Here is a 54896-nt window from a genome sequence, read left to right as displayed (position 1 = left end):
TACAGAACGGCCTCCGGACCGTGTCGAAGAAGATCTGGACGTTCTTCCAGACGCTTGCGGACGCGCGCTACGCCTCCGGTTTCGGCATGCCGGATGGTCACGACGAAGTTGGGACCGGTGAAGACGTGGAGTTCGCCAAACTCCACTGTCTCGGTCTCGTCCAGGTAGCGGGCCGGACGGAGCACCGTGAACAGGCTGTGGTCGTAGCGCTCCAGCTTGGGCCTCTGATGCGCCGAGACAGCGTCTTCCACTGCCAGTTCGTGGAGGCCGAATTCAGCGGCAACGGCAGCCATTTCCTGCTGTGTAGGCCGATACAGGCCGATCCAGGCCATTCCCCCGTGCACCGAAAGGGTTTCGAAGGTCTGCTCAAGGCTGTTGGGGGTGGCAGTGCGTACGCCGTCCACGTATACGGCATTGTCGATGATGGTCACTGGTTGAACGCTACTGCATGGCCCCGATGATGGCCCCGGCGACAGTCATGGCCACGATGTCGTGGCCGGAGTCGATCAAAGTGACCGCCGTGGGGCGCCCGGCGAATCCGTTGTGGATGACGTGGCCGCCGGACCGGAAGACCAGGGCGATGACCAGGGCGAAGAAGCCGCCAGCAAGGAATGTGTTGAGGTCCAGTGCGGTGATGAGTATGGCTAGCAGGATGCTGGTAACGGCCGCTGCGACCATCATGGGAACCCAAATTCCGGCGCCGCCGTCAATGTTTTTGAGGTCGTCTTCGGTCTTGCCGATTGCCTGCATCCACCGTCCTCCCAGAACGGCCGGCATGTACCAGACAAAGCCGATCACCATGCTTGAAACGAAAGCCAAAAGTACGGCGAGCCAATTGATCTGGGAAATGTGTGAAAGCCAATCCATGCAAGAAATCCTAGTCCGCTTGGGCCGCCGCGCCGGCGCTCTGCCCTTCGGACTTGCCCCGTGTTGGGGCCGCTGCCATCCTTCCGATCAGTGGCTCCGTCCGGTAGGGAATATGAGTGTGCAGGGCCAACACCGTTTCGGTCCTGATCACGCCCTTGGTGCGAAGGACTGCACGCAGGGCGGACTGGAGGTTGTGGGTGTCCGTAGCAACGACCCGGCACCAGAGATCACCCCGGCCGGAAATCTCGTGAACTTCCAGCACCTGCGGTATCAGGCGCAGCGCCCCAATGACGCCGTCCAGTTCACGGTGCGTGACCTCGATGGTGACGAAAGCGACGACGTCGTACCCCACCTTTTCGAGGTCCACTTCACGGCCTGCTGCCTGCAGGACTCCGGAGCGCAGAAGACGCTTGATCCGGCTTTGGGCAGTGTTGCGGGCTATCCCCAAGGTCTCGCTCAGTTCGGCGATCTGGATGCGGGGGTCCCGGATCAGTTCCAGCAGGATTTTCAGGTCCATCGGGTCAAGACTGTTCAAATGGTCACTCCAGCTCACTTTGATGGCTACACTTTGAGTCTTTTGATCAATTCATGCATTCGCTTGATTCGTTGAGCGCAGCTCTATTGCATTCTATTGCCATCACTGTTCAGTCGTGCTGGTTCTCCCACAAGGACTCCCCAGCCCGGCCACCGAGCCCGAAGGCATGGAAATGACTGTCTTGAGCGAACTCCGCATGCGTCCGGCCACCGCTGCACGCTGGGGATGGGATGCCTCCACCACCGCCCGGCTGGTCCTCGCGGGGGTGGTGATCTTCACGCTGCTGGTTGGCGCCAACCTTGCGACGCCCTTGTACCCGTTGCTTCAGGCCAGGATCGGAATGTCCTCGCTTGACGTGACAATAGCCTTCTCAAGCTACGTGCTGGCCTTGGTTGCGGTCCTCATGGTGGCCGGCCACTGGTCCGACCACATTGGCCGACGGGCCGCGTTGGTCCTTGCGGTGATGGTGGGCCTGGTGGGCGGCGTGATCTTCGCCAACGCCGACACCCTGGTGTCGTTGTCCATGGGCCGGGCCCTCCAGGGTGTGGCCGTGGGTCTCGCCACGGGTGCGAGCTCCGCAGCCCTCCGCGAATTGCTGCCCCAGCGGCCGGACTGGGCGTCGCGGTTCACGTTGCTCTCCTCAGCCGGTGGTGTCGCTGCCGGCCCCGCAATCGGTGGCCTGCTGTCACTCCTGCCGGACCCCACGCGTACGCCCTATTACGTTCATTCCGCAGTGTTGCTGGCGGCGCTCATTCCACTGTGGTTGCTCAAGGCCCGGCCGGCCATCGCACCGGCGGAAGGCCCCAAGCCATTGAAGGTCCTTGCCCCCAGGAAACCGTCCATTTCCAAAGACGCGCGCGGAGCATTCTGGATGGCAGCAGCCACCGGGTTCCTGAGCTTTGCGGTGTTCGGTTTTTGCTTGTCCTTGGCGCCGGGGTACTTCGCCACGGTGGTGCACGCCGATTCGCGGCCGTTGATAGGACTTCTGGCGGGTGTCACCCTGGGTGCTTCGGCCCTGAGCCAGCTGCTGGGGGCCCGTGGACGATTCGTGGTCCCTGTCGCCCTGGCCGTCCTGGGTGTCTCTGTGGTTCTGGTGGGAGCGGCGGCCGCGTGGTCGAGCCCGTGGCTTCTTGTGGCCGCCAGCATTACGGCAGGCGCGGGCCAGGGCATTGCTTTCCGCCAGGTCTTCAACGAGGTGGCCGGAAGAGTCGAAGCGGCACGCCATGCACAGGTCATCAGCACGGTCTACGTGATCACGTACTTGGGGAGCGCCGTTCCGGTGATTGGGCTGGGACTGGCCGTCTCATCGCTCGGGCTGCAAGCCGCCGTCGTAGGTTTCACCATCCTCTGCGGAGTGGCTGCCTTGGCCCTGGCGGTCCTGTCACTTCGGAGCGCCCTGCGGGCCTGACGATCGAGGCTATTCCGGCAGTGGTCCGCGGTTTCCCGGGATGTGCTGGAACACCATGGTGGTTTCCGTATGGCCGACCACGGGGTCGGTGGCGAGGTTGTCCAGGAGCCAGTTGCGGAGGTCGTCCGTATTCGCGACGGCGATGTGCAGCAGGTAGTCCACGGAGCCTGTGGTGTGGAACGTGGAGATCACCGCGGGAAGCTTGGGAACGCGTGCCGTGAAACGGTCGATTTGGTCGCGGTCGTGGGCGCGGAGCCGAACGGCGATCAGGGCTTGGACCGAGCGGCCAATGGCCGGCAGGCTCAGCACCGCTTCGAAGCCTTCAATGATGCCGCGCTCGGACAAGGCCCTGGTACGCATCAGGGCCGTGGACGGGGCGATCCCCACGAGCTCCGCCAATTGTTTGTTGGAAATGCGGGCATCATCGACCAAGGCAGCGAGGATTCGCTCGTCGATCGCGTCCAACGGCTCTGCGCTGCCCGTGCTTGACCGAACATTCTTCGTGGGGTTGCTCACGGATCCTCCTGAAATTGCCTTCCACCCATCCTAAGCGGTGAATTCTTCAGGTGACTATCATTTTGCGGGCCTGCTGCGGTCCCTCCGGCGGTCCACGCGCTGGAGGGGCTCGCTGAGCAACATCAGGAGCAATGGCAGGTTTCCTGCGGACGGAATCACGAGGGCCAGCAGGAGGGCGGCGAGGAAGAGGCCGGCCACTATTGCACCGGCCCGGATTCCGGAGCGTGCCTCCACGGCATCCATGTCGTGAAGCTCTGGATGCGAACGGAGATAGATGCGTGCCAGCAGGAGCGTCAGGCTGGTGGCAAACAACGTCCCGATGTACACCAAGGGTTGGGCCCAGTCGGCGTCCATCTGGGTGGAGAGCGACGTAGACACGGGCATCACCACGATGAAGAACATCCAGGCTACCGTCAGCCACAACAAACCCGAATCGATCTTCCGGACCTTGCGGAACAGGCGGTGATGATGCGTCCAGAACACGGCAATGAGGATGAAGCTAAGCGCAAAACCCAGCAGGGCGTATTGCTCCTCCACAAACCATTGCGCCGTGGTTCCGTGATGATCCGCCAGTTCCCCCACGCTCTCCATGAGAGGGAGGATCAGCAGGGTCAAAGCAATCGCCACCACGGCATCGGTAAACGCCTGCAAACGTTCCGGCGACGACAGTACCCGTGTACCCGCGAGCTGTGTCATGCCTCCGATTGTAGGACCAACAGGACCCGAATCAGGGGGAAACCCGCGGTGGACGGTGCACTGCCAAGGTGACTGCCGCCGTCGTGCATGACAGGGCGATGACGCCCACCGCCAATGCGGTCCAGCCGAAGCGCTGGAAGACCAGGCCTCCGGCCCAGCCGATCACGCTGGAACCGAGGTAGTAGGACAGGTTGTACAGGGATGCTGCCTGTGCCCTGCCGGTAGTGGCGATGGCGCCGGTCCAGCCGGAGCCTACGCTGTGCGCTGCGAAGAACCCTCCGGTGAAAATGACCAGCCCGGCCAGGATGGCTACGAGGTTGTCCGCCAGGGTCAGTGCCAACCCGACCGACAAAATGACGATGCCCGCTACCAGCACGTTCCGCCGTCCAAACCTGGTGGTGAGCCCGGCCGCCCATCGGGAACTCACCGTGCCCGACAAGTAGGCCAGGAAAATGAGGCTGACCACCGTGGCGGGCAGCCCAAAAGGCTCGGCATGCAACCGGAAGCCCAGATAGTTGTAGACCGCTACGAAGCCACCCATGAGCAGGAACGCCTGTAAGTACAAGGACACGAGTTGTGGATTGCGTGAGTGCCCGCCCAACGTACTGATGGCACCACGGAACCCTGCGGGTGGGGCAGGCGTGAAGCGGCGCTGTTTGGGAACAAGCACCAGGAAGAGGACGGCGGACACGGTGGCCAGCAGGGACACGGCCAGGGTCGCTCCACGCCAGCCCCACAGTTCGCCGGCCGGTCCCGCCACCAGCCGCCCTGCCAGGCCGCCCAGCGTGGTGCCGGCAACGTAGCTCCCGGCAGCCAGGGCGGTATGGATTTTGGTGACTTCCTCATTGAGGTACGCGATGGCAATTGCGGGGATGCCGCCCAGGGCCATGCCTTCCAGCATCCGCAGGCCCAGCAGCATGGGTACATTCGGGGCCAAGGGAACCAGCAGCCCCAGGATGGTTGCGGCAGCGATGCCGATGGCCATGGCACGGACCCTGCCGATCCTGTCGGCAACAAACGACCAGGGGAGGACGGTGACCGCGAGGCCAACCGTGGCGAGTGAGATGCTGAGTGCGGCTTCCGCTGCCGTGATCTGGAGATCTGCTGCCATGAGGGGCAGCATGGCCTGAGTGGAATAGAGCTGTGCGAACGTCGCGACGCCGGCGAGTGCCAATGCAGCCAACACGCGGCTGTAGCCACGGGACCCTTTGGCGTGCCCGTCCCAGCTGTCCGTTTCAAGCTTGAGGCTCGTTCTGTTCACCGGCCCAGAGTAGGACGATGTGGACAACCCATTCCAATGCATGGGTTACATAGAATTGATGCAAATATGCATGGGATGGTTTGGGAGGGAACAACATGGAACCGGATCACCAGCAGCTTGTCCAACTCCTTCCGCTCCTGCCCGTCCTGGCCGAACTGGGCCGCACGGAACACATGACGGAAACCGCGGAAATACTCGGCGTGCCGCAGTCCACGGTGAGCAGGGCCGTAGCACGGGCCAGTGCGATCGTTGGGATCGATCTATTGGTTCGTGATGGGCGCGGCATACGGCTGACCTCCGCTGCAAAGGCCCTCCTTCCCTACATCGATGCCGCGCTGGAGGATTTCCAGGCAGGCCTGGACCGGGTACGCCACGAATCGGACGTCGTGCGGGGGAGGATCGGAGTTTCGTTCCAGCACACCTTCGGTGAAGCCACGCTCCCTCTCCTGATCAGCGCGTTCCGCGGACGCCATCCCCATGCAGCCTTCGAACTCTGGCAAGGGCCCCGCGACGATTGCCTGCAGCAGCTGGCCAGTGGGGAGATGGATTTCGCTTTGACGGCGCCCATAGCACCGGAGGGCCGGGGTATTCGTTCCCACCCGCTCTACCGGGAGCCGCTCAGGGCTGTGCTGCACTACCGGCACCCCTTGGCAGGACGGCCCAGCGTTCACCTCTCTGAGCTGCGGCACGACCCCTACGTGACGCTGCCGGCCGGAGTCGGTTTGCGGGCCCTGGGGGAGGCCCTCTTCCGCGAAGCCGGGTTCCGCCCACGCATTGCCTTTGAAGTCCAGGAGTCCACCTCCGCCCGCGGGCTGGTATCGGCCGGCCTGGGGTTCGGTATCCTCCCACCGGCGGGGCCTGGCTCCGGCACCGGACAGTACCTGCCCAAGGCGGAACTGGGGCTTGTGGAGGTGCCCATCGAATCCGATGCGGCGTTCCGGCAGATCGGCATCGCCTGGCGGGAACGGAACTTCGAGCCCGACGCCGTTCGGCTGTTCCGCGAACTGGTGGTCACCGAAGGCGGCGAACTGTTGGCCGAACTCGTCAGAGCCCGTTCAGGAACTCACTGACAACATCCCGTGCTGACCCCGTGCGCGCCTGCCGCCACCCCGTTCCTGCCCACAAATTGAGGCGGTGCGGGTCGCCCGCCGCGGACGCCGCAGTACGGACGGGGGAAGTGAGATGGTGGATGGCAGGGTAGCCCTTGGGGGCGTCCTGATGATCATGCACGAACGCATTCACCAGGGAACGTGCCGGACGTCCCGTGAAGGCCCGGGTCATAGCGGTTTCAGCGAACTCAGGATTCCCCAACGCGTCCTTGTGGGATTGGCGCGCACCGCTTTCGTCCGTCCGTAGCAGGGCGGTGCCAACCTGCGCGGCTGCTGCACCGGCAGCCAGGACCCCGCGCAGCGCATTGCCGTCCATGATCGCACCGGCGGCTATCAGCGGAAGCCCGACGGCGGCACGCACCTGGGCGACAAGCTCCGCCGTCGTACTGGCCGGCGGTGTTCCCGGAGTCTCGGCCAGGAAGGCCGCCGTATGGGCCCCTGCGGAGGCATGCTGGACGACCAGTGCGTCCGGACCCTCCTCGGCAGCTGCGAGGGCTTCCCGAACACTCGTCACGCTGGTGAGAACCAGCGTTCCGGCTTTTTGCAAGGACTTGACCACTGCGCGGCCGGGGAGGCCGAAAGCGAAACTCACCACTTCCACCGGGTCCGTAATCAGGACATCGATCTTTTCCTGCCAGGCGTCGTCATCATCGAGGCGAAGCGGGGGCAAGGTGACGCCGTAGCGTGCCGCCTCCGGTTCGAGCTCCGCGCGGTAGGCTTCCAGCTGCGCGCGCTCCCCGGGTCCTGGTGAGAGCGCTTCCGCGTCCGGAACGAAGACGTTCATGCCGAACCTGATCCCCAGCGCCCGCGCTGCGGAGATCTCCTCGGCCATGGAACCTGGACTCTTGTACCCGGCAGCAAGGAAACCCAGCCCTCCGGCCTCATGGACAGCCTGGACCAACGTCGTTGTTGATGTTCCTCCTGCCATCGGGGCCGCGATAAATGGTGTGCCAAACAGGAATTGAGGCATGGTCGGTTCCTCCTCAGGACGCTCCAAGCTAGTCTTTCACGGTGAACAATCATGACTCTGCCCTGCATTCCCCTGCCTCCACCGCGGCCGCGAGCGGCACCGTCATCGGGCTCGACATCGGCGGCACCAAGACCCGCGGCGTGAGGTTTCAGGACGACGAACCGGTCAGGGATGAAACGGCCGGCAGTGCCAACGTCCAGAATGTCAGCCGGGAGCAGGCTGCGGCCAACTTGGCCGAACTGTTCGGGAAGATCGGTGGCGGCCGGATTGACCAGGTGTACGCAGGTGCCGGTGGAATCGATACGGACGAAGATGCCCGGGCGCTCGCAGACCTGATTGCCCCCCACGCGCCCGGGGCGCGCATCACCGTGGTTCACGATTCGCGGCTGCTTCTGGCGGCCGGTGGAGCGAGCACCGGGGTGGCGGTCATTGCCGGAACAGGCTCAGCGGCGTGGGGAAAGAACGACGCCGGCGAGGAAGCCCGGGCGGGTGGCTGGGGCTACCTCCTGGGGGATGAAGGAAGCGGATACTGGCTGGGACGGGAAGCCGTCCGGCACAGTCTGCGGCGGATGAACCAAGGGCTGGAGCCTGACCGCCTGAGCCGCGCGCTCCTTGATTCCTGCGGAGTGGATGAGCCGGGGAAGCTCATAGCACTGTTCCATTCGCCGGACACCGGCCGCCGCTACTGGGCACAACAGGCCAAGCTGGTGGTGGAAGCAGCCGACGCAGGTGACGAAGCCAGCCAGGCCATGGTGGTGCAGGCCGGACGTGACCTCGCCGATCTCGCCGGGCAGGCCACCCGCCAGCTGGGCCTGAACGGACCGGTCATCCTGGGCAGCGGACTGGGAATGAACGTGCCCCGTTTGCAGGAAGCGTTCACGTCGGCGCTCGCCGAACAAGGCATCACGGATGTGCGGATCCTCCGGCAGGATCCTGTCTTTGGAGTTCCGCGGCTGGTGGCCGAGCAGCGGGCAAAAAGCCTGGAATAAAGCTCAGCCGCGCGTGCGGGGCCGGAGCTTGACTCCCGGAAGCGGGGGAGCCGGGATTCGTCCGGCTTCGGGGCCGGCATCGGGTCCGTGGCCGTGGACGAAGCCAAAGCGCGAGGTGGCGGCAGCATCGTCGTCGAGCAGCCCTTCGGCTTCCCATTCTTCGCGGGCCTTTTCCACTTCCTCATGTGTCCGTCCTACGAAGTTCCACCACATCAGCAGGTCTTCGCCGAACGGTTCGCCGCCAAGAAGCATGAAGCGGGTTTCGGGCTGGGCATCGACGGCAAGACTGGTCCGTCCGGCGCCGAGGTAGGCCAGCGGTCCGGCTCCGATGTCCTGTCCGTCGATGGCAACGCCGCCATCCAATACCAGCACGGCGTGTTCAAAGTCCGGGCGGAGCGGCAGCTCAAGGCGTCCCGTGCCCACGATGTCGGCGCCGACGATAGGACTGAACATGGTGGCCGGGGAGCGCTGTCCGGCGAACTCGCCTACCATGACCGTCGCGGTGTAGCCCGGTCCGGTAGCTACCGGAAGATCGCGGACCTGCTCGAAGGACGGGGACCGGTGGCGATGCTCTTCAGGTAAGGCCACCCACAGTTGAAGCCCGCGGGAGACGGGGATCTCAGCCACCAGGGGGCTGGAGCCTGACTCGCTGGTTGCGGGAAGGACGGAAAATTCCGAGTGGGAAATGCCGTGGCCCGCTGTCATGATGTTCAGCTCGCCCGGCCGCACCACCACATCGCTGCCGACGCTGTCCCGGTGCCGGACGGCACCTTCCAGTGGCCAAGTGACCGTTTGGAGTCCGCAGTGCGGGTGGGGAAGGACGCTCATGGCTACCCGATCGGGCCCGAAGCTGTCCAGAAAGCACCACGCTCCCACTGTTGGCAGCCCGCGCTGCGGCAGGGTGCGCATGACGTTCATGGCGCGGACCCCACCCAGGGGAACTTCCCGTTCAGGCCACAGCTGGACGCATGGACCTTGCCCCTCCGGTGCGGCAGGGCAAACTTCCTGCGCTGGGGACGTATCAAGATTGGTCATGTGTTCATCACCTGTGCATAAATGTTGGAAATTGAGCTAATCTGTTCCACGTGAACAACGCCCTCTTGAGCTACCATGACGCTGTCCTTTACCGTTCGGGTGAACCGTACCGCATCCTCGCCGGAGCCATCCACTACTTCCGGGTCCACCCGGCGCTGTGGCAGGACCGGCTGCGTCGACTCAAGGCCATGGGCGCCAACACGGTGGACACCTATGTCGCGTGGAACTTCCACCAGCCCCGGCCGGATCAGGCCCCGGACTTCACCGGCTGGCGCGACCTGGGACGGTTCATCGACCTCGTTGCCGAGGAGGGCCTGGACGTGATTGTCCGCCCGGGCCCCTACATTTGCGCTGAATGGGACAACGGTGGCTTTCCTGCCTGGCTGACCGGCACTCCGGGCATCGGCCTCAGGTGCATGGATCCCGGATTTACCGCAGCAGTGGAGGAGTGGTTCGCCCACCTCCTGCCCATCATTACCCCTCGCCAGGCATCCGGTGGTGGACCAGTGGTGGCCGTGCAGATCGAGAACGAGTACGGCAGCTACGGCGATGACCACGAGTACATCCGCTGGAACCGTCGTGTCCTTGAAGAGCGTGGGATCACCGAACTGCTTTTCACCGCCGACGGCGGCACCGACTACTTCCTCGACGGCGGCTCGGTGGAGGGAACCTGGGCGACGGCAACGCTGGGGAGCCGGGGTGACGAAGCGGTGGCAACCTGGCAGCGCCGCCGGCCTGATGAGCCATTCTTCAATGTCGAATTCTGGGGCGGCTGGTTCGATCACTGGGGTGAACACCACCACCGCAGGGACGCCGGGGATGCGGCGTTGGAAGCGCGGAAGATGCTTGACCTTGGCGGCTCGCTCTGCGTCTACATGGCTCATGGCGGAACCAACTTTGGCCTGTGGTCCGGCAGTAACCACGACGGCACCATGCTGCAGCCGACAGTCACCAGCTACGACTCGGACGCACCCATCGCCGAAAACGGTGCCTTGACCGCCAAGTTCCATGCACTCCGTGCCGAGTTCTACCGAGCGCAGGGCATTGAGGACCTGCCGGAAATCCCCGCAGAACTGCTCGCCGAAGCTCCGGTGGTCCCCGCCCGGTCGTTGGCTTTGCCCGAGGCTCCGGACCTGCTGGACTTGCTCCGGGCGGCCGGTAAGCCCACGAGCAGCGTCAAACCCCTCAGCTTCGAGCAATTGGGGCTCGACGCCGGAATGGTCCTCTACACCTCCGAAGCCATCCTTCCCGGACGCGCCGATGCCCCCACAGAAAGCCGCCTGAAAATCGCTGGGCTGAACGATCGGGCCTATGTGTGGGTGGACGGCGACTTCGCCGGGGTCCTGGATGATGTCACTGGTGCTGAGGGGCTGGTGGTCACCGGATGTGGCGTGCCGGCCAAGCTCGAGATCCTCGTTGAGAACCTTGGCCGCATCAATTACGGCCCGCTGACCGGACACGGGAAAGGCATCCTGGGCGGCGTCCTCATCAACCAGCGCTACACCTTCCACTGGACACAGATCCCAGTCGCCCTGGCGGACTGGAAGGAAGACGACCTGGAGGACCTGGCAGGAACCCACTTCGACGTCGGGCAGCCCGCCGACACCTACATTGCGCTGCCCGATTCCGGCAAAGGATTCGTCTGGCTCAACGGGTTCCTGCTTGGACGGTATTGGGAGAAGGGCCCGCAGGGAGCACTTTACGCCCCGGCCCCCTTGGTAAAAGCCGGCCGAAACACGATCAAGGTTCTTGAACTGACCAAGCCGGGGACCGTCGTCGAGCTTCGCGAAAAACCTGACCTGGGCCCTGAGGAAGCCGGGCCGATAACTGCTGCGGAGCTTTCGTAGGAGTAGGGCGCCCGGAGCGGCGCATATGCTGGCACCATGACGCTGCAGTTCGATACCCGCCCAGCCGCCTACGCCGTGATCGTCAGGGATGGGCGAATCCTGCTGGCCTACTGGAAACAGGACGATAAGGAAGGCTGGACGCTTCCCGGCGGGGGACTCGACTTTGCGGAACATCCGGTGGACGGATGCCGTCGGGAAGTCTTCGAAGAAACCGGCTATGAAGCGAAGATCGACCGGATGCTGGGCATAGACGTGGGCCACTGGCAGGACGAAACCAGGCCCGATGGGACCGTGACGGACTTCGAGGCGCTCCGCTTGGTCTATGAAGCCACCGTGGTGGGAGGCGAGCTCACCCATGAGGTGGACGGAAGCACCACGCATGCGGCGTGGATCCCCCTGGAGGATGTTGGGAAGCTGAACAGGGTCTCCCTGGTGGACCATGCCCTGCGCCTGCACCGGGAGCGACCCGAGGACGGGAAGCTCAACTAACCCGCAGGCCTAGCCAAAACCGATGGCTGTTGGCTAGTCTGAACATCGTTGCCGGACTTGAGTAGCCGGCCCTTGATGCCGAGGAGGTGGATTTGATGATTGCTACGATCTTGCGCGCCCCGCACACAGTTGCGGCGCACCGTCATCACCCCACCATTCCTGTCCCGGCATCAGCCTGCCAAAACTAGGGCGGCCGGGCCTCTGCAGAGGCTTCCATTGAACACTTACGCTTCCTCAAGCAACCCTTCAACCAATACCAGCCAGGAACTCCACGGACCCGTGGAGTACGGCTTCACCGGGAGAATTGCGGAGCTTTTCCGCGCCAATGCGGCTCCTGATGCGCGGGCCACGCCCGGCCGCGTCGTCCGCCTCGACCGGAACCGCGTCCTCGTGGCATCACGTGACGGTCTCCTACACCTGCCCTATCCGGCACGCGGCCTGGTTCCAGCCACCGGGGACTGGGTGTGGCTCGGCCACAACAACGCCGGCGAGCCAGCCGTCGTCGAGGTCCTGCCGCGGCATTCGGCCCTGAGCCGCAAGCGCGCCTTCGAGGCTTCCTCGGAGGAGCAGATCCTGGGCTCCAACATCGACATCGTGGCAGTGGTGGTTCCCGTGGACCGTCCGCTGACCCATAACCGACTGGAACGGACCCTTGTTGCCGCGTGGGACTCGGGCGCCACGCCACTGGTCGTCATTACCAAAGCGGACCTTGCCCATCTGGCTGATGACGTCGTGGGGGAAGTGATCCTCCAGGCAGCTGGTGTGGAGGTTGTCACCACCTCCGCTGAGCAGGGCGACGGCCTCGACGAACTGATGCGCCACATTCCCGGGGGCGCAACGCTGGTCCTGCTGGGTCCGTCCGGCGCTGGTAAATCAACCCTCATCAACGCACTCGCCGGACGGGAGATCCAGCAGACCGGCGCCGTCAGGGCGGGCGACGGCAAAGGAAAACACACCACAACCTCACGCGAGCTGGTGCCCTTGGCCGGGGGTGCTGTGCTGATGGACACTCCGGGCGTGCGCGGTTTTGGGCTCTTCGACGCGGATGACGGAATGGACGAGATGTTCGGGGACCTCGACGAACTCTTTACCCAATGCCGCTTTGCCGACTGCGCCCACCAGGCAGAGCCGGGATGCGCCGTGCAGGAGGCGCTCGCGGACGGATCCCTCGATCCCAGGCGTTGGGCCAGCTACCTGAAACTTCAGCGCGAACTGGCCGCCCTCACCAGGAAACATGACGCAGCAGCACGCCGGGCCTACCAGCGGGAATGGCACCAAAAGGTCATGTCCGCGGACAGGGGCCAGCGCGCCGCGGAGCGGTACAGGCACGATCAAGCCCAAGAACGCGCAGGGAGGGGCGGTAAACGGCGCAAACGCTGAACATTGCCGATTCATTACGGAATCCGTGGCGGCGCTGACAATCGTCGGTGCCGCTGGCTACGCTGGGTGAAGATTGCTTTGCAGCCGAGTAATAAGCCTGCATATGATCGTTTGGCTCTACCGATAATGTCCGCCAAAGATAGGTAAGCCCGGGTATGGCTGAAGCCATGATTGAGTTCCAGAGCGTCACTAAGCAATACCAAGGCGGGCAGCCGGCGGTGGACGCTCTGAGTATGTCCATCGACGAAGGCTCGATTACCGTCTTCGTCGGACCTTCGGGCTGCGGCAAGACCACGTCCCTGCGCATGATCAACCGGATGGTGGAGCCCACCAGCGGAACCATCACGGTGGCCGGCGACGACGTCTCCCGGGTTCCCGCTGCGCAGCTCCGCCGCTCCATGGGGTACGTCATGCAGTCCTCCGGTTTGCTCCCGCACCGCTCAGTGCTGGACAACATCGCCACCGTTCCGCGGCTCAACGGTGTTTCCAAGGCGGCGGCGCGGAAACGCGCAGCGGAACTGCTCGACGTCGTCGGGTTGGCTTCAGCGCTTGGCAAGCGGTACCCGTCGCAACTCTCAGGTGGTCAGCAGCAGCGCGTCGGGGTGGCCCGGGCGCTCGCTGCCGACCCGCCTGTCCTGCTCATGGACGAACCTTTCAGTGCCGTCGACCCCGTGGTCCGCGACGAACTGCAGCAGGAACTCTTACGGCTCCAGCGGGAGTTGGCCAAAACCATCGTCTTTGTCACGCACGACATCGACGAAGCGACTGTGCTCGGAGATAAAGTCGCTGTGTTCGCTGTCGGCGGCAAGCTGGCCCAGTACGCAGCGCCGGAGGAAATCCTCCGGGCGCCAGCCAACGACTTCGTTGCTTCCTTTGTTGGACGTGACCGCGGTTTCCGCCACCTTGCCTTCAACCCCGCCGATGCCGTGACGTTGCACCCCGTGACCATGGTCAGCGCCTCCGACGGCCTCAATGCGGGCCGCCAGTCGGGGGAGTGGGCTTTGGTGGTGGACGCCGACTCACGGCCCCTTGGCTGGTCCTCGCCGCGCGATGGCGCAGGCCTGATCCCGGGAGGTTCACTGTTCCGCAAGGGCGACACCCTGCGCCGTGCGCTCGATGCCGCGTTGTCGTCGCCGTCCGGCCTTGGCGTCGCAGTGGACGACGACGGACGGGTGGCCGGAGTGCTGAAGGGCGCGGAGGTCCTTGCCCTGATCGAGGAAGTCCGGCACCACAGGGAGGACGCCACCTGATGGAGTGGTTCCTCGCCAACAGTGGCATGGTCCTGGGACTCGCCGGGCAGCACCTGGTGCTCGCCATCGTTCCGATGGTCCTTGGGCTGCTGATTTCGATTCCCCTGGCCCAACTGGCCCGGCGCAATGCCGCACTCCGGTCGGTGGTGGCCACGGCTACGTCGTTGCTTTACACCATCCCGTCCCTGGCCCTGTTCATCATTCTTCCCACCATCCTTGGCACGCGGATCCTGGACCCCATCAACGTGGTGGTTGCTTTGACCATCTACGCAGTGGCGCTCTTGGTCCGTGCGGCCATGGACGCCTTCGACTCCGTTGATTTCGACCTTCGCAACGCAGCCGTAGCCATGGGCTTCAAACCGCTGCCCAGGTTCTTCCAGGTGGACCTCCCACTGTCTTTGCCTGTCATGTTCGCGGGCCTTCGCGTGGTTTCGGTCAGCAATATTTCGTTGGTCAGCGTCGCGGCGCTCCTTGGCGTGGGAAACCTTGGAGTCCTGTTCACAGACGGCCTCCAGCGGACCTTCATCACCGAAGTGGTGGTGGGCATCATCGCCATCCTTATTCTGGCGCTGATCATGGACGCCATCCTGGTCATTCTCGAGCGGTTGCTGACCCCCTGGACCCGTGTTGTCGGCGGCAAGTCCCAACGCCAGGACGGGAACGCGCTGCTGACTGAACCCAAGTCCGGGCCTGCCGTTCCGCACGCGGGCCTGCACCCGGATACGGGGGCGTCCGCGTGAACATCTTCGCCGAGACCATAGCGTGGTTGACCGATCCCATCCATTGGAGGGGAAGCGGCGGGATCCCCACCCGTACCTTCGAGCACCTGCAATACAGTGCTTTGGTGCTTCTCATCGCCGCGGTCATTGCCGTACCCATCGGACTGTTCATCGGCCACACAGGGCGTGGACGAGTGGTTGCCGTCGCGGTGGCCGGTGCGCTGCGTGCCTTGCCAACACTCGGCTTGCTGGTGCTGTTTGCCCTGCTCGCCGGAAGTGGTTTGATGCCACCGGTGTGGGCCCTGGTGATCCTGACGGTCCCTCCGCTTCTCGCCGGCACCTACGCCGGGATCTCCAGCGTCGACGCCGTCGTGGTGGACGCTGCCCGGGCCATGGGCATGACCGAACTCCAGATCCTCTTCCGGGTGGAACTCCCCAACGGCCTGCAAGTCATGTTCGGCGGCATCCGCACCGCGGTCCTGCAGGTCATTGCCACCGTGTCGGTAGTGGCCTACCTGCCCCTGGGCGGTTTGGGACGCTACCTGTTTGACGGGCTCGTTCTGCAGGACTTCCCGCGCATGCTTGGCGGTTCCCTGCTCATTGCCGGGCTCGCCATCGCCGTGGACCTGATCCTTGCCGGCGTGCAGAGGCTTGTCCTCTCACCCGGCCTGACCCTCGATTCAAGCGGCCGCCAGAAGGCGGCCGACGATCTCACAGCCACAGCTCCCGCCGGGGCTGCCGTTCAAGGAGGTACACCATGAAAAATCCCGTCCCCATGACCCTTACGCGCCGTGGACTTGGCGGCCTCGCAGCCGGCCTGGGTGTAGCCCTCGCGTTGAGCGCCTGTGGCGGCAGCCCGCTGGCCACGCCATCCACTTCGGCGCCCAGCGGCTCAGCTGCGGGCGGCTCGCTGGTGGTGGGCTCTGCCGACTTCCCGGAAAGCCAGGTCATCGCAGAGATCTACGTTGGTGCCCTGAACGCCGCAGGCCTCACAGCAACGTCCAAGCCGAACATCGGATCGCGCGAGATCTATTTCAAGGCCGTCCAGGATGGCTCCATCGACCTCGTGCCGGACTACTCGGGCAACCTGCTGTCCTACGTCGATACCGAGGCTTCCGAGGTGTCAGCTGAGGACGTCTACAAGGCACTCTCGGGAAAGCTCCCCGATGGGCTGGCCGTACTGGAAGCCTCGAAGGCAGAGGACAAGGACGCCATGGTGGTTACCAAGGCCACCGCCGAGAAGTACCAGTTGAAGTCCATCGAGGACTTGGCCAAGGTCTGCAAGGACTTCACCATGGCTGCTCCGGCCACGTTCGAGACCCGTTCCTACGGCTTCCCGGGGCTGAAGAAGAACTACAACTGCGAACTCAAGGGACTGCAGCCGTTCAACGACGGTGGCGGCAACCTGACCCTGCAGGCACTGCTGGAAGACAAGGTCCAGGTGGCTGACATCTACACCACCACTCCGTCCATCGTCGATAACGACCTGGTGGTCCTTGAGGATCCCAAGAACAACTTCAAGGCCCAGCAGGTCCTGCCGCTGTACAGCAAGGCCAAAATGACGGACAAGGCCAAGGAAGCGCTCAACAACGTTTCCAAGACCCTGACCACGGATGACCTGATCAACCTCAACCGTGCAGTGAGCGGCGATCAGAAGCAGAGCCCCAAGGATGCCGCAGCCGCATGGCTGAAGGACAAAGGCATCGTCAAGTAACACCTGAAGAAAACCGCGTTCGACGGCGGTGACGGACCCGCGCGGGCCCGTCACCGCCGTCGTCGTTTGTGTGAGTCAAGTCTCAGCAGAAGTCCATCACCCGTGTGGCATATTTGAGGGATGGCGAATTTCAAGCAGTCCACCAAGCTTCATAATGTCCTTTACGACATCCGTGGACCGATTCTTCAGGCCGCCCAACAGATGGAGGCGGAGGGTCACCGGATCCTCAAACTGAACATCGGAAACCCGGCTCCTTTCGGCTTTGAAGCGCCTGACGCCATTCTGGTGGACATGATCCGCCACTTGCCGAACGCCCAGGGCTACAGCGACTCACGCGGCATTTTCTCGGCCAGGACCGCAGTCTCGCAGTACTACCAGACCCGCGGGATCCAGAACATTCACGTCGACGATATCTACCTGGGCAACGGGGTCAGCGAACTGATCACCATGTCCCTCATGGCCCTCCTCGAAGACGGCGACGAAGTCCTGATCCCCACCCCGGACTACCCGTTGTGGACGGCTTCCGTGGCCTTGGCCGGCGGCCGTCCGGTTCACTACCTCTGCGACGAAGACTCCGGCTGGCAGCCCGACCTCGAGGACCTCGAAGCCAAGATCACGCCCCGGACCAAGGGCATCGTGGTCATCAATCCCAACAACCCCACCGGTGCCGTCTACCCCGAGGAAACCCTCAAGAAGATCGTAGCCTTGGCCGAAAAGCATGGGCTGGTTCTTTTCTCGGACGAAATCTACGAGAAAATCCTTTATGAGGACGCCGTCCACGTCAATCTTGCCGGACTGACCGGAGATGACGTCCTGTGCCTGACCTTCAGCGGGCTGTCCAAGGCCTATCGGGTGTGTGGATACCGCGCAGGCTGGATGGCTATTTCGGGGCCCAAGAAGGACGCTGCCGACTACCTTGAAGGCATCAACCTGTTGGCCAACATGCGCCTGTGTGCCAATGTCCCGGCACAACACGCCATCCAAACGGCTCTTGGCGGCTACCAGAGCATCAACGACCTCATCCTGCCTGGAGGCCGTCTGCTGGAACAGCGCAACAAAGCCTATGATCTCCTCAATGCCATTCCCGGGGTCAGCACGCAACAGGCCAGGGGCGCGCTCTATCTCTTCCCCAAACTGGACCCGGAGGTCTACCACATCCGGGATGACGAGAAGTTTGTCCTGGACCTCCTGAAGGAACAGAAGATCCTGGTCTCCCACGGACGCGCCTTCAACTGGGTACGTCCGGACCACTTCCGGATGGTCACGCTGCCCAACGTCAAGGACATCGAAGAAGCGATTGGCCGCATGGCGGACTTCCTGTCGAGGTACCCGGGCAACTAGCCTGAGGTCCATGGCCGCGCCACGGGGGCGCGGCCCGGCAGAAAGGCATGCCTGATGGCTGAAGTTGAGTTCGCCAAGAGTCCGGCCAGCGTTCTGAGGGTCGGGCCAGGGTTTTCGCTGGCGGAGGTGGATCCGGAATCCACCCCGGGCTACGACGGTGCGAAATCCGACGGCAAGTCGTTGCTCTCAGCCCAGGATTCACGGTTGGCGGAACTTCAGGAGAAGTTGTTCGCCGAGGGCAAGTTCGGCAGCACTAAGCGGCTCCTGCTGATTCTGCAGGCCATGGACACCGCGGGTAAAGGCGGAATCGTTGGCCACGTCGTAGCTGCCATGGACCCGCAAGGGGTGCAACTGGCCGCCTTCAAGGCGCCAACGGACGAGGAAAAGGCCCACGACTTCCTCTGGAGGATCGAGAAGCACGTTCCCGATGCCGGCATGGTGGGAGTTTTTGACCGATCGCACTACGAGGACGTCCTGATCCACCGCGTCCACGCGTGGGCCGACCCTGCCGAGTTGGAGCGCCGGTACGCGGCCATCAACGCTTTCGAGGCGGGCCTGGCGGAGCAGGGCACCACGATCGTCAAGGTCATGCTTAACATCAGCAAGCAGGAACAGAAGAAGCGCCTTATTGCCCGCTTGGACGATCCCAGCAAGCACTGGAAATACAGCCGCGGCGACCTCACGGAACGGGCTTATTGGGACGACTACATGGACGCGTACAACGTGGCCTTCCAGAAGACCTCGACGGACATTGCCCCGTGGCACGTCGTACCAGCCAACAAGAAGTGGTATGCCCGTATCGCGGTTCAGCAGTTGCTGTTGGATGCGCTCGAAGGGATGCAGCTGAACTGGCCAAAAGCCGACTTCGACGTCGCTGCTGAAAGGAAGCTCGTCGAGGAGTCCTGAGCCCCTGCTTGACCGCTAGTCGGCGGTGGCGGCAGCCCCGCCGTCGTTGCCTGCATCCCGTGCCGAGGCCAAGCGCTTGCGGGCACCCTCAAGCCAGGCCTCGCATCGCTTGGCCAAGGCCTCGCCGCGCTCCCAGAGCGCCAGCGATTCTTCGAGGCTCGCCCCGCCGGCTTCGAGGCGGCCAACAACGGCCACGAGCTGTTCCCGGGCTTCCTCATAGCTCAAGGCGTCCAGGGAATCAGGTGTTGGCGCCGCTGAATTGTTCTCGGTCATGGTGTCCTTTGATTGTGATGCTGACAAATGTTGGCTGCGGACTCAATGCTCCAAGAGCTGTCCTTGGCCGACGGAGACAGCCCTGAAGCGACCGTCGGCAACGCGGATCGCCAATTCCGCGCCCTCGGGTGCGTCCTCAGGGCTGCTGACCACCTGATGTCCAGCTCGGTCATCGCCAACGAGTTGGACAACGGCATAGCCCCGGTCCAGTGTTTTCTGCGGCGACAACGCCCTGACCTGTGCCCGCAGGTGGTGCACCTGGTCCAGTGCGCGCACAACGGCTGTGCTGACCGCCGAATGTGAGCGCAGTTGCAGGCGGTGAATGTCCTCGGCGCGCGCGTCCACCATGGACGCGGGGGATGCCAAGACCGGACGGGATCTCAAGGAGTGGAGTCGGTCAGTTTCGCGATCCACCATCCGGCCAATGCTCCGGCGAAGGTGGTCCCTGGCCTGGCGAACCATGGCCAGTTCCTCGGCGACGTCCGGGACGATCCGCTTTGCGGCATCGGTGGGGGTGGAGGCACGGAGATCGGCGACGTCGTCCAAAATGGGCCGGTCTGCCTCGTGGCCGATCGCACTGACAACAGGAGTGGTTGCTGCAGAGACAGCACGAATCAGGTCCTCGTTGCTGAAGGGGAGCAGATCCTCCAGTGCGCCGCCGCCACGGGCCAGGACAATGACGTCCACATGTGGATCTGCGTCCAGCTTCTTCAGGGCAGCAATGATCTGGGAGACCGCTGTGTTGCCTTGAACGGCCACCTCTCGGACATCGAACTCCACTGCAGGCCAGCGCAGGGCCGCGTTACGCAACACGTCCTTCTTGGCGTCCGAGTCACGGCCCGTGATGAGACCTATGCGGTGGGGGAGGAGGGGCAGCCTCCGTTTGCGCGAATCAGCGAACAGTCCTTCGGCGGCCAAAGCCTGGCGGAGCCGCTCGATGCGAGCCAGGAGATCGCCCAGGCCAACGGGCCGGATGTCCTTGACCGACATGTTCAGGCGTCCAGTCTTGACCCAGAAATCCGCTTTGACCAAGGCGACTACCCTCGACCCGCGCTCAAGCGGTACTTTTTGCCGGTCCAGGACGGTGGACCACACAGAGGCCGGCAGCGAAATCTCGGCGTCAACATCACGCAGCGTCAGGAACGCATTGCCACCCCTGCGGTTCAACTCGATGACCTGGCCCTCAATCCAGGCTGCCGGTGCCCTCTCAATGTGGGCCTTGAGCTTGCGCGAAAGCAGCTGCAAAGGCCAGGGATTATCCGGACTGGTCTCGGCAGCAGTCCCGGGGAGGGTGGACTCCGGAGTCGCTTCAGCGGGCATGGCAGGTCCGCGACTGGGCCGGAAGCCGTGGTTGTACCAGCATCATCACTATCCTCGCTCGAGTGCGGCAACTTGCTCGGGTGCGGCAACTTGCTCGGGCGCGGCAAGGAGTGCCGGGCCGCGTTCCAACTCTATCCATAGCTTTACCGGTGGCTCCGACATTTTTCGGATCATGTGGACAGACCTAGGATGGTGGCACTGGCCCCGACCCCGAGGATGACCTTGCGTACTTTCGTTTCAGCACTGGGAGTGATCCTCGCGCTCCTGCTCACCGCCGTCGCCGTTCCAGCCGCGTGGGTGGACCAGAACATTGTTCAGGAAGATGGCTTTACCCGCATTGCCGGTGGATTGGGCAGTGACCCCGATTTCCAGGCGCGTCTCGCTGATGCTGCCGTGGGCTCCTTCGAATCCTCAGTCAACCTCCCGGGTCCCATCAAATCCCTGGCAGCCGGGGTTCTTGAACAGGCGGCGTCCGGGATGCAGTCCTGGAGCGACTATCCGCAGGCTTGGGAAGAGACAGTAAGGAACAGCCACAAACTGAACTTCGGTGCGGCTGGGCAGCCGGAAGAATCCGGTGCTTCCACGGCCCTGGTCCTGGACATTGCGCCCCTGGTCAGGCTGATCCGTGACCACTTTGCCGAGGCCACGCGCGTCCGCGTGGATGTCCCCTCTGAAAGGCTGATTTCGTTGGGTGAGCCGTCCCACCGCCAACTGGTGGAACGGGTCGCGACCTTTGCCCCCTTGTGGTGGGTTGCCGCCCTGGGAGCTTTCGTTTCGGCGTTGCTGGCTTTGTTCGTGGCACGCAGGCGGCCGGTGGTCCTCGCGTTCCTCGGACTGGGTGGTTTGGCCGTGGCGGGTCTCTGGTGGGCTGGACTGAATGTCGCTGCAGGCGCGGTCGGTAACCGCTCCAACGGCAGCGAACTGGCGGGGCTGTTCGCCGGTAAGTTCCTGTCGGCAGTCCAGTCCGGTTTCGGTCCCTGGACAACGGTGACAGCCCTTGTCTCGGCGGCATTGTTGGTGATCGGCTTCGTCGTTTGGATCATTTCCGCGAGACGGCCATCACCTTATGCCCGGGGATAATCGCCTGACCGGTAACATTGTGGGATGACCTCCACAGCAATTTCCATTCCGATGCCCAGCGTGCCCCGGAGACGGCGATCGCCGGAAGAGGTACAAGCAGCGGCACCTGTCACGGGTCCCAAGAAGGTGCTGTTGGCAGCTCCCCGCGGTTATTGCGCCGGCGTGGACAGGGCTGTCATTGCCGTCGAAAAGGCACTGGAGCACTACGGTCCTCCCGTCTACGTTCGCAAGCAGATCGTCCATAACGTCCACGTGGTCAGCTCGCTTGAAGAACAAGGGGCCATCTTCGTTGAGGAAACGGACGAGGTTCCCGAAGGCGCACTGGTGATTTTCTCCGCCCACGGAGTTTCACCGGCAGTGGTCCAGTCGGCAGAGGACCGTGGCTTGCGCACCATTGACGCGACGTGCCCGCTGGTCACCAAAGTCCACCGCGAAGCCGTGCGCTTTGCCAAGGACGACTACGACATTCTTCTCATCGGTCACGAAGGCCACGAGGAAGTCGAGGGCACAGCCGGCGAGGCTCCCGAGCACATCCAAATCATCAACGGTCCGCACGAGGTGGACAAGGTCACAGTGCGCGATCCCGAGAAGACCATCTGGCTCTCGCAGACCACGTTGAGCGTAGATGAAACCATGGAGACCGTCCGCCTCCTGAAGGACCGTTTCCCGACGCTCCAGGATCCGCCCAGCGACGACATCTGCTATGCCACCACCAACCGTCAGGTGGCCATCAAGAAGATCGCGCCGCAGGCTGACTTGGTTATTGTGGTTGGTTCGGCTAACTCATCGAACTCGGTACGCCTGGTTGAAGTTGCCCTCGAGTACGGGGCCAAGAGCTCCTACCGCGTGGACTTCGCCAACGAGGTGGACGAAGCCTGGTTCGAAGGCGTCGCGACCGTCGGCGTAACCTCCGGTGCGTCCGTCCCCGAAGTTCTCGTCCAGGATGTCCTGCGCCTGCTGGCCGACTACGGCTATGGCGAAGTCCAGGAAGTGGTAACGGCGGAGGAAGATCTCCTCTTCTCGCTCCCCAAGGAGCTGCGGGCCACTTTGAAAAAGGCCGGCGACGTGACCCGGGCCCTGGGTGGCCGCGGGAACCGTCCTACGTCCTAGCAAGAGGCTGTTATGGATCTGGCCCGCAGCGGACGCCCTTCCTGATGGAAGTGGTCGCCACTGCGGGCCAGTTCGTTAAGCAGCAGACTCTTGGGGCTCCTCCGTAAGGAGTTCCGGGGCTGCCAATGCCCGGGGAACAGCTTCCACGGACATGGGGGCCGTGAGGCCTGCATCGTCCATGGTGTTCAACTTCCGTGCGGTCGGGAGCACCCGGGCTTCGAGGGTGCCCACCATGGCGTTGTAGCGGTCCACGGACGTCTTGAGGGAGCTTCCCAGCTTGCTGACGTTCTCTCCCAAGGTGCCCATGCGCTCGTAGAGCTGCTTGGCGAGCTCGAACAGCTCGTGCGCGCTGTCGGTGAGGACGTCCTGCCGCCACGTGAAGGCCACCGACTTGAGGACTGCCAACAACGTCCCGGGTGATGCCAGGACGACGTTCCTGGACAGTGCGTGTTCAAGCAGGCCGGGGTCGGCCTCAAGGGCAGAGGCAAGGATGGACTCGGCCGGGAGGAAGCAAATCACCAGTTCCGGTGAGTTCCCGGGGATGTCCCAGTACTTCTTTCCGGCCAAGGCGTCGATGTGCGCCTTCAAGGCTTTTGCGTGCTGGGCCAGGAGGGTCTTGGAATCGTGGGCGGAGGCTTGCGTTACCGATTCACCGAATGCCCCGTCTCCGTGGAGCTGTTCCTGTGCCGCGAGGTAGGAGGCCAGTGGGACCTTGGCGTCCACCACCAACTGCTTATCCCCGGGCAACTGGACCACAAGGTCGGGTCGCAATGTGTTCTCGGTGCGGCCCGAGTGGACCTGCTCATGGAAGTCCACGTGCCTGAGCATCCCGGAAGCTTCAACCACACGGCGAAGCTGCACTTCGCCCCACTGCCCGCGTGCGCTGTTGGAACGCAGGGCAGAGGCAAGGGCATGGGTTGACCGGAGCAACTGTTCGTCGGATGAACGGGCGTCCTGCAATTGCTGGGCGAGCTGTCCGTACTGCTCAACGCGGTCACGTTCGAGCAGCGAAACCTGCTGCTGCACCGCGGTCAACTTTTCCGCCACGGGCGCCAGGGCGCGCAGGACACTTCCGTCAGAATTCCTTGCTGCGCTCAGCTCGCGGTTCTGTGTAAACAAAAGCCGCCGCTCGGCGTCGGCTGCTGCGAGCTGCGCCGTCACCTCCGAAAGGCGCGACGATACGGCGTCGAAGTCCTCCTCCAAGCCGGCGCCCCGGCGTCGGAAGACGACGTATCCAGCAGCCAGGCCCACGGCCGCGCCGATCAGCAACATGAGCAGTGCCAAAACCAATCCAAATCCATCCATGTGGCAACCCTGTCACAGGGGTACGACAGTTTTAGTGAGGTTGTGGCCGTGGGGGTCGCCACAGCGTTGGGCCGAACAAGCATGGACCAGGTATCAACGGGTAGAATCAATGCTCGTGGCTCTTACTATTGGCATCGTCGGACTGCCCAACGTCGGCAAATCAACCCTTTTCAACGCACTGACCCGTAACCAGGTGCTCGCCGCGAACTATCCGTTCGCGACCATCGAGCCGAACGTCGGCGTGGTCAACCTGCCGGATCCGCGCCTGGCCAAGCTGGCCGAGATCTTCGGTTCCCAGAAGCTGCTGCCCGCGCCGGTGTCTTTCGTGGACATTGCAGGTATCGTCAAGGGCGCCTCCGAGGGCGAAGGCCTGGGCAACAAGTTCCTGGCTAACATCCGCGAGGCCGAAGCCATAGCGCAGGTAGTCCGTGTGTTCGATGACCCGGATGTCATCCACGTGGACGGCAAGGTTGATCCGCGCTCCGATATGGAAACCATCAACACCGAGCTGATCCTGGCTGACCTCCAGACCATCGAAAACGCGATCCCGCGCATCGAAAAAGAAGTCAAGATCAAGAAGCGCGAAGCTGCCGAGCTGGCTGCCATCAAGGCTGCCCAGGCTGTGCTGGAGCGCGGCGACACGATCTTCTCCTCCATCAAGAGCGACAAACTGGAGATGGAGCACCTCAAGGAGCTCGGACTTCTTACGGCCAAGCCCTTCATCTACGTTTTCAATGCCGATGAAGGCATCCTGGGCGACCCCGCCAAGCAGGAAGAACTCCGTGCCCTCGTTGCCCCGGCCGACGCGGTCTTCCTGGACGCCAAGCTGGAATCAGACCTCGTTGAACTGGACGAGGAAGAAGCCCGCGAAATGCTGGAAATGAACGGTCAGAGTGAGTCTGGCCTGGACCAGCTGGCACGCGTTGGATTCCACACTCTCGGCCTTCAGACCTACCTGACTGCCGGCCCGAAGGAAACCCGTGCATGGACCATCCGCCAGGGCGACACCGCTCCGCAGGCCGCCGGCGTCATCCACTCCGACTTCCAGCGCGGCTTCATCAAGGCCGAAGTTGTCTCCTTCGACGACCTCATCGACGCCGGCTCCATGGCTGAGGCAAAGTCCCGCGGCAAGGTTCGTATTGAAGGCAAAGAATACGTGATGGCCGACGGCGACGTGGTGGAGTTCCGCTTCAACGTCTAGCAGTTCGGGCCAGTTCGCTGCCGTCAGAGCGGAGATTGAGATCCTGTCAGGCAGCCACTCGTTTTCCACATAGGGCAGTTTTGTGGGCTGGGCAGCACGCTGTCCGGCCCAGACTGTCTTTATGGGAATCAGGTATTACGCTTATGCATTCGACAGCGATCAGACCGGGAAAGCACTGGCTGACCCGAAGTCAATGATTGGATCCGATCCCCTCTCGGACGCGTGGGGAGTCGAGCCAGGCTCCATGATGGGCATCGTGGGCTCCGTGCCGGCGCTTCCAGAACGTGACTTCCTGTACCTTGATAAGGCCTGGAGATTCCTGCAGCGGGCGACCGCTCCCCGACGTTCAGACGCAACGCCGAGGGTGGCATATCAGATGTTTGAGGGGCAAGTGGATTTCGACGACGATGGCTGTTCTTGGCGACCGTGGGTGCGCGCACTTCCGCCTGACGCTGTCGCGGCGGTCGCTCGGGATCTTGAACACATAAGTGACGGCGACATCATAGCCAGCCTCTCGCCCGGCACTTCACTGGATGCCGATGCGGCCTATGCCGCCGAGTACTTGCATCGTGCCAGCCGGTTTGCTGCCGCTGTGGCTGCCGATGGGCGCGGACTCGCGTACATAATCGGTTGACGGCCGGGCGGCAGCAGCGGATTGGCTTTGATAGTGCTTGAGTTCACACCTAGAACAACGGCCAGGGTACCGCCGAGGCTCGTCCGCTGGGCGCGGGGAATTGCCCATCAGAGCGCAAGCGGTCGCAGCGCAGAGCAAGTGCTTCGACTTCTTCGGCGCTGAGCAGCCCCGCCAGTTGTTGACCCAGCTCGCCCTGGAGGCCGTCGCGGACACGATCCAGTCCGGCGAGTTCATCTGTGTTCAGGGCGTCCCCGATCCATCCCCACAGCACCGTACGCAGCTTATGGTCCTGGTGAAAGGTGAGCCCATGGTCTACGCCGTGCCGGTGTCCGTCAGCCATGGCAAGAATGTGGTCACCTTTGCGGTCGGCGTTGTTCACCACGACGTCGAACACCGCTGTGCGCCTGAGGGCCAGCGTATCTTCGTGGACCAGCGCAACGGTGCGTCCGTTCTCGTCCTGGCCTTCGAGAACACGCTTCCAACCCGTCTCCGGCACTGAATCCGCAGCCACCAGATCCACGGCGTTTTGGGCCGGGTCCTGGTCCTGCCACAGCTGCACCATTCCTTCTCCCAGTGGGCCATCGCGCAGCCACGTGCGAGGAACGACGCCCCACCCGAAGGTCTCCGAGACCAGATAGGCGGCCACCTCACGATGCGCCAGGGTACCGCTGGGAAAATCCCAGAGCGGGCTCTCACCGGCCTTGGGCTTGTAGACCACCACGAGTTCGCCGATGGTGCCAAGGAAGGTGGCGTTGGATGCCGTCGTGATGCGTCCGGTGAGGGTGAGCTCCGCGGTCAGCAGGTCCGGCGTCGGCATCAGAACCCGGGGGAGGGGCAGACGTGACCTTCGGCATCCATCGGGTTGCCGCACAGCGGGCACAGCGGACGGCCAGCACCCACGACTTCCCGGGTGCGTTTGGCGAAAGCACGGGCGGTGCCTACCGGCATTCGCACCAGCAGCATTTCGCCGTCAGTGGCATCGTCCACGTCCAGTGCCTCATCGTCCTCATCATCAAGCTCGGAGATGGGGTAGGCCTCTATGACGACTTGGGCCGTTGTTGGGTCCCAACCAAGGCTGATGGCTCCGGTACGGAACTGCTCCTCAACGGCCTCCAACGGGTCATTGTCGACAAGCTCAATGGGAGTGCCCGTGGGAACGCTGAAGGGGTTGCCTCCGACCGTGATGAGCTGGTCGAGAACCTCGTCGATCTTCTCGGCCAGGAGAGCCGACTGTTGTTTTTCCAGGGCGATACTGACGATCTGCTTCCCTGCGCGCACCTGCAGGTAGAACGTGCGCGCTCCCGGAAGACCGATCGTGCCAATCACCACCCGATCGGGCCAGGCAAACTCGTGAACACGTGTAGGCATGTCAATATTCTAGGCAGAGGACGCTCACGGCGTCGTATGCCCTGCGCCGCCGCCAACCGGAGCGTCGCCGGAAGGCACAGCCTTGGAGAGCCAGGACAGATCGCCGGCCACAGTGTTGGTCGCGACGACGGTAGGCCGAGGGGAGCCGTAGCGGACAATCGATACCGAGGCGGGGTCAACGCTGAGGCGCTGGAAGAGGTCAAGGTGCATTCCCAGCGCATCGGCGAGGATGGATTTGATGACGTCGCCATGGCTGACCGCCACCCATACGGACTCCGGACCGTGTTCGGCTTCGAAAGCTGCATCGTGGCGCCTGATGGCTGCTACTGAGCGGGCCTGCATGGCGGCCATCGACTCGCCGCCGGGAAAGACGGCTGCGGATGGTTGGGATTGTACGACTTGCCACAGGTCCTCGCCCGCAAGCTCACTGAGCTTGCGTCCCTGCCACTGGCCGTAATCACACTCGGTGAGCGCAGGTTCGATCGGGGAGTAGGGCGAGCCGTCCTGGCGGTCAAGGATGAGCTGGGCGGTCTCCTGGCAACGCTCAAGAGGGCTCGACACCACCCCGACCAATGACACCGGCGCAAGCCGGTCTCCGGTGACGGCTGCCTGGTCGCGGCCGATCTGGTCGAGGCTGACGCCCGGGGCCCGGCCAGCCAGGAGTCCGGAGGCATTGGCTGTGGTGCGTCCGTGCCGCACGAGGATAACTGTCGCCATCCACCCAGCCTAACTACATGCCCGACGGCGGCCCGACGGCGCCCCGACGCAGGCGAAAAAGGTTCCTGTCCTGCTGTCAGACAGCGAATGCTACCACCGAGTAGCGTTTGACTTGAAATTCCCGGCGTTTTAGGCATCTAGAGGTTGCGGAACGGTTACAGTTTGGCCAGCATGTTCCAACATCCGGACGCAATGTGGGTAGGCTTACACTCACATGTAGGCAACGTCACAGTAGGAAACTGTGCCTGTGCCTGGGGGGAATCACGAATTTCCCCTGCTCAACTCCCCGACTCATAGGAGGCGGAATGCGTTTCTCGCGCACTTCCAAAGCTCTAGGCGTAGCGGCGATCATCGCCCTCGCTGCCACCGGTTGCGGTGGCGGCGGTAGCAACAACTCCGGTTCATCCGCGGGCGACCCCAACAAGGTCATCATTGCTGACGGCTCTGAGCCGCAGCGCCCGCTCATGCCGGCCGACATCAACGAGGTTGGCGGTGGCAAGATTGCCACGCTGATCTTCTCTGGCCTCGTCAGCTACGACCCGTCCGGTAAACCTGTCAACGAGCTGGCGGAGTCCATTGAGGCGCCCGACGCCAAGAACTTCACCATCAAGCTGAAGAAGGACCAGAAGTTCACCAACGGCGAGGCCATCACGGCCAAGACGTTCGTTGACTCGTGGAACTTCGGTGCAGCAGCAAAGAACGCACAGCTCAGCGCCACCTTCTTTGAGAGCATCAAGGGCTACGACGAGACCAGCGCCGAAGGCTCCACTGTGGAGACCATGTCCGGCCTGAAGGTCGTGGACGACACCACGTTCACCGTCGAGCTCAAGCAGCCCGAGTCTGACTGGCCGCTGCGTCTGGGCTACACGGCCTTCATGCCCGTGCCGGCAGCAGCTCTTGCAGATCCCAAGACCTACGGCGAGAAGCCTGTAGGCAATGGCCCGTACAAGATGGCGGAAAACGGCTGGCAGCACAACGTGCAGATCCAGTTGGTCCCCAACGCTGACTACAACGGTCCCCGCAAGGCCAAGAACGGCGGCGTGACGTTCAAGATCTTCCAGAACGACGACGCTGCATACCAGGACCTGCTGTCCAACAACCTGGACATCCTGCAGGTCATCCCCACCAGCGCACTGAAGAACTTCAAGACCGACCTCGGCGATCGCTTCATTGAGAAGCCGTACGCCGGCAACCAGACCATCGCCATCCCGGAATACCTGCCGGAATGGAGTGGCGAAGCCGGCAAGCTGCGCCGCCAGGCCATCTCCATGGCCATCAACCGCGATGAGATCACCAAGGTCATCTTCAGCGGCGGACGCCAGCCGGCCAAGGACTTCACTGCTCCCGTCCTGGACGGCTACAGCGACAGCATCCCCGGTTCTGACAACCTGAAGTTCGACGCCGCCAAGGCCAAGGACCTCTGGGCCAAGGCAGATGCCATCCAGAAGTGGGATCCGAACACCGTCTTCACCGTTGCCTACAACGCTGACAAGGGCGGCCACAAGGCTTGGGTTGAGGCAATGACCAACCAGCTCAAGAACAACCTCGGCATCAAGGCCGAAGGCCTTCCGTTCGCCACCTTCAAGGAAGCCCGCGATCTCGCGACCTCGGCCAAGCTGACCGGTTCGATCCGTGCCGGCTGGCAGGCAGACTACCCGTCGCTGTACAACTTCCTCGGACCGATCTACAAGACCGGTGCAGGATCCAACGATGCCCGCTACGCGAACCCGGAGTTCGACAAGGCTATCTCTGATGGCCTGTCCGCCCCGAGTGTTTCCGACGGCAACAAGGCAATGAACAAGGCGCAGGAAATCCTTTTGAAGGACCTGCCTGCCATCCCGCTGTGGTACCAGGTAGCACAGGGTGGCTGGAGCACCGGCGTCTCGAATGTTGACTACGGCTGGGACGGCGTCCCGCTCTACTACAACATCACCGGCAAGTAAGCGCGATTCGGCGGCGGAAGTGCTCAACTGAGCACCTCCGCCGCCTTATCTCGTTGCAAATCAATGACGCCCAACCCTGGTTGGGCGTCCTTGTGCAGGCCTACACTGCCTTGGCATGGAACGTTTGCACATCAGACGAAAAGGTTCTTTGATGAACAACTCCGCTGCACCCCAGCCCCGGGTGCCTGCTGATCGGGGTGTGGTGAGCTGATGGCCACCTATATCCTTAAACGATTCCTCCAGTTGATTCCCGTTTTCCTGGGAGCGACACTGCTGGTCTACTTCCTGGTCTTCAGCCTTCCTGGCGACCCCATTGCTGCACTGTTCGGTGATAAACCCGTCAACGAGGCAGTCGCGGCCAAGCTGAGGGCCCAGTACAACCTGGACCAGCCCTTCATTGTCCAATACCTGCTCTACCTCAAGAGCATCTTCACGTTCGACCTCGGCCAGGACTTCTCCGGTCGGCCGATCGCAGCGGTGCTTGGCGAGGTCTTCCCTGTCACAGCACGGCTCGCCGTCATGGCCCTGATTTTTGAAGCTGTCTTCGGCATCGCCTTCGGCTTGGTCGCGGGTCTTCGCAAGGGCAAGCTTTTCGACGGCACCGTGTTGATCGCATCCCTGATTGTCATTGGTATCCCGATCTTCGTGCTCGGCTTCATCCTGCAGTTCTTCATTGGTGTGCAACTGGGGTGGGCCAAACCCACGGTCAGCGCGGCGGCTACGGTTCAAGACCTGATCCTGCCCGCCATCGTTCTGGGCTTGGCCTCATTCGCTTACGTTCTGCGGCTCACCCGCACCAGCGTCATCGAGAACATGAACGCCGACTACGTCCGGACCGCGACGGCCAAGGGTCTGTCCCGCTTCCGTGTCATCAATGTGCACATTCTCCGCAACTCGCTCATCCCAGTCGTGACCTTCCTGGGAGCCGACCTTGGCACACTGATGGGTGGAGCAATCGTTACCGAAGGCATCTTCAACGTCCCTGGTGTGGGTAACCGGTTGTATCGTGCCGTCCTGTCAGGTGAGGGCCCAACCGTGGTCTCCATCGTCACAGTGTTGGTGTTGATCTACTGTCTCTCCAACCTGCTCGTTGACCTTCTGTATGCCTGGCTTGATCCGAGGATCCGTTATGACTCCTGAAAATAACCTGACCGGGCAGGACACCGCCCCGCGCCACATTGAACACTTCGTTGCTGATCTTGAAGAAACGCCTCTCCAGGCGACGGACAAGGTCAAGGAAGACTCCGCGCCTTCGAGCCTCTGGGGCGAAGCATGGAAGAACCTGCGCAAGCAACCGCTGTTCATCATCTCGGCCATCATGATCCTCGCCGTCGTGGTTGTGTCGCTGTTCCCGGGCTTGTTCTCGCAGATCGATCCCACCTCCGAGGCCTGCCAGCTGTCCAACTCCGATGGCGGACCCGCTGCCGGACACCCACTGGGGTTTACCCAGCAGGGCTGTGACGTTTATGCCCGCGTCATCTTCGGCACCCGTTCGTCTGTGACGGTCGGCTTGTTCACCACCATCGGCGTCGTTCTTTTTGGCGGCATCATTGGTGCATTGGCCGGCTACTACGGTGGCTGGGCTGATGCCCTGTTGGCGCGCCTCACGGACATCTTCTTTGCCCTGCCGCTCATCCTCGGCGCCATTGTCATGATGCAGCTGCCCGTGTTCCGTGCGAACCGCACTGTTTGGACCCTGGTACTGATATTGATCGTCTTCGGCTGGCCCCAGATTGCCCGCATTACCCGTGGCGCCGTGATCGAAGTCAGGAATGCCGACTTTGTGGTTGCTGCCCGCTCGCTGGGTGTCTCCAAGTTCCGTTCGTTGTTGCGCCACGTGCTCCCCAACTCGTTGGCTCCGATCATCGTGGTTGCAACCATCTCGCTGGGCACGTTCATCGTGGCCGAATCCACGTTGTCCTTCCTCGGCATTGGGCTCCCACCGAGCGTCATGTCGTGGGGCAATGACATCCAGGCTGCGCAGGCTTCGTTGCGTTCAAACCCGATGCCCTTGCTCTACCCGGCTATTGCCCTGTCGATTACAGTCTTGAGCTTCATCATGCTCGGCGATGCCCTGCGTGATGCACTCGACCCCAAAGCGCGTAAGCGATGAAAGGCGAAGCCATGAACTCTTCAGTTCACGTCAAGGAAGAAGTCGCTGGCTCCGAGCGTCCCCTGCTGGAGATCAAAAACCTCGCGATCAACTTCGCCACCAGCAATGGTGAGGTCAACGCCGTCAGGAATGCGCACCTTACGGTGATGCCCGGTGAGACGGTGGCCATCGTGGGCGAGTCGGGTTCCGGCAAGTCGACGTCGGCCCTCGCTGCCATCGGTCTGCTGCCCGGGAACGGCCGGGTAGCCGGCGGCGAGATCCTGTTCGACGGGGAAGACATCGCCCACGCCAGCGAGAAGCGGATGATCGAACTCCGCGGCAACTCCATTGGGATGGTGCCGCAGGACCCGATGTCCAACCTCAACCCGGTGTGGAAGATCGGCTTCCAGGTCAAGGAAACCTTGAAAGCCAACGGTCTTCCGTCCGGCCCCGAGGACGTTGCCAAGGTCTTGTCCGAGGCTGGCCTTCCCGACGCTGCACGCCGCGCCAAGCAATACCCGCACGAGTTCTCAGGCGGCATGCGCCAGCGTGCGCTGATCGCTATCGGTCTTTCCTGCCAGCCCCGCCTGCTGATCGCGGACGAGCCGACGTCGGCCCTTGACGTTACGGTCCAGCGCCAGATTCTGGATCACCTGGACAAGATGACGTCTGAGTTGGGTACGGCTGTCCTTCTCATCACCCACGACCTCGGCCTGGCAGCCGAGCGGGCGGACAAAGTGGTGGTCATGTACAAAGGCCAGGTGGTGGAATCCGGTCCGTCGCTGGAACTGCTCCGTAATCCGAGGCACCCGTACACGAAGCGCTTGGTTGCTTCCGCACCGTCGCTTGCGTCCAGGCGTATTCAGGTTGCCAAGGAGCAAGGCATCGAATCGGAAGAGCTGCTGGCTCCTTCCGAGCCGGTAGCGGTGGAGAAAGCACTTCCCGAGGAAGTATTGAGGGTTGAAAACCTGACCAAGGTCTTCAAGCTCCGTGGAGGCATTGGCAAGACCACTGATTTCACGGCAGTGGACTCTGTTTCGTTCGCCGTTAAGCGTGGTACCACCACGGCCATTGTGGGGGAGTCCGGCTCGGGCAAGTCCACTGTGGCTCAAATGGTCCTGAACCTGCTGGAACCGACGTCCGGAAAGATTATTTTCGACGGCGTCGACACCTCCACGCTGAACAGCCGGGACTTGTTCAAGTTCCGCCGTCGGGTGCAGCCCATCTTCCAGGATCCCTACGGCTCTCTCGATCCGATGTACAACATCTTCCGGACCATCGAAGAGCCGCTGCGGACCCACAAGATTGGCACCAAGGCCAGCCGTGAGAAGAAGGTACGCGAGCTGCTGGACCAGGTGGCCTTGCCGCAGTCGACCATGCGCCGCTACCCAAATGAACTCTCGGGTGGTCAGCGCCAGCGTATTGCGATTGCGCGTGCACTGGCCTTGGACCCGGAAGTGATCATCTGCGATGAGGCCGTCTCGGCTTTGGACGTCCTGGTCCAGGCACAGGTGCTGAACCTGTTGGCAGAACTGCAGGACAACCTTGGCTTAACGTACTTGTTCATCACGCATGACCTTGCTGTGGTCCGGCAGATCGCCGACCATGTCTGCGTCATGGAGAAGGGCAAGCTCGTGGAAACCGGAAGCACGGACGACGTCTTCGATAACCCGCGGCAGGCCTACACCCGGGCGCTCCTGGATGCCATCCCCGGTGGTTCCCTGCTTTTGCCGCCTGAGGTGGCCTGACCCGGCGTCGGACTCCAACAAATCCGCAAATAGTAAGAGCCGGTGGTTCCCCTCGATGGGAACCACCGGCTCTTGCCGTTAAAGCTGCTTGTGGGGCCCGCTCCGCGGGCTAAAGCCAGACCTTGGGGCGTAGGGCAGGCCCCGCAACGCGACCTACTGCGCCGGTGTCGCAGCTTCACTGTCAGGACGCGCCGTGAGGCCCAACGCGGTGAGTTCGTGGGCCAGGACTGCCCCCAGCTTCGCGTGCCCTGAGGGTTTCAGGTGGACGCCATCCTGGAGATCTCCCACGGCGTTGTATCGGGTGAGCCAGTCGCCGACGCTGACGAACGGAATGCCGTGCTTTGCCGCGATCCTGCCCACGAGCGCGTCCACCTCGGTGCGTCGGGCGCCGCCGTTGCTGGCGCCGCGGGCCAGGGTACCGATCATGGCGAGCTTGGAGCCCGGGTAGCGCTTGGTCAGTGCCGCCAGAAGCCGCTCCGCATTGCTGGTGATCTGGGCATCGGTGGCCCGCTGGGTGGCATCGTTGCCGCCACCCTCAACGACGATGAGGGGAGGCTCGCCATAGGGGAGCACCCAGTCGCCACGCTGAAGCGCGTCAATGTAGTTGCCCGTCTTGCCGTTGGTGGCAACAAAACCTGTCCCGCCCATGCCCACTACGTGCAGCTTGTATCCCAGGGCGGCAATGCCCTGCTGCGGCCAGGAGTCTTTGGGCATTGCCTGAGAATCGCCGATCAATACTGCGGTGTGGCGGACGTCGGCCAGTACCAGTTCATTGCGGTTGTTCGCCGGGTTCTTGTACAGCGAACCCACGGGCAGGTTCAACGCGGTGGGGGAGGGCGCCGAGCGGAGGGGTTTTTCCGCGGCGGACGTCTGGGCCGGCCCGGGCGCGGCTGAGCGCGTTGGGACGGGTTCTAGGGGTGTTTGGTTCTGTCCGCATCCCACCAGGAGAACGCCGACGGCGATCAATGGTGCGAGCATGCGGAACGTTGCCGGGGCTTTGCGCATCGTTGGTCTCCGTGTGGCACTGGTTCTGCTGCAATCATGGGGCACGAAAGCCGGAAAATCCAGCAAATGGACGTGCGGTTACTGAACGGTGATGTGCTGTGAGCGACGCCACATCCCGACCGCCGATGGCTTGCTTTTTAGGCGCATAAATGCTTCTGCGTTTAGACTTGCTTTAGGTGCCCTGTCTCCCGGGGTCTTTTCGCTGTGTGTTCCGATCAAGTCGATCAGGTATGCGCGCGGATACAAACAGCTGACTTCACCACTGAAACGAGTCATTAACGCATGTCTGAAACCATCACCAACACTGCGTCGCGGAGCGATCTGCGCAACGTCGCGATCGTCGCACACGTTGACCACGGCAAGACCACCCTGGTCGACGCCATGCTCAAGCAGACCAACTCCTTCGCTTCCCATGGTGAGGTTGAGGACCGTGTCATGGACTCCGGTGACCTGGAGCGCGAAAAGGGCATCACCATCCTCGCGAAGAACACCACGGTCGCCTACAACGGCCCGTCGTCCAATGGCGAGACCATCACCATCAACGTCATCGACACCCCCGGCCACGCCGACTTCGGTGGCGAGGTTGAGCGCGGTTTGTCCATGGTTGACGGCGTCGTCCTGCTGGTCGACTCCTCTGAGGGCCCCCTGCCCCAGACCCGCTTCGTGCTCCGCAAGGCCCTTGCCGCACACCTGCCGGTCATCCTCCTGGTCAACAAGACCGATCGCCCCGACGCCCGCATCGACGAGGTTGTCCACGAGTCCATGGACCTTCTCCTGGGCCTCGCCTCCGACCTCGCCGACGAAGTTCCTGACCTGGACCTCGACAAAGTCCTCGAAGTTCCCGTCGTTTACGCCGCCGCCAAGGTTGGCCGCGCATCCCTGGACCAGCCCGCAAACGGCTCGGCACCGGAGAACGAGGACCTCGAGCCCCTCTTCAAGACCATCATTGAGCACATCCCGGCTCCGACGTACAACCCGGACGGCGTGCTGCAGGCACACGTGACCAACCTGGACGCCTCGCCGTTCCTTGGCCGCCTCGCCCTGCTCCGCATCTACAACGGAACCCTCCGCAAGGGCCAGACCGTTGCTTGGGCCCGCGCCAACGGTGAGCTCAAGAACGTCAAGATCACCGAATTGCTGGCCACCAAGGCACTGACCCGCGTTCCCGCCGAATCCGCGGGCCCGGGCGAAATCGTTGCTGTTGCCGGCATCGAGGAAATCACCATTGGTGAAACCCTCACGGATGCCGAGAACCCGCAGCCGCTGCCGCTGATCACCGTGGATGATCCCGCGATCTCCATGACGATCGGTATCAACACCTCGCCGTTGGCCGGCAAGGTCAAGGGTGCCAAGGTGACGGCACGCCAGGTGAAGGATCGCCTGGACAAGGAACTGATCGGTAACGTCTCCATCAAGGTCCTCCCCACCGAGCGTCCTGACGCCTGGGAAGTCCAGGGCCGTGGCGAGCTCGCGCTGGCCATCCTGGTTGAGCAGATGCGTCGTGAAGGCTTTGAGCTGACCGTGGGCAAGCCGCAGGTTGTCACCAAGACCATCGACGGCAAGCTGCACGAGCCGATGGAACACATGACCATCGACGTGCCTGAGGAATACCTTGGCGCCGTCACGCAGCTCATGGCTGCCCGCAAGGGCCGCATGACCAACATGGCCAACCACGGCACCGGCTGGTGCCGCATGGAGTTCATCGTCCCTGCCCGTGGCCTCATCGGCTTCCGTACCCGGTTCCTGACGGACACCCGTGGCGCCGGTATTGCTGCTTCTATCTCCGAGGGCTACGAGCCGTGGGCCGGACCGATCGAATACCGCACCAACGGTTCCATGATCGCCGACCGCGCTGGTGTTGTTACGCCGTTCGCCATGATCAACCTGCAGGAGCGCGGTTCCTTCTTCGTAAAGCCCACTTCTGAGGTTTACGAAGGCATGATCGTCGGCGAGAACTCCCGCGCTGATGACATGGACGTCAACATCACCAAGGAAAAGAAGCTCACCAACATGCGTGCCGCTTCCTCGGACACCTTCGAAAACCTGACGCCGCCGCGCGATCTCACCCTCGAAGAGTCCCTCGAATTCGCCCGCGAAGACGAGTGTGTCGAGGTAACCCCGGAGGCCATCCGCATCCGTAAGGTCATTCTGGACTCCAACGAGCGCGCCAAGGCCAACCGCGCCCGCGCCAAGTCCTAGCCTGCACTGACTGAAACAGTCAGGAACAGCTGAATGAAGAGAGGAGCCGCCGGTACGGTTCGTGGCATTGCCGCGGCTGTGCCGGCGGCTCTTTTCGTTGCCGCCGCAGGAACCGCCCTGCACCGCCAAACAGTGCCGTTGGCCGGCGTCGAGGTCGCCTGGGGAGTCGCTGCGGCTTTGTTGCTTCTGGCGTCCGTCCAGCTGTGGCTGGGGGCGTGGGCACGCTCAATAGCTCCGACGGCGGTAGCCGGCGTGGTGAGCTATGCCGCCGTCGGTGTTGTGTCGTCTGCGGGCCCCGCCAAGCAACTGGTGCTGGGCGACGCCGTCGGCAATGTGTGGGTCTTTGGCATAGGCGCAGTGACAATGATCATGCTCGTGGTTGTCAGCCGCCTGCGCTTCGGGAAGCCCGGCGCGGCGGTGGTGGCGGAACCTCTTTCGCGGCGATAACCATGGCCAGGGGAATGTCGACGTCGGACGTCCGGGTCCGCACGGTGCAGCTGCTGTCGCTGCTCCGCAGCAGGTAGCCCAGCGCGTCCGTTAAGCCCTCGTCGATCCTGTAGCGCACCACGACCCGGATTCCCGGCTCGGCGCTGCGAAGGAACTGTCCGGGTGGCAAATGCGGGGAAGTCACGGATTCATACTAAGACGCGGGCTAGGTTGGCGTTGGCGCACTGTTGGATAATAGGCTCGGAAGTTGAGTGCCCGGCATGATGCCGGCAGTATTACCCCGGCCATCGCCGGGACAAACCGTGGAGAGGTCTGGGACGTGACGTACGTAATCGCGCAGCCGTGTGTGGATGTCAAGGACAAGGCATGTATTGAGGAATGCCCTGTCGACTGCATTTACGAAGGTGAGCGTTCCCTCTATATCCACCCCGATGAATGCGTCGACTGTGGCGCCTGTGAACCTGTGTGCCCTGTTGAGGCCATCTACTACGAGGATGACACTCCCGAAGAGTGGGCCGACTACTACAAGGCCAATGTCGAGTTCTTTGACGACCTCGGTTCGCCGGGTGGAGCTGCGAAGGTGGGTAACACGGGCAAGGACCACCCCTTCATTGCCGCACTGCCCCCGCAGAACCAAGACCACTAAGGGCGGTAGTTTCGTTGATTTCCGCGGCGCCGGCTTTCGGCCTGAACCTGCCTGACTACCCGTGGGAGGCCATGGCGCCCTACGTTGCTACAGCATCCAAGCACCCGGGTGGCGTAGTGAATCTTTCCATCGGCACGCCGGTGGATCCCACTCCCGGATTGATTCGCGAGGCCTTGGCCAATGCGTCAGACGCGCACGGCTACCCGACCGTCCACGGCACTGAGGCATTGCGTCAAGCTGTGGTGGACTGGTTTGCAAGCAGGCGCGGCGTGCCGGGGCTGGACCCCAAGGATGTCATGCCCACAGTTGGGTCGAAGGAGTTGGTGGCCTGGCTGCCGTTCCTCCTCGGACTGAGCGCGGGCGATGTTGTGGTGCGCCCCACGGTTGCCTACCCGACGTATGACATCGGCGCCTCGCTGGCAGGAGCCACGGCTGTCGCTGCGGACGACCTCGATGCATTGGATCCTGCCACCCGCGCGAAGGTCCGGCTGATCTGGATCAACTCGCCGGGTAATCCCACCGGAAGCGTCCGCGACGTCGAGTCGCTGCGCCGGATCGTGGCCCAGGCCCGCGAAATCGGCGCGGTGGTGGCTTCGGATGAATGCTATGCCGAGCTCGGTTGGGGCGAATGGGATGCCCAGCGCGGCGGAGAAGCTGTGCCCAGCATCCTGGATCCCCGCGTTTCGGGCGGTTCCACGGACGGTTTGCTCAGTGTGTATTCGCTGAGCAAGCAGTCGAACCTCGCGGGGTACCGTGCAGCCTTTGTCGCCGGTGACTCCGCTATCATGGCCAACCTGGTAAACAGCCGGAAGCATGCCGGAATGATCGTTCCGTACCCCGTCCAGGAAGCCATGCGTGTGGCACTGGGTGATGCCAGCCATGTCCTCGCCCAAAAGGACCTGTACCGCGGCCGTCGCGAACGGCTGGTCCCGGCGCTGGAAAAGTTCGGGCTGGAGATCCAGGAATCCAAGGCCGGACTGTACCTCTGGTCCACGGCGGGCGAACCTACATGGGATACCGTGGCGCGGTTCGCGGAGCTGGGAATCGTGGTGGGACCGGGAGTTTTCTACGGAGAAGCAGGAAACGGCTTCATCCGTGTTGCGCTCACGGGCAGTGACGAGCGGATCGATGCCGCCGTTGAGCGCTTGGGTACAGGCGCATAACAAAGCTGTGACTTGCGCCACTTATGGCGCTATTCCGCCAGTAACCGGACGGCACGGATTAGTTCCGCAGGGTTACTGGCGGTAGCTTTTTAACTGACTATCAATGGTGGCCTTCTCTAAGAAAGCACTTCGGCCGTTGGAGCCCTGCAACAGTAGGGCCGAAGGCGGCGACACCAGAAGTTGGTTGGACAAGCGTTCGATAGAGGCCCAAAGGCCTCATGAAGGGGACTCCATGACTGAGACCACCAGCGCGACACTGCGCCATGCCGGCGGCGAACTCGAACTGCCGCGCATCAAGGTTGTAGAAGGAAACGAAGGCTACGACGTTTCCAAGCTGCTGAAGCAGACGGGCGCCGTCGCCTATGACCCCGGCTTCATGAACACAGCGGCCACCACCTCGGCCATTACCTACATCGACGGCGACGCAGGCATCCTGCGTTACCGCGGTTACCCGATTGAGCAGCTCGCGCAGCACTCGAGCTTCCTCGAAGTTTCCTACCTGCTGATCTACGGGAACCTCCCCACTCCCACGGAGCTGGAAGAGTTCGACCAGAAGATCCGCCGCCACACGCTCCTGCACGAAGAGCTCAAGGGCTTCTTCGGCGGGTTCCCGCGCGACGCCCACCCCATGCCGGTGCTTTCCTCGGCCGTTTCCGCGCTGTCCACGTTCTACCAGGACTCGCTGGATCCCTTTAACGCGGAGCACGTGGAAGTTTCCACCATCCGCCTCATGGCCAAGCTCCCGGTCATCGCCGCTTACGCGCACAAGAAGTCCATCGGCCAGCCGATGCTCTACCCGGACAACTCCATGAACCTGGTGGAGAACTTCCTGCGCCTGAGCTTCGGCCTCCCGGCTGAGCAGTATGAGATGGACCCGGTTGTGGTCAAGGCACTGGACCTCCTGCTCATCCTGCACGCGGACCACGAGCAGAACTGTTCCACCTCCACCGTTCGCCTGGTGGGTTCGTCCAACGCGAACCTCTTCGCTTCGGTGTCCGCAGGCATCAACGCCCTCTTCGGCCCTGCCCACGGTGGCGCCAACGAGGCCGTGCTGAAGATGCTCCGCCAGATCCAGGCCGACGGCATCAAGCCGGAGGATTACATGGAGAAGGTCAAGAACAAGGAAGACGGCGTCCGCCTCATGGGCTTCGGACACCGCGTCTACAAGAACTACGATCCCCGCGCCAAGATCATTAAGGCAACGGCCCACGAAGTTCTCGGCAAGCTCGGCGGAAACGACGAACTGTTGGACATCGCGATGCGCCTCGAAGAGAAGGCCCTGGCTGACGATTACTTCATCCAGCGCAAGCTCTACCCGAACGTCGACTTCTACACCGGCCTCATCTACAAGGCCATGGGCTTCCCGGAGAAGATGTTCACCGTGCTCTTCGCCATTGGCCGCCTCCCGGGCTGGATTGCCCAGTGGCGCGAAATGATCAACGACCCCCAGACCAAGATCGGCCGTCCGCGGCAGCTCTACACCGGGGAACCGGAACGCAACTACCCGGCCAACTGATACGGCAACAGGTCAATAACGACGGCGGCCGTCCCACCTCACGCGAGGTGGGACGGCCGCCGTCGTTGTTCCCCCCAAAAAGCAACGCGGGGTCACTTGTGGCCCCTTGGGGACCCCAACATCGGCCATAAGTGACCCCGCGTTGCTTTAGGAGGCGTTGTACCCGTAGGGGTTGTTCTTCTGCCAGCGCCAGTGGTCCTCGCACATCTGGTCCACGGTTTTGGTGGTGGACCAGCCGAGGTCGGCCAGGGCGGAGGAAGCGTCGGCCCAGAATGCGGGGAGGTCGCCTGCGCGGCGGCCAGTGATCTCGTAGGGAATCGGCTGGCCGACGGCCTTCTCGAAGGAGCGCAGGACTTCAAGGACGGAGGAGCCGCGGCCCGAGCCGAGGTTCCAGCGGCGAACGCCTGCACGTTCGGCAATGTAATTCAGGGCTGCCACGTGGCCGTCCGCGAGGTCCACCACGTGGATGTAATCGCGCTGTGCGGTGCCGTCAGGGGTGTCGTAGTCTCCGCCGAACACCATGAGCTTCTCCCGGCGTCCCACGGCCACCTGTGCGATGAACGGCACGAGGTTGTTGGGAATGCCTTGGGGGTCCTCGCCGATGCGGCCCGACGGGTGGGCGCCCACGGGGTTGAAATAGCGCAGCAGTGCGATATGCCAGCGGTCATCCGCGTTGCCCAGGTCCGAGAGGATGTCCTCGATCTGTTCCTTGGTGCGACCGTAAGGGTTGTTGGCGCCGATTTCCATCTTCTCGATGTAGGGGATCGGGTTGTGCTCGCCGTATACGGTTGCGGAGGAGCTGAAGACGATCGAGCGGACGTCGTGCTTGTCCATGGCCCGGAGCAGGTTCAGCGTGCCCACAATGTTGTTGTAGTAATAGGCCAGTGGCTCCTGAACCGACTCGCCCACTGCCTTCAGCCCGGCGAAGTGGATCACGGCGTCGATCTGGTGCTGGTCGAAAACGGCTTCGACGGCGGGCTCGTCCACCAGGTCAACCTTGTGGAAAGCGGCACTCTTGCCGGTCAGCTCCGAGACCCGGCGGAGGGATTCCTCGCTGGAATTCACCAGGTTATCCAGTACGACGACGTCGTGGCCGGCTTCCTGAAGGGACAAAACGGTGTGCGAACCGATGTAGCCGGTGCCACCCGTGACAAGAATTTTCATGGTCCCTACGCTATCGGAAATCGAAGCCACGCCGCTCAGTGTTGAGCGCTGTGGAAGCACGTTCGTGCTAAAAACAATTAGTGCCCAAAATTGTTGATGCCGAAGCCCGGCGCCAGGAAGTTGTCCAAGCTGTTTTCCGGATCATTGCCAGTGATGGCTTGGAACGGGCATCCCTGAGGGAAGTAGCAGATGAGGCCGGGCTGGCAGTGGGCTCGGTACGCCACTACTTCGCCAGCAGCGACGAACTCCTGGCCTTCTCTTTCGGCGCGGTGATTGACCGTATTGCCGGCAGGCTCGAGGCCGCGCTCAGCGGCGTCGAAGCGGAGCCCCCCGGCAGCAAGGAACAGCATGCGGCCGTCCTGAACCTGCTCGGCCAATTCCTTCCCCTGGACGAAGAACTGGCGGTGGATGCCTGCGTCTGGATGGCCTTCCGCCACGCTGCACGCATCAAACCGGTACTGGCCGCAGAAGCCGAGCGGAGCCACCGTGCCGTAGCCGCCGTCGTCGGGCGTCTCATCATGCTTCTGAGCCCCGGGGAAGCCGAGGCCCATCAAACACTCGTGGCGGAAGCCGAGAGGCTCCTGGCCACCCTTGACGGGCTGTGCATGCACGCGTTGCTCCAGCCCGAGTGGATGACCGCTGAGATGTGCAGCGACGTCCTCGCCGCCCACCTGCGTTCCCTGGAGGCGTTGCCGGCGGCGCATTAGCGGTTACCGCAGGCCTGCCAAGCAGTGGGTCCGGGCCTCTACCGCCGGGGGCCAACGGGAATAGACTGGGACATGTCGGGGACCTGCCAAAGGGAGGAATTCGGATGCATGAGTCGGGCGGCCCGGGATGGCGCATCACCATGGACACATCAGGGCCGATGCTCATCGCCTTGTACTTGCGCGACATTGCCGGTCTTGACGATGCCGGTACACCGCTGCTGTCCCACGCGGCCCCCAAGGTCCGGCACGCCGACCATAGCCACCTTACGTCGGATGTAGGAGGCATCCAGGCCCTCAAGACCGAGTGGGAGGCCTGGTGGGAGAGCCTCGTTAAGTCGTATCCCAAGCCGGCCTCGGAACTGGCGCCGCCCAGCTTCAAGGCTTTCGGGAATTCGCCGGCCCTCCAGCGTGTCCTGCAGGCCCATTTTGGTTCAGCCCTTGGCTGGGCAACGGACAGGATCGACGAGTACGCGGACCTGGAAGCGGCGCGCGAGGCGAATGGCGTCACCCACGTGCTGAACGAGATGGTGGAGGACAGGCTCCTGGAGGTCGGGAGGAGTTCGCGTGACTTCGAGCTCACCATCATCGAACTCCCGCTCAACGAACCCCGTGCCTGGTATCTGGAGCCCAACACCATGATCATGAGCCATCGGCTCCTGTCGGAGCCGGATGTGTTCCGCAGTTACGTCCAGCCGGTGGTAGAGCTCCTGGCCTGACTCAAGTGGTGGGGGCGGACACCGTGATGGTGACGGGGCCGGATGGGGCCGCCGACGCTTGCCAGCCGTTCCGCTTCTCCCGGTTCCAGGTCTGGCCGGCAACATCAACCTGCGTGATGGACAGCGTCTTGGCATTCGCCACCGCCCAATGAGCCACAGCCCAGGCTTGGGTTCCGGCGATATCCAACTGCACCGTACGGCCCTGGACCGTGGCCGCCTGGGTGCCGAACGCCGTCGAAAGTTCATCGACGACGGCGGCAGGGTCGCCCGCCGCTTCCGGCATGCGCAGTTCGCAGTTCAGTGAAGACTCCGAGTGTCCGGTCAGCGCCGAAGCGAAGGCCCGGCCCATCGGCTCATGCTGGGCGTAGGCGCGCGGGAACGCTGAGCGCTGGACGGCTTGCGCGGCCTGGGTGATCTCCATGGTTTCGAAGCCGGGCACTTTGACCAGCCCGTCGTAAAACGCGTTGGTTGCATACACGGGGTCCATCACTTGGGCTTCCGTGCCCCAGCCCTGCGAGGGCCGTTGCTGGAACAGGCCGCGGGAGTCGGGGCCGGCGTCGTCACCGTAGTTGATGTTGCGGAGCCTGGACTCCTGCATCGCCGTGGCGAGGGCGATGCTCGCGGCACGCGGGGGAAGGCCCCGCTTGACGGAGATCGCGGAGATCAGCGAAGCGTTGGCGGCCTGGTCCGTGGCCAGTTCGTGGCTTTCAGAACCCACGACGGCGACGCAGCGCTCCGTAACCAGGGTTTCGGAGCGCTGCAGTACAACTACGATCGCGTAGATGGCCCCTGCTACGAGGGCCAATGCCAGCACCGCAACGATGGCGCGGCGGAACCGGCGCACGGATTTCCTCCTGCTAGTTGGCGTGAAGTGCCTCGTTCAGCTCCACCGTCTGGCCCTTGCGCGGAAGGACTTCCACGCCGCCGGTGGTGGAGTTGCGGCGGAAGAGCAGGTTGGGGACTCCGGAGAGTTCAACGGCCTTGATGATCTTGCTGGTGTCCTCGCCGTTCTCGTCCTTGGGGCCAGGAACCCGAACACGGGTTCCTGCCGTGACGTACAGGCCGGCTTCGACCACGGAATCATCGCCGATGCTGATGCCCACGCCGGAGTTGGCGCCGAGCAGGACGCGCTCACCCAGAGCAATCTTTTCCTTGCCGCCACCGGAGAGTGTGCCCATGATGGACGCTCCACCGCCGACGTCCGTTCCGTCGCCAGCCACGACGCCGGCCGAGATGCGGCCTTCCACCATGGAGGTGCCGAGGGTTCCGGCGTTGAAGTTCACGAAGCCTTCGTGCATCACGGTGGTGCCTTCGGCGAGGTGGGCGCCGAGGCGGACGCGGTCGGCGTCGGCAATGCGCACACCGGAGGGGACCACGTAGTCAACCATGCGCGGGAACTTGTCCACGCCGTAAACCACCACGTTGCCGCGCTTGCGCAGGCGTGCGCGGGTCAACTCGAAGCCGTCAACCGCTGCGGGGCCGAAGTTGGTCCACACGACGTTGGGAAGCTTGCCGAAGACGCCGTCCAGGTTGATGCTGTTCGGCGTGACCAGTCGGTGCGAGAGGAGGTGCAGGCGGAGGTAGGCATCCGCGGTGTCAGCCGGGGCGGCGTCGAGGTCGATCTGTGCGAAGACCACCTTCTGCTCGGTGCCGCGATCTGCATCCTTGCTATCGTCCGCGAGTGCTGTCAGCGCAGGATCGGCGTTCTCCACGTCCCTCAGGGAGTCAGCTGCGACGCCCAAAGCTGGGGCCGGGTACCAGACGTCCAGCACGGTTGCTTCCCCGGACGCCGAGGTGGCGATGGTGGCGAGGCCGAATCCGTAGGCCGATCGGTTGTTTACGGGCGCCTGTGCGGGCGCAGCGGAGGAAGCAGTTTCAGTCATGGGCCAAGTCTATCCAGCAGGCAGAGGTCGGTTAAAACCCGTCTCACGCCACAGAAGTCGCATTTGCGGGCATTAGGCTGGACGGGTGACCCAGATTCCTGCTCCCGCCCTCCTTGACCTGCGCCAGGACGTTGCCTTGCTGACTGCCGCAATTATCGACTTCAACAGCGTTTCCGGTAATGAGACTGAGCTCGCCGACGCCGTTGAGTCCGCTTTGCGCGCCATCCCTGCCTATACCGTGATCCGGGACGGCGACGCCATCATTGCACGTACCGAACTTGGCCGCTCCGAGCGCGTTATCCTGGCCGGGCACCTGGACACCGTGCCCCTGCCCACCGTGGAGGGATCGCTGGGCACCGTACCGGCCACGTGGGAATCCGGCGTTCCTGGTGAAGGCGTCCTCTATGGCCGTGGCACCACGGACATGAAGGGCGGCGTCGCTGTTCAGCTTGCCCTCGCGGCAACAATGTTCGACGACGGCAGGCAGCCGGACAAGGACGTCACCTTCGTCTTCTACGACCATGAGGAAGTGGAAGCGGTCAAGAGCGGGCTCGGACGCTTGGTCCGCAATCACGGGGACCTGTTGGAGGGTGACTTCGCGATCCTGCTGGAGCCAACCCACGGCACGGTGGAGGGTGGTTGCAACGGCACCAGCCGCTTCGAGGCCACCACCGTTGGCGAAACTGCCCACTCAGCGCGGGCATGGATGGGTGTGAACGCGATCCACGCGGCAGCCCCTATCCTGGCCCGGCTCGCCGCCTACCAGCCGCAGACCATCAATGTGGACGGCCTCGATTACCGCGAGAGCCTCAACGCGGTGAAAATCAACGGTGGGACTGCGGGTAACGTCATCCCGGACCGCTGCGTGGTTGAGATCAACTATCGCTTCGCCCCTGACAAGACCCCGGACCAGGCAGAAGCCCACGTCCGCGAACTCCTGGAGGGGTTCGACGTCGTCCGCACCGACGCTGCCGCCGGCGCGCGGCCAGGACTCAACCACCCCGCCGCGGCGTCCTTCGTTGCCGCTGTCGGTGCTGAACCGAAGCCCAAATACGGATGGACCGACGTCGCGCGTTTCAGCGAGCTGGGCATCCCGGCTGTGAACTTCGGCCCCGGCGACCCACTGCTGGCACACAAGGACAACGAACACGTCGACGCCGATGCCATCCGTGAGTGCCTGCGGGCACTGAGGACGTGGCTGGCTTAGCCCGCGAACAAGAAGGTCCGCAGCCTGGTGGCTGCGGACCTTCTTTGCGTGGTGCGGAGATTACTTCTTTTCCGGGTTCTCCGCGCCAGGAACCACGTTCTGCGCAACGGGGTCGTTGCCGGTCCCTTCGAGGCCAGTGCGAATAGTCATCGGAGCCATGCCACCCGCGGCCTTCTTGGAGCCGCGGCGCTCAATCAGGATCGCAATCCGGGACACCGTCAGGTTGATCAGGATGTAGATCGCAGCGCCCACAAAGAAAGCCGGGAACAGGAAGTCCGGGCCCAGGAAGTCGGCCATGATCTGAATCTTCCGGAGGAGTTCCTCGTAGCCCACGATGTAGCCCAGCGAGGTGTCCTTCAGCAGGACCACCAGCTGTGCCACCAGTGACGGAAGCATGCGGCGGACGGCCTGCGGGAACTCGATGGACATCCGGGACTGGAAGCTCCGCAGGCCAATTGCCAGGCCCGCTTCGCGTTGTCCCTTGGGCAGCGACTGGATGCCTGCACGGAGGATTTCGGCAAAGATGGCGGCGTTGTATAGCGTCAGGCCCACCACCACTGCCTGGAACTGTCCGGTGGCGAAGACCAGCAGGATGAACAACATCATGAGGACCACGGGCATGCCACGCAGGAATTCCAGCACCACCTGGGTGGGGATACGGATCCAGGCGATCAGGGAAATCCGCAGCAGGCACAGCGCAATGCCGAGGGGGAAAGCGATGACCGCTGCTACCGCTGCTGCTGCCAGCGTGGAGAGGATGCCCTGCCCAATGAGGCTCCAGACATCGGGGGCCATGGGACCGTAGAAGATTTCCCAACGCTCGGAGTCGAAGATGCCCTGTTGTGCCAGGGTGGTCACCGCAATGGCGAGTACGCCCAGGATGATCAGGATGCCGACGGCGGAGCCGATGAGCGAGTAGAGGCGGGCCTTGGGCCCGGGGACGTCGTACAGAACCGAGGTCATCGGGCAATCGCCACCTTACGTTCAACAAAGTGAGCCAGGAGGCCCAGCGGCACTGTGATCAGGAGGTAGAAGAATGCCACCCCAAGGAGGATCCAGAGGACCTGGTCGCCGTAGTCGTTGGAGAGCTTGCGACCGTAGCCGAAAAGCTCAAGGACGAAGAAGGCGCCGGCTACCGAGGAGTTTTTGACCAAGGCGATCAGAATATTGATCAACGGCGGAATCACGGTACGGACAGCCTGGGGAAGGACAATGAAGCCCAAGACCTGGATAAAGGTCATGCCGATACTTCGGGCAGCTTCGGCCTGCCCCACCGGCACGCTGTTGACGCCGGAACGGACTGCTTCAGCGATGAAAGCGGCTGTGTAGCTGCTCAAAGCGATGATGGCAGCCACTTCGAATTGTTCGAACTTGACGCCCAACCGCGGAAGGACGATGGCTGCGAAAAAGAAGATGATGGTGAGGGGAGTGTTTCGGGCGACTTCAACGTAGAACGTGCTGAATCCGCGGAGGGCAGCCACGGGGGAGACCCTCATGGCCGCCAGGATTGTCCCGACGATGAGGGCAATGATTCCTGAAATGACGGAAAGGTAAAGGGTTCGGAGAAATCCGTCCCAGTATTGGGGGAGGCTTGCTATGACGGCGTCCATGGGTTCCTTTGGCTGCAGCTAATCAGGGAACAGGGTCCTGGATTCGTCAACTGCCGCCGTCCATCGGGCGGCGGCAGCTGACTTGTCCCGACTAGTAGCGGTTGATCGCAGGAAGTTCAGGCGTGGTCTTGATGACCTTGCCTGCCGTGGCTTCCCAGGCCTTCTTGTACGTGCCGTCCTTCTCGAAGCCCTCAAGCTGGTCGTTGATCCAGTTGCGGAAGACAGTATCGTCCTTCTTCAGGCCGATGCCGTAAGGCTCCTTGGTGAAGGTCGTGTCCGAAGCGAGCTTGAAGGCGTCCGGTTCCTTGTCGACGTAGCCGGCGAGGATGACGTTGTCGGTGGTCACAGCCACAACCTGCTTGTTACGCAGCGGCTCAAGGCAAGCGGTGTAGGTTGCGGCAGGGACAACCTCTGCGCCGTACTTCTCAGCGATGGTCTTGGCAGGGGTGGACCCGGTGACGGAGCAAACTTTCTTGCCCTTGACGTCCTCGGGCTTGGTGATGGAGTTGTCGTCCTTGTTCACCAGCAATGCCTGGCCGGCTTCGTAGTACGGTCCGGCGAAAGCCACCTTTTCCTTACGGGCATCGTTGATGGTGTAGGTAGCGATGACGAGGTCAACGCGGCCCTGCTCGATGAACGATTCGCGGTTCTGGGAGACGGTCTCCACCCATTCGATCTTGTCGGCCGGGATGCCCAGCTTGGCGGCGATTGCCTTGCCCATTTCAACGTCGAAACCGACAGGCTTGCCATCAAGGCCCTTCTGGCCGAAGAGCGGCTGGTCGAACTTGGTGCCGATGGTGATCTTCTGCGCCTTGTTCAGCTTCTCCATCGTGGTGCCGGCATCGAAGCTCGCCGAAGCAACAGGAGGAGTGGTGGAGCTGCCGCCACCGCCGCAAGCGCTCAGCGAGAGGGCGAGCACGGCAGAAGCTGCCACCAGGAGCGACTTCCTCCGGGTAATAAAAGCCTTCATGACATTCCTTTCATTGGTTGGCCGTCGTACGGCCACAGTGCGGTCTCTACAGCCGGGGTGCGGGCGGTGAGGAGTTAGTGGGTCAGAAGCTTGGACAGGAAGTCCTTGGCGCGATCGCTCTTCGGGTTAGTGAAGAACTCCTCGGGAGTTGCGTCTTCCACGATCTGGCCATCCGCCATGAACACCACGCGGTCAGCGGCCTTGCGGGCAAAGCCCATCTCATGGGTGACCACGATCATGGTCATGCCTTCCTTGGCCAGCTGGATCATGACGTCCAGGACTTCGTTGATCATTTCGGGGTCCAGTGCGGAGGTGGGCTCATCAAAGAGCATCACCTTCGGCTTCATGGCCAAGGCACGGGCGATGGCTACGCGCTGCTGCTGCCCACCTGACAACTGGGCGGGCAGCTTCGGAGCCTGGTGTCCCACGCCGACGCGCTCAAGGAGGGCCATGGCTTCCTTGTCAGCCGTACCTTTGGCCACCTTCTTGACCTTGATCGGACCCAGCGTGACGTTCTCAAGAATCGTCTTGTGGGCGAACAGGTTGAAGGACTGGAAGACCATTCCGACGTCGGCCCGCAGGTGGGCGAGGTCCTTGCCTTCTTCGGGGAGTTTCTTCCCGTCAATGGCAATAGCGCCGTCGTCGATCGTTTCCAAGCGGTTGATCGCGCGGCACAAGGTGGACTTGCCGGAGCCTGACGGTCCGATGACCACCACGACTTCGCCCTTCCTAACCTGCAGGTTGATGTCTTTCAGGACGTGCAATTGACCGTAATGCTTATTGACGCCGTTCAGTGAGACGAGGGCATCGCCGGACGCTTGAGTAGTCATACGAAGAATCTAGCGAACAAAGACGCAAATATGACCACGGTCACGGCAACTTCCCCAAGATCGTGACTGAACAGAAACCTGTCCTTCAGCGATATACCAGACTGCAATGCAACAGGCGGGTCGCTGGGACGGAGCAGGGGTCCATAGGGACTAGCCTTGGGCAATGAGCATCAGCCAGCACCCAGTTCCCCATCCGGATGCCAACGGACGCGTCAAGGCCACCCATGTGCCCCTGCCGTCTGAAATAGCGCCTGCCAAGCACAAGGGCTCCTTGGAGCTTCGCCGCAAACAGGCCGATACGGGGATGTCGGACCAGCATTTGCTGGACACGAGCGGTGCCGGCCAGTTCATCCATACGGACCCTTGGCGCGTCCTTCGGATCCAGAGCGAATTCGTTGAGGGCTTCGGTGCCTTGGCCGACCTGGGGCCGGCTGTGAGCGTGTTCGGTTCGGCACGGACCAAGCCGGGAACCGAGTACTACGAGATGGCTGTCGAGGTTGGTCGAAAGCTCGCCGAAGCCGGAGTCGCGGTCATTACCGGCGGCGGACCGGGTTCCATGGAGGCAGCCAACAAGGGTGCCGTAGAGGGCAACGGGGTCTCCGTCGGCCTGGGCATCGAGCTTCCCTTCGAACAGGGCCTCAACCAGTGGGTGGACCTTGGTATCAACTTCAGGTACTTCTTTGCCCGCAAAACCATGTTCGTCAAGTACGCCCAGGGCTTCGTTGTCCTGCCAGGCGGCCTCGGCACCCTGGACGAACTTTTCGAGGCCATGGTCCTCGTCCAGACGCGCAAGGTGACCTCGTTCCCGATTGTGCTGTTGGGAGTCCGGTTCTGGGGGCCCATGATCGAGTGGATCAGGGAAACATTGGTGGCAGAGGGAATGGTGTCCGAAAAGGACCTCGACCTGATCCAGTTGGTCGATGACCCGGCAGACGCCGTCCACCGCGTGCTCCATGGTTCGCCGCTGCCCAGCCCCACCGGAGAGCAACGCCCGGAGTAGCAAGGGGTTTCTGGCACCATGGACCCTGTGAGCTTTTTTCTGGTGTTTGTAGCGATTGTCCTGGTTGGCGCTGCCCTCTTTGTGGGTGCGGGAATCGTTCGCGGTCGCTCCATGGGGGCTGGGCTCGATGATCCAACTCCCAACCTGCCTCCTGTCCTGCTGCCGTCGGACGCCAAGCCGTCCGACGTCGATACGGTCCGGTTCGCCTTGGGCCTGCGGGGTTACCGGATGGACCAGGTGGACCAGGTGCTCGATGAGCTCCGGGAACAGTTGCAGGCGAAGGACAGCGAGATCGAGAGGCTCAAAGCGCTCACACCGCAGCGGCCCGGCGGCGACGAGAACACCCGGGCCAAGCAGTGAGTTCCCGGGCTCCGATCCCGGCCGGAGTGGGACCCACGGCACGCCTTTCCCGCGTAGTGTCGGACGCCGGCGCACGGATGGCCGGGTGGCCGTGGTGGCTTCAGGTTGCCGTGGCCTTCGTCGTCGCCCGTTTGGTCAGCGCCTGCATCTTCATGGCGGCCGCAGTGCAGCAAGGAACCAACCCATGGTTTGCGCCGGCTCCGGACTACTGGAACTTCATCACCATCTGGGACGGACGCTGGTACCAGGAGGCAGTTGACGACGGCTACCCGACCGTCCTGCCCATCGACCAAAACGGCGTGGTGAAGGAAAACGCCTGGGCCTTCTATCCGTTGTTTCCTTTTCTCGCGCGGGGGCTTTCGGCCGTCACCGGGCTGGGCACCCTCCCCGCGCTCACTGCCATAGCGATGGTGGCAGGGCTTGCAGCCGCCCTGGTCATTCACCAGCTCTTCAGGGAGGTCGCGGGCAGGCGCACAGCCATGTGGGGCGTCATCTTCGTTTCGACCTTCCCCGTCTCGCCCATCCTCCAGGTCCCATACGCGGAGTCCCTGAACCTCCTGCTCCTTGCCGCGTCCCTGCTGTTGGTCGTGCGGCGGCATTACCTGGCTGCCATCCCCGTGGTTTTCCTGATGGCCCTGTCCCGGCCTGCGGGGGTGCCGTTCGCGGCGATGGTGGGTCTCCTGTTCCTCTGGCAGCTATGGCAGCGTTTCGGGCCGGCAAGGAATGTACAGGGCATCAGTGGCGGCAACCAGCCCCTGTCTACGCGAAGCCTGTTGTCGCTGGGTGCCCTGGTGGGAGCCACATGTATCGCAGCCCTCGCCTGGCCAGCCATAGCCTGGGCGGCCACAGGCGACCCGGCGGCCTACACCCGCACGGAAACGGCTTGGCGCGGACATGACCTGGTGCCCTTCAAGCCCTGGTTTGACACCGGCCGGATGCTTTTTGGTCCTGTCCTGGGCGTGCTCGCCCCCTTCGTCTTCACGGCTTTGTTCGTGCTGGTCATGATCTCCAGGCCCGTGCGGGCGCTGGGTACGGAGCTCCGGCTATGGTGCGCCTGCTACATGGGATACCTGCTGGTGTTCCTGCACCCGCAAACCAGTACCTTCCGGATGCTCCTGCCGCTGTTTCCCCTGGCCCTGGCAACTGCGATGCTGTCCAGGTCCAAGGCGTACCGGGGAACCGTCGTCGTCATGTTCATCCTCCTCCAGATCGTCTGGGTGGTATGGCTCTGGGCATGGGCCCCTTTGCCCGGTGGCGGCGATTATCCGCCCTGACGTGGAGCTTTGTTCCGGAACGGCAATATGTACAAAGCCCTGACAAACAGGCTGTTGATTTCGTTACGGACGGGTAAGTACGGGATAATGGACTACTAGCAAGGACAAAGCACCTAAAGTGCCCGGCCAAGGCGGCCTCCCAAGCGGTGCCGCCGGCTGCAATTGCTACGCGGATCCAGCCCGGCCGGGTTGGGCGTACTTGGGACAAATGGAGGGGATTTTCCTAATGGCGGCTATGAAACCACGTACTGGCGACGGCCCTATGGAAGTTACCAAGGAGGGACGCAGCCTGATCATGCGTGTGCCGCTCGAAGGTGGGGGCCGGCTTGTGGTCGAGCTCAACGCCTCCGAAGCGGAGAACCTCAAGGAATGCCTCGTAGGTGTGACCGAATAGATTTACCAGGCAGGGCCCGGCGGAAGCTGGAGCCCTGCTTTGAGTTTAAGGGCCGCGCCGTTCGACGCGGCTCCCCGCTACTTCTTGACTGCCACCAGAAGTCCGTCGCCCGTTGGGAGCATGGCCGAAGCCAGGCGCTCGTCGTCGCGGATGGCTTTGCCGATCTGGCGCAGGACCACTGTGGTGGCGTCCCGCGCCGCGGGGTTGGAGACGCGGTCCTTATCCAGGGCGTCATTGATGACCAAAGTGCCACCGGACTTAAGCAGGCGCACCGCCTGTTCAACGTATTTGGGGAAGTTCGGCTTGTCCGCGTCGATGAAGACGAGGTCGTACGCCGAATCCGTCAGGCGAGGCAACACATCCGCCGCCCGGCCGGAGATCGTACGCGTACGGTTTGCCGGGCTGCCGGATTCCAGGAACGCTTCGCGCGCGGCTTTCAGGTGCTCAACGTCGACGTCGATGGTTGTCAGGACCGCCTGCGGGCTGAGGCCCCGCAGCAGGCAGACGCCGGAAACGCCGGCCCCGGAGCCGACTTCAACTACTGTCTGCGCCTTCGAGGCGGCAGCAAGGACTGTCAGTACCGCACCAACACCCGGGCTGATCGGGGTAACACCCAGCTCGAAAGACCGCTCCCGGGCACGCAACAAGACGTCGTCCTCAGCCGGCAGATCTTCTGCATAGGACCAGCTGGTTGACTTGTCGGCACTCATGAAGGATTCGCTTTCCGCGGGTAGGGGTGTTTGTACCAGACTACTGCGTTGCCCCGCGTAAACCCGCTGTTGGGGGAGTGGCATGCGGCTGTGTCCACTGACGTTTTCCGCCCTGCGGAGAAAACGGCGGCCAGTCAGGAAATTCCCAGATAACCTTGGGATGATATTGCTCCGGTCATCCATGAGGTGGGCGGCACCGGTTTCTTCGGTGAACCACAGTTTGAGGGGAGTGGACGATGCCGGCATCGCATGCTGCGCCAGTCCAAACATCAGAAGGCCTCGAGGCCGTTGCCGAATGGGTCATGCCCAGCTGGGAGGAAGTGGTTGCGAACCACTCCGCCAAGGTATATCGCCTCGCCTACCGCCTGACCGGCAACAAGTTCGACGCCGAAGACCTCACTCAGGAGGTCTTCGTCCGCGTGTTCCGTTCGCTTGAGAACTTCAAGCCGGGAACATTGGACGGCTGGTTGCACCGCATCACCACCAACCTTTTCCTCGACCAGGCACGCCGTAAGAGCCGCATCCGCTTTGACGCACTTGCCGAGGACGCCGAGTCCCGGCTTCCTGGCCGCGAGCCCGGACCCGAGCAGAGCTTTGAGCACAACAATCTTGACCTGGACGTCCAGCGGGCGCTGGAGGAGCTGCCGCCCGACTTCCGCGCCGCCGTCGTCCTTTGTGATCTTGAAGGCCTCTCCTATGACGAAGTCGCCGAGGCGCTTGGTGTGAAGCTGGGGACCGTCAGGTCCCGTATCCACCGTGGCAGGACCATGCTGCGCGAGAAGCTGGCCCACCGCGATCCCCGACCCGCCGAGGCGCGTAAGCCACGCTTGAAGATGCCCCGCATCGCCAGTATCCACTAGGTTGTCGATGCCTCGACGTCCTTTCCGTCCGGGAGCCCTGTCCCGGCGCGCATTCGCTGCCCGCCGCCATTCGCGGCTACCGGAACACTTGCAGAAATGTGCGGACTGCCGCGCCGCCGTAGGCCGTGAACGGCAGTACCTTGAGCGGCTCCGGGGTGCGGCCGTGCCCGAAGCCAGCCAAGACCTAGCTGCGCGACTGATCCAGCACACAGAACGGCTGGCCAGCGAACCGACACAGGAAACCTGGAGCCGGCCCCAACCGGGTGGACTGTCCCGCGGCCTTCGTTTCGCCGCGGTCGCAGCCGGCACCCTCGCTGTGAGCGCCGGAGCCCTGGGCGTCGCCGCTTACGTGGTGGCCGGGGATGACCAACCCCGGGTGCTTGCCGGGACCAGCAACGCTGGCGCGCTGGTG

General features: G+C 63.0%; 58 protein-coding genes (2 of these 58 cut by a window edge). 34 read left to right on the top strand and 24 right to left on the bottom strand.

Translation table 11 applies throughout. The annotated features are described in order from the left end of the window. The 3 genes in view from corA to J2Y68_RS08160 are tightly spaced (at most 10 nt apart) and all read right to left on the bottom strand, a layout consistent with a single transcriptional unit that may run on beyond the window. Positions 1–431 carry the 5' portion of a magnesium/cobalt transporter CorA gene (corA, locus tag J2Y68_RS08170; RefSeq protein WP_309992024.1) on the bottom strand. The gene continues 565 nt to the left of window position 1, outside the view, so the window shows 431 of its 996 coding nt (coding positions 1–431); the start codon lies at positions 429–431; its stop codon lies off the left edge, out of view. A 10-nt stretch (positions 432–441) separates the two neighbouring features. Further along, complete coding sequence (locus J2Y68_RS08165) at positions 442–867, bottom strand: DUF1761 domain-containing protein (RefSeq protein WP_309992022.1); 426 nt, start codon at positions 865–867, stop codon at positions 442–444. A 10-nt stretch (positions 868–877) separates the two neighbouring features. Continuing rightward, a complete protein-coding gene (locus J2Y68_RS08160; RefSeq protein ID WP_397334753.1) occupies positions 878–1384 on the bottom strand; it encodes an Lrp/AsnC family transcriptional regulator in 507 nt (168 codons plus the stop codon). Between the two features lie 190 nt (positions 1385–1574). On the opposite strand from J2Y68_RS08160, the gene J2Y68_RS08155 reads away from it, so the two are divergent. Then, complete coding sequence (locus J2Y68_RS08155; RefSeq protein ID WP_309992602.1) at positions 1575–2810, top strand: MFS transporter; 1236 nt, start codon at positions 1575–1577, stop codon at positions 2808–2810. A 9-nt stretch (positions 2811–2819) separates the two neighbouring features. Here J2Y68_RS08155 and J2Y68_RS08150 read toward each other — a convergent pair whose 3' ends face one another. The 3 genes from J2Y68_RS08150 to J2Y68_RS08140 are packed head-to-tail and all read right to left on the bottom strand — an operon-like array spanning position 2820 to position 5283. Then, positions 2820–3326, bottom strand: a complete 507-nt coding sequence (locus tag J2Y68_RS08150; RefSeq protein ID WP_011775479.1) for an Lrp/AsnC family transcriptional regulator — start codon at positions 3324–3326, stop codon at positions 2820–2822. 57 nt (positions 3327–3383) lie between these two features. After that, complete coding sequence (locus tag J2Y68_RS08145) at positions 3384–4022, bottom strand: TMEM175 family protein (RefSeq protein ID WP_309992015.1); 639 nt, start codon at positions 4020–4022, stop codon at positions 3384–3386. A gap of 31 nt (positions 4023–4053) precedes the next feature. Then, positions 4054–5283, bottom strand: a complete 1230-nt coding sequence (locus J2Y68_RS08140) for an MFS transporter (protein ID WP_309992012.1) — start codon at positions 5281–5283, stop codon at positions 4054–4056. A gap of 95 nt (positions 5284–5378) precedes the next feature. On the opposite strand from J2Y68_RS08140, the gene J2Y68_RS08135 reads away from it, so the two are divergent. After that, positions 5379–6353 carry a LysR family transcriptional regulator gene (locus tag J2Y68_RS08135; RefSeq protein ID WP_309992009.1) on the top strand — a complete coding sequence of 325 codons (975 nt, stop codon included), beginning with the start codon at positions 5379–5381 and terminating at the stop codon, positions 6351–6353. On the opposite strand, the gene J2Y68_RS08130 is transcribed toward J2Y68_RS08135, so the two are convergent. Then, entirely contained in the window at positions 6328–7362 is a 1035-nt protein-coding gene (locus J2Y68_RS08130) for a nitronate monooxygenase (RefSeq protein ID WP_309992007.1), read from the bottom strand. The two genes, J2Y68_RS08135 and J2Y68_RS08130, sit on opposite strands and share 26 nt — an antisense overlap. A 41-nt stretch (positions 7363–7403) precedes the next feature. Here J2Y68_RS08130 and J2Y68_RS08125 point away from each other — a divergent pair, with 41 nt between their 5' ends. Beyond that, entirely contained in the window at positions 7404–8351 is a 948-nt protein-coding gene (locus tag J2Y68_RS08125; RefSeq protein ID WP_309992004.1) for an N-acetylglucosamine kinase, read from the top strand. A gap of 3 nt (positions 8352–8354) precedes the next feature. Here J2Y68_RS08125 and J2Y68_RS08120 read toward each other — a convergent pair whose 3' ends face one another. Further along, the gene (locus J2Y68_RS08120) at positions 8355–9386 is read right to left on the bottom strand and encodes a pirin family protein (RefSeq protein WP_309992002.1); all 1032 of its coding nucleotides are present in this window, start codon (positions 9384–9386) and stop codon (positions 8355–8357) included. Positions 9387–9436: 50 nt separating this feature from the next. On the opposite strand from J2Y68_RS08120, the gene J2Y68_RS08115 reads away from it, so the two are divergent. From J2Y68_RS08115 to J2Y68_RS08075, 9 genes are all read left to right on the top strand, one after another. Continuing rightward, complete coding sequence (locus tag J2Y68_RS08115; protein ID WP_309991999.1) at positions 9437–11233, top strand: glycoside hydrolase family 35 protein; 1797 nt, start codon at positions 9437–9439, stop codon at positions 11231–11233. A gap of 36 nt (positions 11234–11269) precedes the next feature. After that, positions 11270–11722 carry an NUDIX hydrolase gene (locus J2Y68_RS08110; protein ID WP_309991996.1) on the top strand — a complete coding sequence of 151 codons (453 nt, stop codon included), beginning with the start codon at positions 11270–11272 and terminating at the stop codon, positions 11720–11722. 216 nt (positions 11723–11938) lie between these two features. Then, positions 11939–13102, top strand: coding sequence for a ribosome small subunit-dependent GTPase A (gene rsgA, locus J2Y68_RS08105; protein ID WP_309991993.1), 1164 nt, complete (start codon positions 11939–11941; stop codon positions 13100–13102). A 155-nt stretch (positions 13103–13257) separates the two neighbouring features. Next, positions 13258–14352, top strand: a complete 1095-nt coding sequence (locus J2Y68_RS08100; protein WP_309991990.1) for an ABC transporter ATP-binding protein — start codon at positions 13258–13260, stop codon at positions 14350–14352. Continuing rightward, the gene (locus J2Y68_RS08095) at positions 14352–15092 is read left to right on the top strand and encodes an ABC transporter permease (protein ID WP_309991987.1); all 741 of its coding nucleotides are present in this window, start codon (positions 14352–14354) and stop codon (positions 15090–15092) included. Before J2Y68_RS08100 ends, J2Y68_RS08095 begins: the two co-directional genes overlap by 1 nt. Next, positions 15089–15832, top strand: coding sequence for an ABC transporter permease (locus J2Y68_RS08090; RefSeq protein ID WP_309991984.1), 744 nt, complete (start codon positions 15089–15091; stop codon positions 15830–15832). The genes J2Y68_RS08095 and J2Y68_RS08090 overlap by 4 nt, the downstream gene beginning before the upstream one ends. Further along, a complete protein-coding gene (locus tag J2Y68_RS08085) occupies positions 15829–16785 on the top strand; it encodes an ABC transporter substrate-binding protein (protein ID WP_309991981.1) in 957 nt (318 codons plus the stop codon). Before J2Y68_RS08090 ends, J2Y68_RS08085 begins: the two co-directional genes overlap by 4 nt. 120 nt (positions 16786–16905) lie before the next feature. Beyond that, entirely contained in the window at positions 16906–18126 is a 1221-nt protein-coding gene (locus J2Y68_RS08080; RefSeq protein ID WP_211711254.1) for a pyridoxal phosphate-dependent aminotransferase, read from the top strand. 54 nt (positions 18127–18180) lie between these two features. After that, positions 18181–19032, top strand: coding sequence for a polyphosphate kinase 2 family protein (locus J2Y68_RS08075; RefSeq protein WP_309991978.1), 852 nt, complete (start codon positions 18181–18183; stop codon positions 19030–19032). Positions 19033–19047: 15 nt separating this feature from the next. Here the strand turns inward: J2Y68_RS08075 and J2Y68_RS08070 are convergent, their stop codons facing one another. Together J2Y68_RS08070 and xseA are read right to left on the bottom strand one after the other, a co-directional pair. Beyond that, on the bottom strand, positions 19048–19305 hold the full coding sequence (locus J2Y68_RS08070; protein ID WP_309991976.1) for an exodeoxyribonuclease VII small subunit: 258 nt from the start codon (positions 19303–19305) through the stop codon (positions 19048–19050). A gap of 42 nt (positions 19306–19347) precedes the next feature. Further along, a complete protein-coding gene (xseA, locus tag J2Y68_RS08065; RefSeq protein WP_309991973.1) occupies positions 19348–20625 on the bottom strand; it encodes an exodeoxyribonuclease VII large subunit in 1278 nt (425 codons plus the stop codon). A gap of 216 nt (positions 20626–20841) precedes the next feature. Here xseA and J2Y68_RS08060 point away from each other — a divergent pair, with 216 nt between their 5' ends. Then, positions 20842–21705 carry a hypothetical protein gene (locus J2Y68_RS08060; RefSeq protein ID WP_309991971.1) on the top strand — a complete coding sequence of 288 codons (864 nt, stop codon included), beginning with the start codon at positions 20842–20844 and terminating at the stop codon, positions 21703–21705. 24 nt (positions 21706–21729) lie between these two features. After that, positions 21730–22815 (top strand): 4-hydroxy-3-methylbut-2-enyl diphosphate reductase, encoded by a 1086-nt coding sequence (locus tag J2Y68_RS08055; protein ID WP_211711259.1) that lies wholly within the window; start codon positions 21730–21732, stop codon positions 22813–22815. Positions 22816–22890: 75 nt separating this feature from the next. On the opposite strand, the gene J2Y68_RS08050 is transcribed toward J2Y68_RS08055, so the two are convergent. Further along, a complete protein-coding gene (locus J2Y68_RS08050; protein WP_309991968.1) occupies positions 22891–24120 on the bottom strand; it encodes a DNA recombination protein RmuC in 1230 nt (409 codons plus the stop codon). Between the two features lie 115 nt (positions 24121–24235). Here J2Y68_RS08050 and ychF point away from each other — a divergent pair, with 115 nt between their 5' ends. After that, the gene (gene ychF, locus J2Y68_RS08045) at positions 24236–25321 is read left to right on the top strand and encodes a redox-regulated ATPase YchF (RefSeq protein ID WP_309991965.1); all 1086 of its coding nucleotides are present in this window, start codon (positions 24236–24238) and stop codon (positions 25319–25321) included. Between the two features lie 121 nt (positions 25322–25442). Then, positions 25443–25955: a DUF1877 family protein gene (locus J2Y68_RS08040; RefSeq protein ID WP_309991963.1), complete on the top strand. Its 513-nt coding sequence runs from the start codon at positions 25443–25445 to the stop codon at positions 25953–25955. Between the two features lie 49 nt (positions 25956–26004). On the opposite strand, the gene J2Y68_RS08035 is transcribed toward J2Y68_RS08040, so the two are convergent. From J2Y68_RS08035 to J2Y68_RS08025, 3 genes are read right to left on the bottom strand one after another with little or no spacing between them, the layout of a single operon-like run. Continuing rightward, positions 26005–26772: an SCO1664 family protein gene (locus tag J2Y68_RS08035; protein ID WP_309991961.1), complete on the bottom strand. Its 768-nt coding sequence runs from the start codon at positions 26770–26772 to the stop codon at positions 26005–26007. Then, positions 26772–27323 carry a DUF3090 domain-containing protein gene (locus tag J2Y68_RS08030; RefSeq protein ID WP_309991956.1) on the bottom strand — a complete coding sequence of 184 codons (552 nt, stop codon included), beginning with the start codon at positions 27321–27323 and terminating at the stop codon, positions 26772–26774. Before J2Y68_RS08030 ends, J2Y68_RS08035 begins: the two co-directional genes overlap by 1 nt. A gap of 24 nt (positions 27324–27347) precedes the next feature. Next, positions 27348–28040 carry a histidine phosphatase family protein gene (locus J2Y68_RS08025; RefSeq protein WP_309991953.1) on the bottom strand — a complete coding sequence of 231 codons (693 nt, stop codon included), beginning with the start codon at positions 28038–28040 and terminating at the stop codon, positions 27348–27350. Positions 28041–28345: 305 nt separating this feature from the next. On the opposite strand from J2Y68_RS08025, the gene J2Y68_RS08020 reads away from it, so the two are divergent. From J2Y68_RS08020 to J2Y68_RS08005, 4 genes are all read left to right on the top strand, one after another. Next, positions 28346–29983, top strand: coding sequence for a peptide ABC transporter substrate-binding protein (locus J2Y68_RS08020; protein ID WP_309991950.1), 1638 nt, complete (start codon positions 28346–28348; stop codon positions 29981–29983). 210 nt (positions 29984–30193) lie between these two features. After that, the gene (locus tag J2Y68_RS08015) at positions 30194–31123 is read left to right on the top strand and encodes an ABC transporter permease (RefSeq protein ID WP_235516911.1); all 930 of its coding nucleotides are present in this window, start codon (positions 30194–30196) and stop codon (positions 31121–31123) included. Beyond that, complete coding sequence (locus J2Y68_RS08010) at positions 31113–32096, top strand: ABC transporter permease (protein ID WP_309991947.1); 984 nt, start codon at positions 31113–31115, stop codon at positions 32094–32096. Before J2Y68_RS08015 ends, J2Y68_RS08010 begins: the two co-directional genes overlap by 11 nt. Positions 32097–32107: 11 nt before the next feature. After that, on the top strand, positions 32108–33823 hold the full coding sequence (locus J2Y68_RS08005; RefSeq protein ID WP_309991944.1) for an ABC transporter ATP-binding protein: 1716 nt from the start codon (positions 32108–32110) through the stop codon (positions 33821–33823). A 153-nt stretch (positions 33824–33976) separates the two neighbouring features. Here the strand turns inward: J2Y68_RS08005 and J2Y68_RS08000 are convergent, their stop codons facing one another. Next, complete coding sequence (locus tag J2Y68_RS08000) at positions 33977–34828, bottom strand: SGNH/GDSL hydrolase family protein (RefSeq protein WP_309991941.1); 852 nt, start codon at positions 34826–34828, stop codon at positions 33977–33979. Between the two features lie 282 nt (positions 34829–35110). Here J2Y68_RS08000 and typA point away from each other — a divergent pair, with 282 nt between their 5' ends. Beyond that, a complete protein-coding gene (gene typA / locus J2Y68_RS07995) occupies positions 35111–37027 on the top strand; it encodes a translational GTPase TypA (protein ID WP_141285905.1) in 1917 nt (638 codons plus the stop codon). A 33-nt stretch (positions 37028–37060) separates the two neighbouring features. Then, entirely contained in the window at positions 37061–37474 is a 414-nt protein-coding gene (locus J2Y68_RS07990; protein WP_309991937.1) for a hypothetical protein, read from the top strand. On the opposite strand, the gene J2Y68_RS07985 is transcribed toward J2Y68_RS07990, so the two are convergent. Next, positions 37410–37658: a putative acetyltransferase gene (locus tag J2Y68_RS07985; protein WP_309991935.1), complete on the bottom strand. Its 249-nt coding sequence runs from the start codon at positions 37656–37658 to the stop codon at positions 37410–37412. The two genes, J2Y68_RS07990 and J2Y68_RS07985, sit on opposite strands and share 65 nt — an antisense overlap. A 135-nt stretch (positions 37659–37793) precedes the next feature. Here J2Y68_RS07985 and fdxA point away from each other — a divergent pair, with 135 nt between their 5' ends. The 3 genes from fdxA (at position 37794) to J2Y68_RS07970 (ending at position 40799) form a co-directional block, all read left to right on the top strand. Beyond that, on the top strand, positions 37794–38120 hold the full coding sequence (fdxA, locus tag J2Y68_RS07980) for a ferredoxin (protein WP_211711286.1): 327 nt from the start codon (positions 37794–37796) through the stop codon (positions 38118–38120). Between the two features lie 14 nt (positions 38121–38134). Beyond that, complete coding sequence (dapC, locus tag J2Y68_RS07975; protein WP_309991932.1) at positions 38135–39283, top strand: succinyldiaminopimelate transaminase; 1149 nt, start codon at positions 38135–38137, stop codon at positions 39281–39283. A 232-nt stretch (positions 39284–39515) separates the two neighbouring features. Then, positions 39516–40799, top strand: a complete 1284-nt coding sequence (locus J2Y68_RS07970) for a citrate synthase (protein ID WP_024817462.1) — start codon at positions 39516–39518, stop codon at positions 40797–40799. Between the two features lie 147 nt (positions 40800–40946). On the opposite strand, the gene galE is transcribed toward J2Y68_RS07970, so the two are convergent. Further along, positions 40947–41963 (bottom strand): UDP-glucose 4-epimerase GalE, encoded by a 1017-nt coding sequence (gene galE / locus J2Y68_RS07965; protein WP_235516892.1) that lies wholly within the window; start codon positions 41961–41963, stop codon positions 40947–40949. An 80-nt stretch (positions 41964–42043) separates the two neighbouring features. Here galE and J2Y68_RS07960 point away from each other — a divergent pair, with 80 nt between their 5' ends. Together J2Y68_RS07960 and J2Y68_RS07955 are read left to right on the top strand one after the other, a co-directional pair. Next, on the top strand, positions 42044–42670 hold the full coding sequence (locus tag J2Y68_RS07960; RefSeq protein ID WP_309991930.1) for a TetR/AcrR family transcriptional regulator: 627 nt from the start codon (positions 42044–42046) through the stop codon (positions 42668–42670). Between the two features lie 104 nt (positions 42671–42774). After that, positions 42775–43386 (top strand): hypothetical protein, encoded by a 612-nt coding sequence (locus J2Y68_RS07955; protein WP_211714287.1) that lies wholly within the window; start codon positions 42775–42777, stop codon positions 43384–43386. A 1-nt stretch (position 43387) separates the two neighbouring features. Here the strand turns inward: J2Y68_RS07955 and J2Y68_RS07950 are convergent, their stop codons facing one another. Together J2Y68_RS07950 and dapD are read right to left on the bottom strand one after the other, a co-directional pair. Further along, complete coding sequence (locus tag J2Y68_RS07950; protein ID WP_309991928.1) at positions 43388–44230, bottom strand: hypothetical protein; 843 nt, start codon at positions 44228–44230, stop codon at positions 43388–43390. A 13-nt stretch (positions 44231–44243) separates the two neighbouring features. After that, on the bottom strand, positions 44244–45269 hold the full coding sequence (gene dapD, locus J2Y68_RS07945; RefSeq protein ID WP_309991925.1) for a 2,3,4,5-tetrahydropyridine-2,6-dicarboxylate N-succinyltransferase: 1026 nt from the start codon (positions 45267–45269) through the stop codon (positions 44244–44246). Positions 45270–45354: 85 nt separating this feature from the next. Here dapD and dapE point away from each other — a divergent pair, with 85 nt between their 5' ends. After that, entirely contained in the window at positions 45355–46476 is a 1122-nt protein-coding gene (gene dapE, locus J2Y68_RS07940; RefSeq protein WP_309991921.1) for a succinyl-diaminopimelate desuccinylase, read from the top strand. 60 nt (positions 46477–46536) lie between these two features. Here dapE and J2Y68_RS07935 read toward each other — a convergent pair whose 3' ends face one another. From J2Y68_RS07935 to J2Y68_RS07920, 4 genes are all read right to left on the bottom strand, one after another. Continuing rightward, entirely contained in the window at positions 46537–47439 is a 903-nt protein-coding gene (locus J2Y68_RS07935) for an amino acid ABC transporter permease (protein WP_309991917.1), read from the bottom strand. Further along, entirely contained in the window at positions 47436–48086 is a 651-nt protein-coding gene (locus tag J2Y68_RS07930; protein WP_257369277.1) for an amino acid ABC transporter permease, read from the bottom strand. Before J2Y68_RS07930 ends, J2Y68_RS07935 begins: the two co-directional genes overlap by 4 nt. A 91-nt stretch (positions 48087–48177) precedes the next feature. Continuing rightward, complete coding sequence (locus J2Y68_RS07925) at positions 48178–49056, bottom strand: glutamate ABC transporter substrate-binding protein (RefSeq protein ID WP_309991913.1); 879 nt, start codon at positions 49054–49056, stop codon at positions 48178–48180. Positions 49057–49130: 74 nt separating this feature from the next. Then, positions 49131–49886, bottom strand: a complete 756-nt coding sequence (locus J2Y68_RS07920) for an amino acid ABC transporter ATP-binding protein (RefSeq protein WP_235516869.1) — start codon at positions 49884–49886, stop codon at positions 49131–49133. 163 nt (positions 49887–50049) lie between these two features. On the opposite strand from J2Y68_RS07920, the gene J2Y68_RS07915 reads away from it, so the two are divergent. From J2Y68_RS07915 to J2Y68_RS07900, 4 genes are all read left to right on the top strand, one after another. Further along, positions 50050–50886 carry an LOG family protein gene (locus J2Y68_RS07915; RefSeq protein ID WP_309991910.1) on the top strand — a complete coding sequence of 279 codons (837 nt, stop codon included), beginning with the start codon at positions 50050–50052 and terminating at the stop codon, positions 50884–50886. Positions 50887–50904: 18 nt separating this feature from the next. Next, on the top strand, positions 50905–51246 hold the full coding sequence (locus J2Y68_RS07910) for a DivIVA domain-containing protein (RefSeq protein WP_309991908.1): 342 nt from the start codon (positions 50905–50907) through the stop codon (positions 51244–51246). Positions 51247–51323: 77 nt separating this feature from the next. After that, positions 51324–52520 (top strand): hypothetical protein, encoded by a 1197-nt coding sequence (locus J2Y68_RS07905; RefSeq protein ID WP_309992599.1) that lies wholly within the window; start codon positions 51324–51326, stop codon positions 52518–52520. Positions 52521–52746: 226 nt separating this feature from the next. Further along, a complete protein-coding gene (locus tag J2Y68_RS07900) occupies positions 52747–52914 on the top strand; it encodes a DUF3117 domain-containing protein (protein WP_211714277.1) in 168 nt (55 codons plus the stop codon). Positions 52915–52991: 77 nt separating this feature from the next. On the opposite strand, the gene J2Y68_RS07895 is transcribed toward J2Y68_RS07900, so the two are convergent. Next, positions 52992–53624, bottom strand: coding sequence for an O-methyltransferase (locus tag J2Y68_RS07895; RefSeq protein ID WP_211714276.1), 633 nt, complete (start codon positions 53622–53624; stop codon positions 52992–52994). Positions 53625–53860: 236 nt separating this feature from the next. On the opposite strand from J2Y68_RS07895, the gene sigE reads away from it, so the two are divergent. Together sigE and J2Y68_RS07885 are read left to right on the top strand one after the other, a co-directional pair. Then, positions 53861–54484 (top strand): RNA polymerase sigma factor SigE, encoded by a 624-nt coding sequence (gene sigE / locus J2Y68_RS07890; protein WP_211714275.1) that lies wholly within the window; start codon positions 53861–53863, stop codon positions 54482–54484. 7 nt (positions 54485–54491) lie between these two features. Then, positions 54492–54896: the 5' end (the start) of a hypothetical protein gene (locus J2Y68_RS07885; RefSeq protein WP_309991902.1), read on the top strand. Its footprint extends 507 nt past the window's final position; 405 of the gene's 912 nt are visible here — the first part of the coding sequence; the start codon lies at positions 54492–54494; the stop codon falls past the right edge of the window.

The sequence above is a fragment of the Paenarthrobacter nitroguajacolicus genome, assembly GCF_031455195.1.
Taxonomy (GTDB): domain Bacteria; phylum Actinomycetota; class Actinomycetes; order Actinomycetales; family Micrococcaceae; genus Arthrobacter; species Arthrobacter nitroguajacolicus_D.
This window is presented reverse-complemented; position numbering and strand designations above follow the sequence as displayed.

What these genes read in the sequence shown, in the direction of transcription:
- J2Y68_RS07920 (WP_235516869.1), bottom strand. Translation starts at nt 49,886, where the DNA reads ATGACTACTCAAGCGTCCGGCGATGCCCTCGTCTCACTGAACGGCGTC.
- J2Y68_RS08135 (WP_309992009.1), top strand. Translation starts at nt 5,379, where the DNA reads ATGGAACCGGATCACCAGCAGCTTGTCCAACTCCTTCCGCTCCTGCCC.
- J2Y68_RS07930 (WP_257369277.1), bottom strand. Translation starts at nt 48,086, where the DNA reads ATGGACGCCGTCATAGCAAGCCTCCCCCAATACTGGGACGGATTTCTC.
- J2Y68_RS08085 (WP_309991981.1), top strand. Translation starts at nt 15,829, where the DNA reads ATGAAAAATCCCGTCCCCATGACCCTTACGCGCCGTGGACTTGGCGGC.
- galE (WP_235516892.1), bottom strand. Translation starts at nt 41,963, where the DNA reads ATGAAAATTCTTGTCACGGGTGGCACCGGCTACATCGGTTCGCACACC.
- xseA (WP_309991973.1), bottom strand. Translation starts at nt 20,625, where the DNA reads ATGCCCGCTGAAGCGACTCCGGAGTCCACCCTCCCCGGGACTGCTGCC.
- J2Y68_RS08070 (WP_309991976.1), bottom strand. Translation starts at nt 19,305, where the DNA reads ATGACCGAGAACAATTCAGCGGCGCCAACACCTGATTCCCTGGACGCC.
- J2Y68_RS08120 (WP_309992002.1), bottom strand. Translation starts at nt 9,386, where the DNA reads ATGACCAATCTTGATACGTCCCCAGCGCAGGAAGTTTGCCCTGCCGCA.
- J2Y68_RS07905 (WP_309992599.1), top strand. Translation starts at nt 51,324, where the DNA reads ATGGCCGGGTGGCCGTGGTGGCTTCAGGTTGCCGTGGCCTTCGTCGTC.
- J2Y68_RS08055 (WP_211711259.1), top strand. Translation starts at nt 21,730, where the DNA reads ATGACCTCCACAGCAATTTCCATTCCGATGCCCAGCGTGCCCCGGAGA.
- J2Y68_RS08130 (WP_309992007.1), bottom strand. Translation starts at nt 7,362, where the DNA reads ATGCCTCAATTCCTGTTTGGCACACCATTTATCGCGGCCCCGATGGCA.
- J2Y68_RS08040 (WP_309991963.1), top strand. Translation starts at nt 25,443, where the DNA reads ATGGGAATCAGGTATTACGCTTATGCATTCGACAGCGATCAGACCGGG.
- J2Y68_RS08010 (WP_309991947.1), top strand. Translation starts at nt 31,113, where the DNA reads ATGACTCCTGAAAATAACCTGACCGGGCAGGACACCGCCCCGCGCCAC.
- J2Y68_RS08005 (WP_309991944.1), top strand. Translation starts at nt 32,108, where the DNA reads ATGAACTCTTCAGTTCACGTCAAGGAAGAAGTCGCTGGCTCCGAGCGT.
- dapD (WP_309991925.1), bottom strand. Translation starts at nt 45,269, where the DNA reads ATGACTGAAACTGCTTCCTCCGCTGCGCCCGCACAGGCGCCCGTAAAC.
- J2Y68_RS08025 (WP_309991953.1), bottom strand. Translation starts at nt 28,040, where the DNA reads ATGGCGACAGTTATCCTCGTGCGGCACGGACGCACCACAGCCAATGCC.
- J2Y68_RS08075 (WP_309991978.1), top strand. Translation starts at nt 18,181, where the DNA reads ATGGCTGAAGTTGAGTTCGCCAAGAGTCCGGCCAGCGTTCTGAGGGTC.
- sigE (WP_211714275.1), top strand. Translation starts at nt 53,861, where the DNA reads ATGCCGGCATCGCATGCTGCGCCAGTCCAAACATCAGAAGGCCTCGAG.
- J2Y68_RS08165 (WP_309992022.1), bottom strand. Translation starts at nt 867, where the DNA reads ATGGATTGGCTTTCACACATTTCCCAGATCAATTGGCTCGCCGTACTT.
- J2Y68_RS08030 (WP_309991956.1), bottom strand. Translation starts at nt 27,323, where the DNA reads ATGCCTACACGTGTTCACGAGTTTGCCTGGCCCGATCGGGTGGTGATT.
- J2Y68_RS08145 (WP_309992015.1), bottom strand. Translation starts at nt 4,022, where the DNA reads ATGACACAGCTCGCGGGTACACGGGTACTGTCGTCGCCGGAACGTTTG.
- J2Y68_RS07900 (WP_211714277.1), top strand. Translation starts at nt 52,747, where the DNA reads ATGGCGGCTATGAAACCACGTACTGGCGACGGCCCTATGGAAGTTACC.
- J2Y68_RS07925 (WP_309991913.1), bottom strand. Translation starts at nt 49,056, where the DNA reads ATGAAGGCTTTTATTACCCGGAGGAAGTCGCTCCTGGTGGCAGCTTCT.
- typA (WP_141285905.1), top strand. Translation starts at nt 35,111, where the DNA reads ATGTCTGAAACCATCACCAACACTGCGTCGCGGAGCGATCTGCGCAAC.
- J2Y68_RS08035 (WP_309991961.1), bottom strand. Translation starts at nt 26,772, where the DNA reads ATGCCGACGCCGGACCTGCTGACCGCGGAGCTCACCCTCACCGGACGC.
- J2Y68_RS08100 (WP_309991990.1), top strand. Translation starts at nt 13,258, where the DNA reads ATGGCTGAAGCCATGATTGAGTTCCAGAGCGTCACTAAGCAATACCAA.
- J2Y68_RS08060 (WP_309991971.1), top strand. Translation starts at nt 20,842, where the DNA reads ATGACCTTGCGTACTTTCGTTTCAGCACTGGGAGTGATCCTCGCGCTC.
- J2Y68_RS08080 (WP_211711254.1), top strand. Translation starts at nt 16,906, where the DNA reads ATGGCGAATTTCAAGCAGTCCACCAAGCTTCATAATGTCCTTTACGAC.
- J2Y68_RS07910 (WP_309991908.1), top strand. Translation starts at nt 50,905, where the DNA reads ATGGACCCTGTGAGCTTTTTTCTGGTGTTTGTAGCGATTGTCCTGGTT.
- J2Y68_RS07970 (WP_024817462.1), top strand. Translation starts at nt 39,516, where the DNA reads ATGACTGAGACCACCAGCGCGACACTGCGCCATGCCGGCGGCGAACTC.
- J2Y68_RS08050 (WP_309991968.1), bottom strand. Translation starts at nt 24,120, where the DNA reads ATGGATGGATTTGGATTGGTTTTGGCACTGCTCATGTTGCTGATCGGC.
- J2Y68_RS07990 (WP_309991937.1), top strand. Translation starts at nt 37,061, where the DNA reads ATGAAGAGAGGAGCCGCCGGTACGGTTCGTGGCATTGCCGCGGCTGTG.
- J2Y68_RS08110 (WP_309991996.1), top strand. Translation starts at nt 11,270, where the DNA reads ATGACGCTGCAGTTCGATACCCGCCCAGCCGCCTACGCCGTGATCGTC.
- J2Y68_RS07895 (WP_211714276.1), bottom strand. Translation starts at nt 53,624, where the DNA reads ATGAGTGCCGACAAGTCAACCAGCTGGTCCTATGCAGAAGATCTGCCG.
- J2Y68_RS07915 (WP_309991910.1), top strand. Translation starts at nt 50,050, where the DNA reads ATGAGCATCAGCCAGCACCCAGTTCCCCATCCGGATGCCAACGGACGC.
- J2Y68_RS08160 (WP_397334753.1), bottom strand. Translation starts at nt 1,384, where the DNA reads ATGGACCTGAAAATCCTGCTGGAACTGATCCGGGACCCCCGCATCCAG.
- J2Y68_RS08015 (WP_235516911.1), top strand. Translation starts at nt 30,194, where the DNA reads ATGGCCACCTATATCCTTAAACGATTCCTCCAGTTGATTCCCGTTTTC.
- J2Y68_RS07935 (WP_309991917.1), bottom strand. Translation starts at nt 47,439, where the DNA reads ATGACCTCGGTTCTGTACGACGTCCCCGGGCCCAAGGCCCGCCTCTAC.
- J2Y68_RS08000 (WP_309991941.1), bottom strand. Translation starts at nt 34,828, where the DNA reads ATGCGCAAAGCCCCGGCAACGTTCCGCATGCTCGCACCATTGATCGCC.
- J2Y68_RS07955 (WP_211714287.1), top strand. Translation starts at nt 42,775, where the DNA reads ATGCATGAGTCGGGCGGCCCGGGATGGCGCATCACCATGGACACATCA.
- J2Y68_RS08155 (WP_309992602.1), top strand. Translation starts at nt 1,575, where the DNA reads ATGACTGTCTTGAGCGAACTCCGCATGCGTCCGGCCACCGCTGCACGC.
- J2Y68_RS08095 (WP_309991987.1), top strand. Translation starts at nt 14,352, where the DNA reads ATGGAGTGGTTCCTCGCCAACAGTGGCATGGTCCTGGGACTCGCCGGG.
- J2Y68_RS08020 (WP_309991950.1), top strand. Translation starts at nt 28,346, where the DNA reads ATGCGTTTCTCGCGCACTTCCAAAGCTCTAGGCGTAGCGGCGATCATC.